Raw genomic sequence first — 57671 nt, 5'->3', positions numbered from 1 at the left:
GTCGCGGGCCAGGGGCCGCCGTGCTGCTGCGACCAGGTCACCGCGACGCCCGTCGGCCATCCGGCGAACAGCACACGGCCTGCACGCGCCTGCAGCAGTTCGAGCGTCTCGTCGACGGCGTCGCCCTCCTCGGCGTGCAGCGTCGCGGTGAGCGACCCAGGCACGGCAGCCAGTGCAGCGTGCAGGTCGGCGTCGGAGCCGTAGCGCACGAGCAGCGTCACCGGGCCGAACACCTCTTCCAGCAGCACCTCAGGACGGGCGGCAACAGCCTCGGCATCCGTCGTCAGCACGACCGGGCGCGCCCCGTCGTGGGTCTCAGCGCCGTGCGCCGCGACCTGCACCGACGGGTCGCCGAGCAGCGTCTCGATGCCGCCCGGGAACGCGTCGGTGATGCGGTCGGTCAACAGCGGACCGCCGGATGCCGCGGCCACTCGCGTCGCGACGGCATCCTCGAATCCGGCGCCGTCAGGCACGAACACGACACCCGGCTTCGTGCAGAACTGGCCCACGCCGAGGGTGAACGAGCCGACCAGCCCGTCGGCCAGCGCGTCGCCTCGCGCAACGACCGCCGCCGGGGTGATGACCACAGGGTTCACGCTGCCGAGCTCGCCGTAGAACGGGATCGGGTCGGGGCGGCCGCTCGCCAGGTCGAAGAGGGCACGGCCGCCCGAGAGCGACCCGGTGAAGCCCGCTGCCTGCACGACGGGATGCTGCACGAGCGCGTTGCCGGCCTCGCGGCCCTCGACGAGGGCGAGCGATCCGGCAGGCGCCCCAGCATCCGTCAACGCGGCGATCGCGACCTCGGCGGTGCGGCGCGAGAGCTCGGGGTGCCCCGAGTGCGCCTTGACGATCACGGGGTTGCCGGCCGCGAGAGCCGAGGCGGTGTCGCCGCCGCACACCGAGAACGCGAACGGAAAGTTGGATGCCGAGAACACCGCGACCGGGCCGACCCCCACGAGCAGGCGACGCAGCTCGGGGCGCGGCGGCGTGGCGGCCGGGTCGGCGTCATCGACGGTGAGTTCGAGGTACGAGCCCTCTTCGACGACGCTCGCGAACAGGCGCAGCTGCCCCGTCGTGCGGCCGACCTCCCCGGTGAGGCGCGTCGCGCCGAGGCGGGTCTCCCGGTCGGCGATCTCGACGAGTTCGCCGCGGTTCGCATCGAGCGCGTCGGCGATGGCCCGCAGCCACCCCGCACGGGTGGGTGCGTCGCTGGTGCGCCACACGTGCGCCGCGGCGGCGGCATCCGCCACGATGCGGTCGAGCTCAGCGGTCGTCGTGGTCATCTCGGGGTCCTTTCACCGACGCATGGTCGAGTTCGTGGCAGTTGATGTCGCCGCACGGTCCGGCACGCGACAACAAGTGCCACGAACCCGGGGCGGACGAGGGAAGGATGCGAGCATCACGCGAACCTCAGGCCGAGGCCAACGTGCGGGGTCTCGGTCAGGATGCCGTCGGCGATGCGCACCGGGCTCGTATCGCGCAGGGCGCCGAGCGCGCCGAATCCGGCGTCTTCGACGTCTTCGGCGAGCGGTTCGGCGACGTCGCCGGGCAGCACCATCGCGAGTTGCCCCGAGAGCTCGGGCAGCAGGTGCGGATGCAGGGCGGCGCCGTGGGCGACCGCGAGGTCGGCGATCTCGCGCAGCGGGCTGATGCCCCCGACGCGCACGATGTTCGGCTGCACGATCTGCGCCGCGCCCGCCCGCAAGAAGTCGCCGAAGCGGTGCACCGTGTGCACGTTCTCGCCGAGCGCGATCGGCACGCCCGACCCGCTCGCGAGGCGGCGGGCGAGTTCGGTGTGCCCGGCGAGGTCATCGGCGCGCAGCGGCTCTTCGATCCAAGCGAGATCGGATGCCGCGAGCGCCTCGATCGAGGCCGTCGCGCGGTCGAGGCTCCACCGCTGGTTCGCGTCGATCATGAGCGCGCGATCGGGGCCGAGCGTCGCGCGCACCGCCGCCATGCGGTCGACGTCTTCGGTGAGGTCGGGTTTGCCGACCTTGACCTTGACGGCGTCGAAGCCGGCATCCACCCACCGCTGCACCTGCGCGACGAGTTCGTCGATGGAGTAGTGCAGGTTGACGCCGCTGCCGTAGGCGCGCACCGACTCGCGGCGCCTGCCGAGCAGGTCGGAGACGGCCGCCCCGACGGCGCGCGCTTCGGCATCCCACAGGGCGAGGTCGAGCCCCGCGAGCGCGATCGTCGTCACGCCGCCGCCGCCCGCTTCGTGCAGGTGCGCCCACGCGGCCGGCCACAGTGCGGCGGGATCGGCTGCGCGTCCGACCGCGAACGCCGTGATGTCGTTCGCGAGCAGCGCGTGCACCGCCTCAAGCCCGATCTGCGGGGTCCACGAGAACCCCCAGCCCTCGGCTCCGTCGCTGCGCACGACGTGGGTCGCGACGACGCCGATGCTCGTGACGTCGGCCGCCCACGGCCGGGTCAACGGCACCCGCAGTGCGCGGGTGTCGAAGGCGGCGATCGTGGGGGTCGTCACAGCAGGGCGCGTCCAGCGTCGAGGATCGCGGCGAGCCGTTCGGTCTGCTCGGGCGTCGGGTCGACGAGCGGTGCGCGCACAGGGCCGACCGGCAGCCCGCCGAGACGGACGCCCGCCTTCACGAGCGAGACGCCGAAACCGGGGGTCTCGTCGCGCAGGGCCACGAGCGGCGTGTAGAACCGGTCGAGCAGCAGCATGCGGCGTACGTCGTCACCGTCGACGTACGCGCGGTAGAACGCGTTCGCGACCTCGGGCACCATCGCGAAGGCTGCCGACGAATACAGCGGGATGCCGATGCCGCGGTAGGCGCCCTGCGTGAGCTCGGCGGTGAGCAGTCCGTTGAAGAACGCGAAGTCGTCGCGGCCGGTCTCGGCGACGGCCCGCACGATCAGCTGTGCTGTGGCGAGGTCGCCGACACCGTCCTTGACGCCGACGACACGCGGGTTCTCGGCCAGGCGCCGCACCGTCGCGGGCGTGAACTGGGCCGTCGCGCGGTGGTAGACGACGACGGGCAGGTCGGATGCCGCGGCGATCTGCTCGACGTACGCCACCAGTCCGTCCTGCGTGCCGCCGACGAGGTACGGCGGCAGGACGAGGAGCGCGTCGGCCCCGGCATCCGCTGCCGCACGGGCGGCTTCGAGGGCGTGGCCGAGCGGGCCGCCGGTGCCGGCGACGACGGGCACGCGCCCGCCGACGGTCTCGACGGCGGCGCGCACGACGGTCGCGGCCTCGCTCGCCGACAGGGCGTGGAACTCGCCCGTGCCGCACGCGGGGAACACGCCGCCCGGATGGTGCGCGAGGGTGTCGCCGATGTGCGTGCGCAACAGGTCGACGTCGACCCGGCCCTGCGCATCGAAGGGGGTGACGGGGAAGAAGAGGATGCCGTCGAAGTTCATACCGGCGCGTCCGTTCTGTCGGGGGTGGTGGCTGCCGTCGTGGCAGGGTCGATGAGGCTGTCACGCCAGTGGTGCTGCGGCGCCCAGTCGATCATCCGCTTCGCCTTCGCGTTCGAGAACGCGGGCGCGGTGCCGACGAGATCGGCCGCGGCGGCCGCCGTGCCCGGGTGGAAGCGGGGCAGCAGGTCTGCGAGCGGTTCGCGGGCGAGCGCGTCGTCGGCGCCGACGAAGAACGTCTCGCCGTTGGGGATCTCGCCGAGCGCGGCGATGAGCCGGTCGACGAAGCGTGCGACATCGCGAGCGTCGACGTAGTTGAACAGTGCGGGCGCCGACAGCGACGGGTCGTCGAGCCGTTCGTGCACCGTGTGGCCCTGCTGGGTCGGAGCGCCCGCCCACTCCTCGGGGGCGATCACGTAGCAAGGGCGGAACGCCGCGAAGCGGGTGTCGTCGCCGTGCTGGCGGTGCAGCATCCCGATCGTCTGCTCGATGAGCAGTTTCGACAGCGCGTACGCGTTCCAGGGCAGGGCGGGGCTGTCTTCGTCGAGCGGCAGGCGCTCGGGGGTCCACCCGGTCGGGCAGCCGTAGCCGAGCACCGTGGGACTCGATGCGGCGACGATCTTCGGGATGCCGGCGGCGACCGCACCGCCGAGCACACCGACGGCGAGGTTCGCGTTGGTGCGCATGATGACCGGCTCGGGGGCGCTGAAGGGCACCGCGATCGCCGCGAGGTGCACGAGCGCGTCGGCGCGCGAGGCTTCGAGCGCCCGGCGTGCGGCGGTCGCGTCGGTGAGGTCGACGGCGACCTGCTCGATGCCGATCAGCTCGGCGGCATCCGAGACGGCACGGTCGATCGAGACGAGGTCATGGCCGGCCGCGGCGAGCCCCGCGACGAGGCTCCGCCCCAGGCGCCCGGCGCCACCGGTGACGACGATACGGCTCATGCTCGCTCCGCGGCGGGTTCGTTCGCGCCCAGCTGCTGCTCGTCGCCCGGTTCGGCGACACTTCGGCGCGAACGAACCGCGCCGGCGAGCAGACGGATGCCGAGGTCGTCGACGCGCACCGGCAGGCCGGTCTCGAGTGAGCGGTTGCCCGCGATGCCGACGGCGATCGACTGCACACCGTCCGACCAGTCGGCGGGGCGGGCGAGCGGGTCGTCGCCGGGGCCCACGAACACGTCCGACAGCAGCAGTGCGTCGCCGCCGCCGTGACCGCCCGCGAGGTTCTCGATCGGCACCTCGACCGCTTCTTCCCAGTGGCGCTGCACGATGAGCCGCTCGCCCTGGGGGCGCAGGGTGCCGGCAGCTGCGGCATCCGTTGCCGACGGGTCGAGCACAGGGTGCAGGCCTTCGTCGACGAGCACGGCGCCGCGTTCGATCACCTCGAGTTCGGCGCGGCCCTCGGTGCCGTTGACGGCGACGCGGTACCCCTCCCAGGGGGCGTGCGCGTTGAGCGAGTACGACAGCGTCGCGCCCGACGCGTAGTCGACGACGAGTGCGAGGTTGTCTTCGATCGTGATGCCGGGGCCGAACACGTCCTGGTCGCGCACATAGCCGTCGTGCGATTCGGCCGCGAGGTAGAGGGCTTCAAGTCGGGGGTCGTCGCGCAGGTCGAGCTCGAACGGATCGTGCGGCCCGTCGTGCGTGCCGCGCTCGGGGCGCTCGCCGAGGCCGCGGGCGGCGGCGTTCTCGGCGCCGTAGAACCGTAGGCCGCCCGAGGCGTAGACGCGCGTCGGGGTCGATCGCAGCCACCAGTTGACGAGGTCGAAGTGGTGGCTCGACTTGTGCACGAGCAGCCCACCCGAGTTCGCCTTCTCACGGTGCCACCGGCGAAAGTAGTCGGCGCCGTGCTTGGTGTCGAGCATCCACGAGAAGTCGATGCTCGTGACCCGGCCGATGCGGCCGTCCTGGATGATCTGCCGCAGCGCCGAGTTGCGGGGGGAGTAGCGGTAGTTGAACGTCAGCACGACCTTGCGGCCGGTGCGCTCGACGACATCCTCGATCGCGGCGGCGCTCGGCGCGTCGATCGTGAGCGGCTTTTCGACCACGACATCGACGCCGGCTTCGAGCGCGCGGACGATGAGCGGTGCGTGCTGGTCGTCGCGGGCGCAGATGACGACCCGGTCGATGTGCTCGGTGGCGATCATCGCCTCGAGGTCGTCGGGGTGCCAGACGCTGGGCGCTGCGACCCCGGCATCCGTCATGAGCTTCACCGTGCGGTCGGCGCGCACGGGGTTCGGCTCGCAGACCGCGACCAGGCTCGCCCGGTCGGCGTATGTGCCGACGATCGCGTCGACGTACATCTGGGATCGGTGGCCCGCGCCGATCAGTGCGTACCGGGTGGTGTTCATGCGTCCTCGCATCGTGGTTGATCCGTCGCAGCGTGTCACTCGGATCGGTAAACGCTTTCAGGAAACGTTTTCTCAGCGTAACATGCGGCGCGCGTCGCTGCACCTGCGGGTATGGATGTCGAACCTGCGCGTATGGATGTCGCACCTGCGGGCACCGGATTCGGAGAATGGCACCAGATTCGGATGCCAGGGCCAATCGCACCCGAATCTGCGACCAATCTCCGAATCTGCGACGTGCGCGGACCGCGACGACAGCGACCCCGGGCACTACCGGGGCGCGGGCCCCGTGCTGGCACGCACGACGATCTCGGGGGCGAGCTCGACGGCGGGTTCGGCGGTCTCGCCCGCGAGCAGCGCGTGCATCGCCTCCCACGCCTGCACGCCCAGCTCGACGGCGGGCACGGCCGCGGTCGTGAGTGTCGGCTTGGCGTGCCGCGCGAAGGGGATGTCGTCGAGACCCGTCACCGACAGTTCGGCCGGTACCGAGACGCCGCGGTCGGCGATCGCTGACAGCAGGCCGATCGCGACCAGGTCGTTGTAGGCCAGCACCGCAGTCGCACCCGATTCGAGGACGGTGGATGCCGCTTCGCCACCGGCATCCACATCGACGCCGCAGGGCACCACGTCGACGCGCAGCTCTGCGTCGTCGGCGAGCGCCTGCTCGATCGCGGCGAGCCGTGCGGCGTTCGACGAGCTGCCCGGCACGCCCGCGAGGTACGCGAGGTGCCGGTGGCCGAGCCCCCGGAGGTGCTCGATGAGCGCCGCGGTCGCGCCCCGGTAGTCGGCTGCGACGACCGGGACGCCGGTCTGCTGCTCGCGGTTGACGACCACGGTCGGCGAGACGGTGGGCAGGAGTGCAGCGAGGTCATCGCCCGGCATGCGCGGCGCGCACAGGATGACGCCGTCGGTGCGGCGGCGCGTCGTGTCGACGAGCAGGCGCTCCTCGTCGACCTGCTCGGCGGAGTCGGCGATGAGCACGTGATAGCCGTCGATGGCAGCGGCGCGGCTGATGCCGCGAAGGATCGCCTGGAACGTCGGGTTGCCGAGATCGGGCACGACGACCGCGACGGTGTGCGTGCGGCCGAGCACGAGACTGCGGGCGAGGGGGCTGGCCGTGTAACCGAGTTCGGCGGCGCTCGCGCGCACCCGATCGGCGAGGGCTGCGTCGACGGTCGGGTTGTCGTTCATGACGCGCGAGACGGTCGACAGCGACACCGAGGCGTGGCGCGCCACGTCGGTGATCGTCACCCGCGTCTTGCCCATGGCATCCCTTTCCGCCCCCTCATGGTAGATCGCCGCCCCGCCCGCCGCGGCTGTCGAGATTGCGCGAATTGCGCCGAAACGGCGGGAATCGCGACAGTTCGCGCAATCTCGGCGGCTCGGCGGCGATCAGGCGATGAGGCCCGACCCGCGGGCCGGGCGATCGCCGTCGCGGCGTTCGATCGCGCGCAGCGAGCGGGCCACGAACGCGGCGATGCGGCGCGCGCCGACGTCGCGGAAGTGGGTGTCGTCGACCAGGCCATCGGGCCACGCGGCGGTCTCGCCGGGCGCGTAGTGCGACATTAGGGATGCCGATCCCTCGTCGCCGAGGTCTTCGTACAGCCACGTCGTGAAGACGTTGAGATCGATCAGCGGCACGTCGAGTTCGTGTGCGAGGTCGCGGACGGCGTTCGGATAGTCACCGTGTGTCGGTGTGATGCGACCGCCCTTCATCCACCGTCGCTCGCACGACGTGCACAGCACGGCGACGGCGCCCCGGCCGTGCACCTCGTCGACGAACCGGTGGAGGTGCTCGGTGTAGCCGCCGCGCGAGGCGAGATCGGCGTGCTTCTGGTCGTTGTGGCCGAACTGGATGACGACGGTGTCGCCGGGCCCGACCTCGCCGATGAGCTGCTGCCAGGAGCCCGCGGCGACGAACGACGCGGTCGTCGCGCCGCCGAAGGCGAGGTTGCGGGTCGGCACGCCCGAGGCGGCTTCGAGGAAGTGCCCCCACCCCGACATCGGCTCTTCGCCCGGCTTCATCGGGGCGACGGTGGAGTCTCCGGCGAGGTGATAGGTCATAGCATGGAACCATGCCACAGAAAACGCTTACCGGGACGATCCGCGTCGTCGAGGGCCCCCGCCCCGCCCGGTCGGTGATCCGCCTGCTGCTGCGCCGTCCAGGCCGACTCACCGTCGCGATCCTCGCGTTCGCGATGAAGGAGATTCCGCTGTGGTTCCTGCCGGTCGTCACGGCCCAGATCATCGACATCGTCGCGACCGGCGGCGAGGTCTCGACGGTGCTCATCTGGTTCGCCGTCGCGGTCGTGCTGCTGCTGCAGAACTACCCGAACCACATCCTCTACACACGCAACTTCATGACGGTCGTGCGCGACACCGGCGCCGACCTGCGCAACGCCCTCGCCGCCCGCCTGCAGAGCCTCTCGATCGGCTACCACACGCGAGTGAGCTCGTCGATCGTGCAGACCAAGGTCGTGCGCGATGTCGAGAACATCGAGCTCATGCTGCAGCAGGTGACCCACCCCCTGCTGTCGTCGACGATGGTCCTCATCGGTGCGATCAGCATGACCGCCGTCATGGTGCCCGAGTTCCTGCCCGTCTACGCCCTCGCCGTGCCGATCGCGCTCGGCCTGCGCTGGGCGCTCAGCCGTCGGTCGCGGCAACGCAACGAGACGTTCCGCCGCGAGGTCGAAGGCTTCGCTGCGCGCGTCGGCGAGATGGCCTCGCTCATTCCCGTCACCCGGGCGCACGGCCTGGAGCAGACCGCCGTCTCGCGCGTCGCGACCGGCGCCGACGGCGTGCGCCGCGCCGGCCTCAGCCTCGACATGCTCAACGGGCACGTCGCCTCGATCTCGTGGGTCGCGATGCAGATCCTCGGCGTCGGCTGCCTCGTGCTCGCCGCGATCTTCTCGCTCACCGGCATCCTGCCGATCACTCCGGGTGAGGTCGTGCTGCTGTCGACGTACTTCGCGCTGTTGACGTCGGGCCTGACGGCGCTGCTCATGCTGATTCCGGTGGGCGCGCGCGGCCTCGAGTCGATGCGGTCGATCTCGGAGGTGCTGCAAGAGCCGGACCTCGAGCAGAACGAGGGCAAGCGCGAGACGGATGCCGTGGCCGGCACCCTCTCGCTCGAACACGTCTCGCACCGCTACGACGGCGCCGAGACCGATGCCGTCCGCGACATCTCACTCGAAATCGCGCCCGGCGAGACGGTCGCGTTCGTCGGCTCGTCGGGGTCGGGCAAGTCGACCCTGCTCAATCTCGTGCTCGGGTTCGTACGGCCCACCGACGGCCGCATCCTGCTCGATGACGTCGACATGCAGGCCCTCGACCTGCGCACCGTGCGACGGTTCGTGTCGGTCGTGCCGCAGGAGTCGGTGCTGTTCGAGGGCACCATCCGCGAGAACACGGCGTACGGCTTGGATGACGCGACCGACGCGCGCATCGAGCAGGCGCTGCGCGACGCGAATGCGTGGGAGTTCGTGCAGTCGCAGCCCGCCGGGTGGGACACCGTCGTCGGCGAGCGCGGCGCGAGGCTCTCGGGCGGGCAGCGGCAGCGGCTCGCGATCGCCCGCGCGCTCGTGCGCGACCCCCGCATCCTGCTCCTCGACGAAGCCACGAGCGCTCTCGACCCCGAGTCGGAGGAGCTCGTGAAGGATGCCCTCAACCGCCTCATGCAGGGCCGGACGACCCTGGTCGTCGCGCACCGGCTGTCGACCATCCGTCAGGCCGATCGCATCGTCGTGCTCGAGAAGGGTCGCATCGTCGAGATCGGCTCACACGCCGACCTGCTCGCCGCCGGCGGCCGCTACGCCGAGCTGCACCGCACGCAGGCCGGTGCTTGACCTCTCCTTGGGTGCACCCCCCAACTGCTCGCCTGTCACGATCCGGCGTCGAGCGGCCGAGATCGTGACAGGCGAGCAGTCTGCGTGCGCCGTGGACGCGTTGTGCGCACCCGCTCGGCTGTCACGATCACGGGGCGGGACAGCGAGATTGTGACCGGCGAGCGGTGGGCGGTGCGCAGGGGCGCGCGTGTGAACGCGGCGGCTCAGGCGGATGCGGGGCCGGTGGAACCGCGCCAGATGACGCGGTGCAGCGGGGCGTGAAGGAGCCAGACGCGGGATAGCGCTTTCCTGGGTGGGCGCGTAGGCTGGGTGAGACGTTCCATCTCGATGGGGAGAGACATGAGATTCGAAGACGACGGCCACGGCCGGCTGCACCTGCGCGACGGCGACCGTGTGCTCGCCGAGTACGTCTACGCGCCCACCGAGCCGCAGCTCGAATCACCCCGCCCCTACGCGCTGCTCCACACCCGCGGCGGCGCCGAGGTCACCGCCTACCGCCCCGACGACCACGTCTGGCACAAAGGCCTCTCGCTCGCACTGCCCGTCGTCGGCACCCACAACTTTTGGGGCGGGCCGACCTACGTGCACGGTGAGGGATACGTGCAGCAGCCCAACAACGGGGCACAGGTGCACCGCGGATTCGCGGCATCCGACACGCCGATCGGGGATGCCGCGGGCGGCATCGCACGCATCGACGAGGCCCTCGACTGGATCGCCGAAGACGGCGAGCTTGTACTCACCGAACACCGCACGCTGACCGCACGCGAGCTCGACGCCGACACGTGGGCGCTCACCTGGCGCAGCGCCCTGCGCAACGAGACCGACGCAGTGCTCGGCTTCGGCTCGCCCACCTCGAAGGGGCGCGAGAACGCCGGCTACGCGGGCATCTTCTGGCGCGGACCGGTCGCGTTCACCGGCGGCGAGATCCTCGCCGAAGGCGGCGTCGCAGGAGATGCGGCGCGCGGCGAGCCCGGCCCCTGGCTCGCATTCGTCGCCCCCGACCGGTCGGCCGGCGTGCTCGTGCTCGACGCCGGCACCGACCCCAGCCCCTGGTTCGCGCGCAGCGAGGAGTACGCCGGGCTGAACCCCGCACCGTTCTTCTACGACGAGACCCCGCTCGCCCCCGGCGCGACACTCGTGCTCGCGGCGGCGCTCATCGTCGGCACGGCAGAGGTCGCCGCCCTCGCTGCCAGCTCCGGCGCGAACCTGGTCGCAGAGCTCCGCGACCACCCCGAGACCCCCACCACCGAGGACCCCCGATGACCACCACCCTGCGCTGCGCGATCGTCGGAACCGGCGCCGTCGCACACTTCCACGCCCGCGCGGTCGAGGCCCACCCGCACGCCGAACTGGTCGCCGTCACCAACCAGACCCGCAGCAAGGCCGACGACTTCGCGGCGCAGTGGGGCGGCCCGGCCGTCTTCGACACGCTCGACGAACTGCTGGATGCCGAGCACCCCGACGTCGTGCTCATCTGCACCCCGCCCGGGGTTCACCGCGAGCAGACCCTCGCGAGCTTCGCGGCCGGCGCGCACGTCGTCGTCGAAAAGCCCCCGGCACCGTCGCTCGACGAACTCGACGACATGCGCGCCGCCGCCGCTGCCGCCGATCGCGAACTCGCGGTCGTGTTCCAGCAGCGCACCGGCACCGCGGCCGCGCACGCGAAGCAACTCCTGGCGTCGGGCGCGCTCGGGCACCCGCTCATCGCCGTGTGTCAGACACTCTGGTATCGCGACACCGACTACTTCGCGGTGCCGTGGCGCGGCAAGTGGGAGACCGAAGGGGGCGGTACGACGCTCGGCCACGGCATCCACCAGCTCGACCTGCTCGCGTTCCTGCTCGGCGACTGGACCAGCGTGCAGGGGCGCCTGTGGCGCCTGGACCGTGAGACGCAGACCGAAGACGCCTCGACCGCGACGGTGACGTTCGCGGGTGGTGTCGTCGCGCAGGTCGTGACCAGCGCGGTGTCGCCGCGGCAGACCAGCGCCATTCGCATCGACACCCAGAAGGCGACCATCACGGTCGAGCACCTGTACGGGCACGGCCACGAGAACTGGTCGATCACCCCGGCGCCGGGGTTCGAGGACGAGGCCGCCGCGTGGGCGCTGCCCGACGCCGAGGAGCGCAGCGACCACGCGCCGTTGCTGCGCGACGTGTTCGACGCCCTGCTGAGCGGCTCGCCGCTGCCGCCCACCGCCGACGCCCCCGCCCGCTCGTTCGAGATCGTCGCGGCGATCTACGCCTCGGCCGCAGCCGACGGCGCACTGATCACCCCGGCATCCCTCGCCGAGCACCCGACGCACCGCGCCGGCTTCGCGAGCCCCGTGGCCGACCTCCGCGACCGCGACTGACCCCGGCATCCCGTGCGTAACTCCTCAGTTTTGTCGCCCGAGGGCCCGTATCGGCCCGTTTCGGCGCCGTCGGCACCCGTTTTTCAGGAGTTGCGCACGGCACGCGGCACGGGCCGGGTTGCACCACTCCGTGTGCCGAACTCCTCACTTTCTGGCGCACGGGGCCGAATCGGGGCGGAATCAGGCCGACGGAGCACGAAACTCAGGAGTTGCGCACCGGCGGGCGGCGGAAGGCGTACGGCATGCTGACCGAGCTGTACCGCGACCCGGTCTACGACGGGGCGACCGACCCGCTCGTGGTGATCGCGCCCGACGGCTGGTGGATGTTCTACACCCAGCGTCGGGCGACGCACCCCGACCCCGGCCCCGGCGTCGCGTGGGTGCACGGCAGCCGCATCGGCGTCGCGCGCTCGGACGACGGCGTGGCGTGGTCGTACGAGGGCACGCTCGAACCGGATGCCGCGGGTCTGCGGCTCGAGCCGGGTCCACCGCCCGCAGCCACCGATCGCACGCATTGGGCGCCCGAGGTCATCCATGACGGGCACCGCTGGCGCATGTACCTGACCGAGATCGACGGCCTTCCCGACCGTTGGCCCGGCTTCGCGCGCACCATCGTGGAGTACCGCTCCGACGAGCTGCGCGCGTGGACCCGCCGCGGCACCCTGCCGCTCGCGGGCGACCGGGCGATCGACGCCGCCGTCGCCCGCACCCCCGATGGTGCGTGGCGCCTCTGGTACAAGGACGAGGCGGCGGGCAGTTCGACGGCGGTCGCCGTCTCCGACGACCTCGAGACGTGGCGGGCCGGCAGCACCGCGATCGGTGGCCGCGGACACGAGGGTCCCGACGTGTTCGAACTCGGTGGGCGCTGGTGGATGATCGTCGACGAGTGGCGGGGCATGGCCGTGCACACCAGCGACGACGCCGTCACGTGGCGTCGGCAGGGCGACGCGGATGCCGTGATCCTCGGCCCCGGCGATGTGCCCGGCCCGGGGTTCGGGCATCACGGTGCGTCTGTGCGCGAGGGCGACCGACTCTGGTACTACTTCTTCGGACACCCTGCGAAGGCCGCGGTTCCCGATCCCGACCATGAATCGATCGACGATCGGCGCTGCGCCGTCTACCGGGTCGAGCTCGTCGTCGAGGAGGGAATGCTGTGCACGCGCACCGAACCGTGACCCGCACCGCGCTCGAGGTCATGACGGCGATCGAGGTGTCGTCGCGCTCGGGTCGTCGTGAGGCGATCGTCTCGAACCCTGAGCGGCCGACGGCGGTGCCGTTGACGGCGCGCGCCGACTGGACCGGCTCGCGAGGGGAAGCGCCGTGAGCAAGCGCGTCGGCATCCGCGATGTTGCGGAGCGTGCGGGGGTGTCGATCAGCACCGTCTCGAACGCACTGAATCGGCCGCACCTCGTGAGCGTCGACCTGCTCGAGCGGGTGCGCGCGACCGCGGGCGAGCTCGGCTACGTGCCGTTGCAGGCCGCGCGTCAGCTGCGTGCCGGCCGCAGCGGGCTGCTCGGCATGACGGTGATCAACATCGCGAACCCGTTCTTCGGCGAGATGGTGGCCGGTGCCGAAGACGCCGCGTCGTCGTCGGGGCTGCGCGTGCTCGTGGGCAACAGCAGCGACTCGGTCGATCGCGAGCGTGAGCACCTCGAACTCTTCGAGCGGGTGCAGGTCGAGGGGGCGCTCGTGGCCCCGTTCGGCGACGAGACGCCGTGGCTCGATCGGCTGATCGCCCGCCGCATCCCGACCGTGCTGGTCGACCGCGTCGACGAGAGCGGGCGCGTGCCGTACGTCACGTTCGACGATGTCGCGGGCGGGCGGTTGGCGGCCGAGCATCTGCTGTCGACGGGCCGGCGCCGTCTGGCGTTCGTCGGCGCCCGCAACACGGTGCGTCAGGTGCGCGACCGACTGCGCGGTGCGCAGGCGGCGGCGACGGATGCCGGGGTCGGCGCGATCGAGCCCATCTGGACCGAGCGGACCACGTCAGAGGTGGGTGTCGCGCTCGGGCGGTCACTGGCGGCACGACCGCCTCATGAACGGCCCGACGGACTGGTCACCTCGAACGACCACCTCGCGATCGGGGTGCTGCACGGGCTGATCTCGGCGGGGGTGAGCGTACCGGCCGATGTCGCCATCGTCGGGTACGACGACATCGAGTTCGCCGCGATCGCGGCGGTGCCGTTGACCTCGATCCGTCAGCCGTCGCGACAGATGGGGCTGCACGCGGCGAACCTGCTGCTCGAGGCGATCCGCACCGGCGGGGCGGGGGAGCCGAGCGGTCACGTGTACGCACCGGAATTGGTCGTGCGGGGTTCGACGAGCGCAGCATCGGTCGTCGCCGCGGCGGCCCGCTGACGGGGCGGTCGACCGGCGATTCCCCGTCGTCACCAAATCGTTTCAAAAATCGCTTGCGAAACGTTTTAGATGCCGGTAGTTTTATCGGCAAGCGCTTTCCCTGCACAGCGCCGAACCCGCACCACCCGGACACGGACGTCACGAAGCACCAGAACGCCGACGTTCGACAGAGAGGACAAAGATGTTCAGCAAGAAGCGGACTTTCGCCGCAGTCGCACTCGCGACCGGCGCCGCGCTCGCCCTGGCCGGCTGCGCCGGTGACGGCGGCGAGGCAGACCCGACGTTCGACCCTGAAGAAGAGGTCACGCTCGACCTCGCCTTCTGGGGCAACGACGTGCGCGCCGAGCTCTACAACGAGGCGATCGCCGCCTTCAACGAGGAGTACCCCAACATCACGGTCAACGCGACCTTCCTGGGCTTCCCCGAGTTCTGGGAGAAGCGTCAGACCGAGGCCGCCGGCGGCAACCTGCCCGACGTCATGCAGTTCGACTACTCGTACCTGCGTCAGTACTCCGAGAACAACCTCCTGCTCGACCTCGACCCCTACCTGGGCGACATCATCGAGACCGACCCGCTGCCCGAGAACATCCTCAGCATCGGCGTCGTGAACGACACCACCTACGGCATCGCCACCTCCACCAACGCGTGGGGCCTGTTCACCAACACCAAGCTCCTCGCCGACAACGGCCTCGAGGCCTGGGAGGGCGGCTCGTACGAGGACTACACCGCGTGGATGGCCGAGGTCACCGAGGCCGGCGACGGCGAGTTCTGGGGCGGTGCCGACTACACCGGCCGCATCCAGCTGCTCGAGCTGCAGCTGCGCGCCGAGGGCGGCAACCTCTTCAACGAAGACGGCACCCCCGGCTTCGATGAGGCGCGCCTGACCGAGTTCTGGGAGTCGGGTCAGGAGATCCGCGACGGCATCGGCATTCCGCAGCAGACGGTCGAAGAGCTCGCGCCCCTCGGCGGCTTCGACTCGGCCAAGACCGCCAGCGAGATGACCTGGGACAACTTCGGTGCAGGCTATCTCGCCGGTCTCGGCGAGGAGTACACCGAGCTGGGCCTGCAGGCCCCGCCCGTGTTCGAGGAGGGTGCGCAGGACCTGTACCTGAAGCCCTCGATGCTGCACACGATCTCGGCCAACACCGACCACCCCGAGGCTGCCGCCACGCTGGTGAACTTCCTCGTCAACAGCGAGGCATCTGGTGAGATCTTCGGCACCAACCGTGGGCTCCCGGCATCCGAGACGGCTCTCGCGGCCGCCGAGCTCGACCCGCTGAGCCAGCAGGTCAAGGACTACGAGGCATCGATCGCCGACCGCCTCGGTGACGCCCCGCCCGTGCCGATCGTCGGCTATGGCACCCTCGAGGAGAAGTTCCGTGTGCTGGGCACCGAGCTGAACTTCGGCACCAAGACGGTCGACGAGGCCGTGGCCGAGTTCTTCTCCGAGATGGACGTCGTCCTCAACCAGTGACAGGGTCCGGGGTGCGGGTCAGTGATGACCCGTACCCCGGGATCTGCCCTCCGTTCCACCAGTCAGGAGTTCCCGTGAGCACAACCGCCACCCGGGTGATCGTCACCGGAGAGAAGAGCCGGCGACGCGGGCTGCTGCGCCGCCGCCGTCCCGAGCACCTGGATCGTCCGGGTCAGAAGGCGCGGCTGCGTCGTGAGACGCTCACCGGCTACGGGTTCTTGGTGCCGTGGCTGATCGGGTTCTTCGGCCTCACGATTGTGCCGATGGTGTACTCGCTGTACCTGTCGTTCACGTCCTACAACATCTTCAGCCCGCCGAAGTGGATCGGGCTCGACAACTACATCCGGTTGTTCACGAACGACCCGAACTTCATCCAGTCGGCGCAGATCACCCTCGTGTACGTGCTGGTCGGCACCCCGATCACGCTGCTGGCGGCCCTGCTGGTCGCGATGCTGCTGAACTACCGCGACAAGGGTGCCGGGTTCTTCCGCTCCGCGTTCTACGCTCCCTCGCTGATCGGCGGGTCGGTGTCGGTCGCGATCGTCTGGCGCGCCATGTTCTCCAATGACGGCCCCGTCGATTCTTCGCTGAGCTTCTTCGGCATCGACCTGGGCGGCTGGATCGGCAACCCGGCGCTCGTGCTGCCCGCGATGGTCGTCCTCGCGATCTGGCAGTTCGGCGCCACGATGGTCATCTTCCTCGCCGGCCTGAAGCAGATCCCGAAGGAGCTGTACGAGGCGGCCGAGATGGACGGTGCGAATGCGTTCCAGCGGTTCCGCGCCGTGACGATCCCGATGCTGTCGCCGGTCATCTTCTTCAACCTGCTGCTGGGCCTGATCGGCGCGTTCCAGGTGTTCGCGTCGGCCTACATCATCTCCAACGGCTCCGGCGGACCCGCCGGCATGACGAACTTCATCACCCTGTACCTCTACAAGCGAGGCTTCAGCGACGGCCAGATGGGCTACGCCGCTGCGATCGCGTGGGTGCTGCTGGTGGTCGTCGCGATCATCGCCGTCATCCTCTTCCGCACCCAGCGCTCCTGGGTCCACTACTCGGGAGACAACCGATGAGTCTCAACGCCCCCACCTCCGCTTCCGCGACCGAGATCACCTTCGCCGCACAGCAGACCCTCGTGCAGCCCCCGGCCCCGCGCCGCAAGGTCAAGCGCAAGACCTGGCAGACGATCATCTGGCTCGTCGTGCTCATCGCCCTCACCGCAATCGTGCTCTACCCGATGGTGTGGCTGCTGTTCGCGACGTTCAAGCCGAACAGCGAGTTCGGCACGAACCCGGGGCTCATCCCCAACAACCCCACGATCGACAACTACGTCAAGGTCATGGAGGGCATCGCCGGTGTGCCGATGTGGAAGTTCTTCTGGAACTCCCTCGTGCTCGCCGTCGCCGCCGTCGTCGGCACCGTGCTGTCATCGGCCCTGGCCGCGTACGCGTTCGCCCGGGTCCAGTTCAAGGGCCTCGGCATCTTCTTCGCCGCGATGATCGGCACGCTGCTGCTGCCGTTCCACGTCGTGATCATTCCGCAGTACATCATCTTCAACAACCTCGACATGGTCGACACGTTCTGGCCGCTGATCCTGCCGAAGTTCCTCGCCACCGAAGCGTTCTTCGTCTTCCTGCTGGTGCAGTTCATGCGGCAGATGCCGCGCGACATGGACGAGGCCGCGAAGATCGACGGCGCCGGACACGTCCGCATCTTCTGGGCGATCATCCTGCCGCTGATCAAGCCCGCGCTCATCACCTGCGCGATCTTCAGCTTCATCTGGGCGTGGAACGACTTCCTCGGGCCGCTGCTGTACCTCACGAGCCCCGAGAACTACCCGCTGCCGATCGCACTGCGCCTCTACAACGACCAGACGTCGTCGAGCGACTACGGCGCGACCGTCACGGCATCGTTCATCGCGCTGCTGCCCGTGCTGCTGTTCTTCCTCGTGTTCCAGCGCTTCCTCGTCGACGGCGTCGCCACCCAGGGCCTGAAGGGCTGACGTGGCCACCGTGACCTCCGACCACCGCATCCCCACCCTCCGAGAGGAACGCCGAGCGGCACGCGCCGCCCTGCGCGACGACCTGTCGGGTGCCGGCCCCGTGCTCGAAGAGCGCCCGCCGGTGCGGTTTCCGGGGGCCACGGCGAAGTTCCAGCTCTTCGGCGAAGTCATGCTCGTGGGGCTGCTCGTCGCCCTCGTCGCACTGCCGATCGTGACGATCCCCGCGGCCCTCGTCGCCGGCATCCGTCACCTGCGCCGGTTCATCGCGGCCGAGGGGTCATCGATGGCCGACTTCTGGGCCGATGTGCGCGCCGCTCTGTCGGGCGGTCTCGCCGTCGGCGGGGTCTCGCTCGTGATCGCGGCCCTGCTCACCTTCGACATCACCCTCGCCGCGACGGGCATGCTGCCCGGCGGCGCCGCCATCGCCGCCGTCGGGTGGACCGGCCTGGCCGCGCTCGGCGGTGCGCTGCTGCGCGCCGCCGCGTCGTGGACGCCCGAGCGCGGGTGGCGCGGCGCCGTGCGCGATCTTCCCCGAGTGGCCGCAGCCGATCCGGCCGGCGCGATCTACTTCATCGTCGCGGCCGCCTTCGTCGGCGTCGTGACATGGATGCTGGTGCCCCTGCTGGTGCTGGGTCTCGGGTGCGCGGTGTTCGCCGCCGTGGCCGTGCCGCACCGCCGCGGCCGCGCCTGAGCATCCATCGCGATCCACATCCCCACTCGACCCCGAGAAGGAGTTCCGTTGCTGTACGGCGCCGACTACAACCCCGACCAGTGGCCGGAAGAGGTGTGGCCCGAGGACGTGCGTCTCATGCGCGAAGCCGGGGTCACGACGGTGAGCCTCGGCATCTTCGCGTGGTCGCGCATCCAGCCGACCGAAGACTCGTGGGACTTCGCGTGGCTCGACCGGGTGATCGACACGCTGCACGCCGGTGGCATCGGTGTGAACCTCGCCACCGCGACCGCATCGCCGCCGCCGTGGGTGAGCGCCACGTACCCCGACACCTTGCCGGCCGACGAGCACGGTGCGTCGTACTGGCCCGGTAGCAGGCAGCACTTCGCGCCGTCGTCACCCACGTACCGCCGCCTCGCCGGTGAACTGGTGCGTCGCCTCGCCGAGCGCTACGTGTCGCACCCCGGCGTCATCATGTGGCACGTCAACAACGAGTACGGCTGTCACCTGTGGATGGACTACTCCGACAACGCCCGCGACGCCTACCGCCGCTGGCTGCGGGAGCGGTACGAGACGATCGACGCGCTCAACGCCGCGTGGGGCACGAGCTTCTGGTCGCAGCGCTACAGCCGGTTCGACGAGATCTTTCCGCCGCGGCTCGCGCCCTACAGTCACAACCCGTCGTCGATGCTCGACTTCCGCCGGTTCACCTCCGACATGCTGCTCGAGTGCTACCTCATGGAGCGCGAGATCCTGCTCGAGGCCGGTGCGACGCAGCCCATCACGACGAACTTCATGGGGCCGTTCAAGCCCGCCGACTACCGGCGCTGGGCACCGCACATGGACGTCATCGCCGACGACTGCTACCCCGACCCGACGAACCCGAATCGGGTGCGCGATGCCGCCTTCCAGCGCGACCTCGTGCGCTCACTCAAGCCCGAACTGCCCTGGATCCTCATGGAGCAGGCGACGGATGCCGTCAACTGGCGCCCCACGAACCCCGGCAAGGCGCCCGGCGTGCTCGCCGCCGAGACCGCGCAGTCGATCGGTCGCGGCGCCGACGGCATCATGTTCTTCCAGTGGCGCCAGTCGCGCGCCGGCAGCGAGAAGTTCCACTCGGCGATGCTGCCGCACGCCGGCACCGACACCCGCATCTGGCGCGAGGTCACCGACCTCGGCGAGCGGCTCGCAGCCCTCCCCGAACTGCCCGCGCCGGGTCGCGATGCCCGCGTGGCGATCGTGTTCGACTGGGAGAACTGGTGGGCTGTCGAAGAGCGCGACCACCCCGTCGACGTCGAGTATCTGCCGATCGTCGTCGAGTGGTACGGCGCGTTCCACCGCCGCGGCATCGGTGTCGACCTCATCCCCGCCGAACTCGTCGACGCGGGCTACGACCTCGTGGTCGCCCCCGCGCTGTACCTGTTGCGCGACGAGGGCGCCGAGGCACTGAACGCCTTCGTGCGCGGGGGCGGCACACTGCTGGCTGGTCCCTTCACCGATGTCGTCGACGGGCACGACCAGTTCCGTGCGGGCGGGTTCCTGACGCAACTGGGCCCTGCCCTCGGCATCCGCTTCGAAGATTTCGCAGCCCTCGGCCGCTCGTCGGGCGGCGCGATGGGGGTCGGCGCCCTGTCGGTCGCGGTCGCCGGCGGCAAGCAGGAGGACGTGCCGTTCGAGGTCGGCGGCACGACCGCGCACGCGACCCTGTTCGCCGAGGTCGTGCGCCCCGAGGGTGCCGAGGCCGTCGCGACGTTCGGCGCCGGCCGTTCCGTCGGCGCTCCCGCGCTCACCCGCAACGCGCACGGCGAGGGCGAGGCCTGGTACGTCGCGACCATGCCGGATGCCGCGGGCGTCGACGCCATCGCCGGCCTCGTCATCGAGGCGGCCGGTGTCGAGCCGATCATCGCCGAGGTCCCGGCGGGGGTCGAAGTCGCCAGGCGCGGCGGCCTCGTCACCGTCATCAACCACGGCGACGAGCCGGCCGCGGTGACCTTGACCGCCACCGATATCGAGACCGACGAACGTCACGACACGTGGCAGCTCGCACCCCAGCAGGTGCGGTTCCTGCGCACCGACTGAACACCACCGACATCCGCCCTGATCACTGGAAGCGCAGCATGAACGACGCCACCGCCCGCCTCGACCCGCACAACACGATCGCCGACATCGACCGCAGGATCTTCGGCGGGTTCGTCGAGCACCTCGGCCGTCACATCTACGACGGCATCTTCGAGCCCGGACACCCCGCCGCAGACGCCGACGGATTCCGCACCGACGTCATCGATCTCGTCAAGCAGCTCGGCGTCTCGACGATCCGCTACCCGGGTGGCAACTTCGTCTCGGGGTACCGGTGGGAGGACGGCGTCGGCCCGATCGAGCAGCGTCCGCGCCGCCTCGACCTGGCCTGGCACTCGACCGAGACGAACGAGGTCGGGCTGCACGAGTTCCAGGACTGGCTCGACCGTGTCGGCTCCGACCTGATGCTCGCGGTCAACCTCGGCACCCGCGGCACGCAGGAGGCGCTCGACCTGCTCGAGTACGCGAACGCGTCGGCCGAGACGGCGTGGACCGCCCAGCGCGCCGAGAACGGACGCACCGAGCCGTTCGGTGTGCGCATGTGGTGCCTCGGCAACGAGATGGACGGGCCGTGGCAGGTGGGGCACCGAAACGCCGACGACTACGGCAAGCTCGCCTCGCGCACCGCGAAGGCGATGCGCATGCTCGACCCCGGTCTCGAACTGGTCGTGTGCGGATCGTCGGGCAGCGGCATGCCCACGTTCGGGTCGTGGGAGCGGCAGGTGCTCGAGCACACGTTCGACGACGTCGACTTCATCTCGTGCCACTCCTACTACCAGGAGCGGAACGGCGATGCGCAGGAGTTCTTGGCATCCGGTGTCGACATGGCGCGCTTCATCGAGTCGGTCGTCGCGATCGCCGACGCCGTCGCCGCGACGAAGAAGAGCGACAAGCGCATCATGATCTCCTTCGACGAGTGGAACGTCTGGTATCTGCACAACGACGAGGGCGGGCAGAACGACAAGCCCGAAGAGCAGGGCTGGCCCGTCGCTCCGCGACTGCTCGAAGACCAGTACCACGTGCTCGACGCCGTCGTCTTCGGCGACCTGCTCATCACGCTGCTGCAGCACGCCGACCGCGTGCGCTCGGCATCGCTCGCGCAGCTCGTCAACGTCATCGCCCCGATCATGACCGAGCCGGGGGGACCGGCCTGGAAGCAGACCACGTTCTTTCCGTTCTCGATCACCTCGCGCCTCGGTCACGGCAGGTCCGTACGCGTGCCCGTGGATGCCGGCACCTTCACGAGCGAGCGCTTCGGCGAGGTCGCAACCGTCAACGCCGTCGCCACCGTCGACGACGAAGGCGTGTCGCTGTTCGTCGTCAACCGCTCGACGACGGACACCGCCGACCTGCGCGTCGACCTCGCACCGCTCGTGCGCGAACTCGGCCGCGACGTGTCGATCGCCGAGACCCACCTGCTGCACGACGCCGACCGGTACGCCGCCAACACGCTCACCGACCGCGATCGCGTCGGCGTGCGTCCCCTCGACGGTGCGGTGCTGACCGACGACGCGCTGAGCCTGACGCTGCCGGCCGTGTCGTGGGCTGCCGTCCGACTGGTGTGACATGGTGCTGCACCGACCGGCGACGCCGCCGATGGGCTGGAACAGTTGGGACAGCTACGGCACGACGGTGACCGAGGCTGAAGTGCTCGCGAACGCGCGCTTCATGGCCGAACACCTGTTGTCGCACGGCTGGGACACCGTCGTCGTCGACATCGATTGGGCCGACCCGAACGCCCGCGCACACGGGTACAACGACGACGCGACCCTCACGATCGACGCGCACGGCCGGCTGCAACCCGACCCGGTGCGGTTCCCCTCGTCCGCGGGCGGGGCGGGGTTCGGTCCGCTCGCAGCGCAGATCCACGCGATGGGGCTGCGCTTCGGCATCCACATCATGCGGGGCATCCCCAGGGTGGCCGCCGCGGCCGACCTGCCGGTCGAGGGTGCCGACGTCACGGCCGGGCAGGTGGCCGACGCCAGCAACCGGTGCGAATGGAACCCGCACTACGAGGGGCTCACAGCCGCCGGCGCCGCCGCCTACTACCGGTCGATCGTGCGCCTGTACGCCGCGTGGGGCGTCGACTTCATCAAGGCCGATGACCTGCTGTGGCCCTACCAGGCCGCCGACATCGAAGCCCTGTCGGCCGCGATCGACGGCGTCGACCGCGACATCACCCTGTCGCTGTCGCCCGGGCGTCACCTCTCGCTCGCCCATGCCGAGCACCTGCGCGCGCACGCGTCGATGTGGCGCGTGTGCGACGACCTGTGGGACCGGTGGGACGACGTCGCCGACAACTTCGCCCGCCTGGCACGGTGGGCCCCGCACGCCGGAGACGGCGCCTGGCCCGACGGCGACATGCTGCCGCTGGGTCGCATCGGCCTGCGCGCCGAACGCGGCGAGCCGCGCGACGACCAGCTCACGCCCGACGAGCGCCGCACCCTGCTGACGCTGTGGGCCATGGCGCGCTCCCCGCTCATGGTCGGCGGCGACCTGCCCACCTCCGACCCCGCCACGATCGACCTGCTGCAGCGCGACGGGCTGCTCGAGATCGCCCGGTCGGCGACGGCCAGTCGCGAGCTGCTGCGCGAACGCGACCTCGTCGTGTGGAGTGCGGATGACGCCGCCGGTACCCGCTGGGCCGCTGTGTTCAACCTCTCGGACGAGCCGCGCACCGAACCCTTCGACACCCGATCGCTCGGGCTCGGCGCCGCCCCGACGGACATCGTCGAGGTGTGGAGTGCCGCGCCCGTCGCCGTCGAGGCGGTGCACGAGCAGTCCCATGCGGCGCGCTCGGTCGCACCCGGGTCATCTGTCGTGCGGGTGACGCTCGCACCGCACGGCTGCGTGCTGCTGCGCGCGGAGGGGGCATCGTGACCGCGGCGACGCGACGATTCCTGCCGCTCAGCTCGGTGCGGCTGCTCGACGGGCCGGATGCCGCAGCCCAACGCACCGTGCGCGACACACTGCTGCGGCTCGACGTCGACCGGCTGCTCGCGCCGTTCCGCCGTGAGGCGGGGCTGCCGGCATCCGCACCCGGGTACCCGGGGTGGGAGGCGGAAGGGCTCGACGGCCACACGGCAGGGCACGTGCTGTCGGCGCTGAGCGCGCTGGCCGCGCAGGGCGATGATGACGCCCGCGAGGCGGCGACCGCGCTCGTCGACGGCATGCGCGCGTGCCAGCTCGCGATCGGCACCGGGTACCTCGGGGGCGTCCCCGACGGCGTCGCGCTCTGGGACGAGCTCGCGGCCGGCCGCATCGACGCCGGCGCCTTCCACCTCAACGGCCGGTGGGTGCCGCTGTACAACCTGCACAAGACGCTCGCGGGGCTGCTCGATGCGGCGCTGGTCGCACTGCCGCAGGCCGACGTCGCCGTGGAAGCCTTCGGCCAATGGTGGCTGCAGACGCTCGCGGGCATCGACGACGATGCGCTCGCCGGCATCCTGCGAACCGAGTTCGGCGGCGTGCCAGACGCGCTCGCCCGCCTCGCGGTGCACCTGGGCGATCGGCGACTGCTCGAACTCGCCCGGCGCTTCGTGCCCGAGGTGCTCGTCGCACCGCTCGCGGCCGGGCGCGACGAACTCGACGGGCTGCACGCGAACACGCAGATTCCCGTCGTCGTCGGGTTCGCCGCGATCGAACGTGCCGCCGCCGTCGTCGCGCCCGACCTCCTGCCCGACATCTCCGCACGCGAGGGCGCCGCGGCCCGCACCTTCTTCGACGCCGTCGCCTACGCCCGCAGCTCGCCGCTCGGCGGCGACAGCGTGCGCGAGCACTTTCCGGCGCGCGACGACTTCCTCGCGATGTTCACCGCACGTGAAGGGCCAGAGAGCTGCAACACCTTCAACATGGTCAAGCTCGCCGGCGACCTGCACCTGCTCGCGGGTGACGACGCGTACCTGCAGTGGGCTGAGCACGCCCGTGCCAACCACCTGCGCTCGACGCAGCATCCGGATCACGGCGGACTCGTCTACTTCACGAGTCACCGGCCCGGCCACTACCGGGTGTACGCACCCGAGGCCGAGGGCTTCTGGTGCTGCATGGGCTCGGGCTTCGAGGCGCAGGCGAGCCACGCGGCGCACGTCTTCGCCGACGGCGGCGACCGCCTCGAGGTGAACGCGTTCGTGGCCGCAGAGGCGACGTGGGGCGGCGCGACCGTCTCGGTGCGGCCTGCCGCGATCGGGGCCGCTGCCGGGGTCGATGAATGGACGATCGACGCCGATGCCGACGTGCGACTCTCGGTGCTCGTGCCCGACTGGGTCGAGGGTGTCGCGACCGTCACCGCCGCGACGGTGCACGAGGGTGCGCCGGGAACGCGGGTGGCGTTCGAGCTCGCCGCGGGGGAGCGGGCGACGATCTCATTGCCCCGCGCGCTCCGCCTCGTGCCGACCGCCGACGGCAGCGCCTGGGGAAGCGTCGTCGACGGCCCCGATGTGCTCGCGCTCCGCGAACCCGATGATGCGGTCGCCTACCGGGGCGGCGCCGCCCGCATGGGGCACATTGCCGTCGGACCGCTCCGGCCGCTCGCCGCCACACCGATCCTCGCCCCCGACGCCGTGGCGCGCGCCGAGCGCCTCGGCCGCGGTCAGGTGCGGATCGCGACCGATCACGGCGTGATCGCGCTCGAACCGTTCGCCGGCATCCACGACGCGCGCTACACGCTCGTGTGGCCGACCACGGGCGGCGACGTGGAACAGCGCAGGGCTGAGCTGGCTGCGGTGGATGCCGCCTCGCTCGCGCTCGATGCCCGTACGCGCGATGTGGTGCGCTTCGGTGAGCAGCAGCCCGAGAGCGACCACCGCCTGACCGCCACCGACGAGCAGATCGGGGTGGAGGGGCCGGCGCGCTGGCGTCGCACGACCGGCGCGATCGCGCTGACGGTCACCGATTGGAGCGGTTCGGCCGACCGGCTGCTGCTGCGGGCGATCGAGGGTGACGACGAGGCCGTGCGCGTGCGCGTCCGGGATCGCGTCGTACACGAGGCGCCGATCGACCCCGGCGGATCGACGATCGCGATCGGCCCGGCCGACGGCACGGTCGAGTTCGGTGTCGTGCTCGAGGCGGTCAGGGAGCGCACACCGCGACTGGTCGAACTGCGACTGCTCGCGGCCGATTCGGACCGCTGACCGTGCGTGTCGGTCGGTGTGTTTCCCGCCGGTCCTCGGAAAGCGCTTGCAGGTCGCGCGGTCCTGTGGCACACTGATGACATGCGGGAAAGCGTTTACCCGCATCCATTCATCGGGTCGGCCGGCGACGGTGACGTCGCGGCCGCACCCTCAGACGAGAGCAGGATCCCGTGACCGACACGACCCTCGCCCCGGCCGCCGCCGAGGCCGCCCCCGCCGTCCGCGAGATCGGCATCATCATGAACGGCGTCTCCGGACGCATGGGCTACCGCCAGCACCTCGTGCGCTCGATCCTCGCGATCCGCGACCAGGGCGGCATCGAGCTGGCCGACGGCACCAAGGTGACCGTCAAGCCGCTGCTCGTCGGCCGCACCGAGGCAAAGCTCGCCGAGCTGGCCGCCAAGCACGGCATCGAGGACTACACCACCGACCTCGACGCGGCCCTCGCCGACCCCCGCTGGGAGATCTACGCCGACTTCCTCGTCACGAAGGCCCGTGCCACCGCGCTTCGCAAGGCGATCGCCGCCGGCAAGACCATCTACACCGAGAAGCCCACCGCCGAGTCGGTCGAAGAGGCCCTCGAACTCGCGAGTCTCGCCAAGGCCGCCGGCGTCAAGACCGGTGTCGTCCACGACAAGCTGTACCTGCCGGGCCTGCAGAAGCTCAAGCGCCTCATCGACTCGGGCTTCTTCGGCCGCATCCTCTCCGTGCGCGGCGAGTTCGGCTACTGGGTCTTCGAGGGCGACTGGCAGCCCGCCCAGCGCCCCAGCTGGAACTACCGCACCGAAGACGGCGGCGGCATCATCGTCGACATGTTCCCGCACTGGAACTACATCCTCGAGAACCTGTTCGGCGGCGTGAAGTCGGTCTACGCCCAGGCCTCGGTGCACATCGCCGACCGCTGGGACGAGAACGGCGAGCATTACAACGCCACCGCCGAGGATGCCGCGTACGGCACCTTCGAGCTCGAGGGCGACGTCATCGCGCAGATCAACTCCTCGTGGACTGTCCGCGTCAACCGCGACGAGCTCGTCGAGTTCCACGTCGACGGCACGCACGGCTCGGCCGTCGTGGGCCTGTTCGGTGCGAAGATCCAGCACCGCAACGCCACCCCGAAGCCGGTCTGGAACCCCGACCTGGCCGACGACCACGACTACGACGCCGACTGGGCCGAGGTGCCCACCAACGAGGTCTTCATCAACGGCTTCCGTCAGCAGTGGGAAGAGTTCCTCGAGTCGTACGTCACCGGCACCGAATACGAGTACGACCTGCTCGCCGGCGCCCGCGGTGTGCTGCTGGCAGAGGCCGGCCTGCAGTCGGCGCGCGAAGGCCGCAAGGTCGAGCTGCCGTCGCTGAACCTCGACTGATCGGACCAGGCGAATGACCGAGCTCACCCTCCTCGGCGCCGATGGCGCCGTCACCCGCACGCCCCTGGTCGAGACCTCCGGCTACACCAAGCCGGCCGGCCCGCTGCGCAGCCGCGTCGCGTACGCCGCCGCGCACGTCGTGCCCGTCACCTGGGGTGACAACACCCCCGGGCAGCCCGCCCAGGTCGACTGGGACGCCACCCTCGATTTCCGCCGCTCGGTGTACTCGTGGGGACTCGGCGTCGCCGACGCCATGGACACCGCGCAGCGAAACATGGGGCTGGATGCCGCGGCCACGCGCGAGCTGATCGCGCGCAGCGCCGAGGTGGCGCGTGAGGAGGGTGGCTCGGTCGTCGTCGGCGTCAACACCGACCACGTCGACGCCGAGCACATCTCGCTCGACGAGGTCATCGCCGCCTACACCGAGCAGCTGCACTTCACCGAGGAGCAGGGCGCGGGGCCGGTCCTCATGGCATCCCGGCACCTCGCCCGGGTCGCCGAATCGGCCGAGGACTACCGCCGCGTCTACCGTGCGGTGCTGCAGCAGGCCACCACCCCCGTGGTGCTGCACTGGCTCGGCACGGCGTTCGACCCGCAGCTGGCCGGCTACTTCACTTCGACCGGGCTCAGTACAAGCGGCGCAGACGACTGGCCTGCGGCATCCGAGGTGCTGCTGCAGATCATCGAAGAGAACGTCGACAAGATCGCGGGCGTCAAGATGAGCCTGCTGAACGCCGAGTCGGAGGTCGCCGTCCGTGAGCGCCTGCCGGAGCCCGTGCGCATGTTCACCGGCGACGACTTCAACTACGTCGGTCTCATCGGCGGCGCCGATGTGCCGGACGCGCCGCAGCCCGCCCGCGACCCGCAGTCGCCGCGCCAGCACTCCGACGCGCTGCTCGGCGCGTTCGCGGCGCTGACCCCCGTCGCCTCCGCCGCGATCCAGGCATTGGATGCCGGGGATGCCGCGCGCTACCTCGAGATCCTCGCGCCGACCGAGGCCCTCAGCCGTCAGATCTTCGCCGCGCCGACGTTCTACTACAAGACCGGCGTCGCGTTCTTGGCGTGGCTGAACGGCCACCAGATCGCCTTCCAGATGGTCGGCGGCCTGCACTCGGCCCGCAGCCTGCCGCACCTTTCGCGCATCGTCGAACTCGCCAATGCCGCCAAGGCGTTCGAGCAGCCGGAGCTCGCCGCCGAACGCTGGCACGGCATGCTCGCCCTGAACGGAGTCACCGCATGAGCACCGTCGACCCGCGCCTGTCCATCAACCAGGCCACCATCAAGTACGCCGACCTGGCGACCGCGCTTCGGGTGACCGCCGACGCCGGCGTGCAGGCGATCGGCCTGTGGCGCGAGCCCGTGCAGGAGGTCGGCCTCGAGGTCGCGGCGCAGATGTTGAACGACTCCGGACTGCGGTTCACGACGCACTGCCGCTCCGGCTTCTTCACGATGCCCGAGGGGGCGGAGCGCCGCGCGTCGATCGCCGACAACCTCGTCGCGATCGAAGAGGCCGCGGTCCTTGCCGCCGCGGGCGCCGAAGGATCGACCGCGATCCTTGTGCTCGTCGCCGGCGGACTGCCGGCGGGCTCGCGCGACGTGATCGGTGCGCGGGAGCTCGTGAGGGATGCCATCGGCGAACTCGCCCCGCACGCCAAGGCCGCCGGGGTGACCCTCGCGATCGAGCCGCTGCATCCGATGTACGCCTCCGACCGGTGCGTCGTCTCGACGCTCGGCCAGGCCCTCGACATCGCCGCCGACTTCGAGCCCGAGGTCGTCGGCGCGACGGTCGACACGTTCCACATCTGGTGGGACCCTGACGTGCTCGCCTCGATCGAACGCGCCGGGCGCGAGGGACGCATCGCCACGTACCAGGTGTGCGACTGGAAGACCCCGCTGCCCGCCGACGTGCTGCTCAGCCGCCACTACCCGGGCGACGGCATCATCGACTTCGCGTCGCTGACCGCAGCCGTCGAGGCCACCGGCTACGACCGCGACATCGAGGTCGAGATCTTCAACGAGCAGATCTGGGCCACCGACCACCTCGAGGTCGTCCGGCGCACCGCCGCGGGATTCGCGGCATCCGTCTCTCCGCACCTGCGGGTGACCGCGAGCGCGTGAGCATGCGCGCGCTGTCGGGAAACGCTTGCCGGGTCCCGGGGTGATGCCCTGATGGGACATAGAATCGGCTCCGTGACCGACACCGCATCCCGCCCGCGCGGCGGATCCGCCACGCTGCACGACGTCGCGCGCGAAGCCGGTGTCTCACTCGCGACCGCCTCCCGCGTGCTCAACGGCTCGGCCCGCAAGGTCGCCGAGTCGTACCGCGAGCGAGTCGAAGCTGCCGCAGCCACCCTCGGCTACTCGGCGAACCTCTCGGCGCAGGCGACGGCCCGCGGCACCTCGGCGATCATCGCGCTGCTGGTCGCCGACATCGCCGACCCGTTCTTCGGTGAGATCGCGTCGGGTGTCGCGCGCGGCGCCGACGAGGCGAACCTCGTCGTCAACATCGCCATCACCGAGCGCGACGCAGAGCGCGAAGTCACGCTCGTCCGCGCGCTTCGCGGCCAGCGCCCGCGCGGTGTCATCCTCGCCGCGTCGCGCACCTCGACAGTCATGGACGACGCGCTGCGCAAAGAGCTCGACCTGATCGAGCAGTCCGGTGGCCGGGTCGTCGCGCTCGGCTCGGGCGCAGACGGCTTCCGCGAGATCTCGGTCGACAACCACGGCGGCGCGCGTGCGCTCGGCGCGGCGCTCGCCGAGCACGGTTACCGCTCGGCGGTCGCACTCGTCGCGGGCGAGGGTGTCGTCACGAGTGACAACCGTCTCGCAGGTTTCACGGAGGGCTTCACGGATGCCGGTGGTCAGGCGCCCCGCGTCTACCGCGGTGCGTTCACCCGCGACTCGGGCGAAGCGCTCATGAACCAGGCGCTGGCAGACGGCGTCGAGCCCGGCACGGTCGTGTGGGGACTGAGCGACGTCGTCGCGATCGGCGCGATGGCCGCGATCCGTGCCGCCGGACGCGAGCCGGGTGCCGACATCGCGGTCGCGGGCTTCGACGACATCCCCACGGGGCGCGACGTGACGCCCGCGCTCACGACGGTGCGGGTGCCGCTGCGCGACCTCGGCTACCAGGCGCTGCACGCCACGGTCGATGCCGCGTGGGATGCCGACGCGGCGCCGCTGCCGCTCGAGGTGCTGCTGCGCGACAGCACGCCGCCGCGCGGCTGACGCACCCCGTCGCTCATACTCCGGCAGCACCGGCGGCATCCGCGCCGCGTCGGCGCCGGGATCGTTGCATGGTTTGTGTGGGAAAGCGTTTACCCGTACAATGATTGCGACGACCACTCGGGTCGGAACGGGGGTTCGCGCATGCGGGTGGTCATTGCGCTCGACAGCTTCAAAGGATCGATCTCGGCGGCCGGTGCGGCCGAGGCGCTCGCGGCGGGATGGGATGCCGGTGACGAGGTCGTGCTGCGCCCCATGGCCGACGGTGGCGAGGGCACGCTCGACGCGTTCGCCGTCGCCGTGCCCGGCGCGACCCGCATGCCCGTGACGGTGACGGGCCCGCACGGCCGCGCCGTCGAGGCGTCGTGGCTGCTGCTGCCACCGACCGCCGAGGCGCCGCAGGGCACCGGTGTCGTGGAATTGGCATCCACGAGCGGCATCGAGCTGCTCGCCGGCGACCTGCGTCCGTGGGATGCCGACACCACCGGCTTCGGGCAGGCCATCGCCGCAGCGCTCGACCACGGGGTCTCCAAGCTCGTGCTCGGCATCGGATCGAGCGCATCGACCGACGGCGGCATCGGCATGCTGCGCGCGCTCGGTGCCCGCGTCACCCGCTCCGACGGCAGTCCTGTGGCCGCCGGCGCGCGTGGTCTCGTCGACGTCGCCCATGTCGACCTGTCGGGCCTTCGACCGCTGCCGGCCGGCGGCGTCGTCGTGCTCGCCGACGTCACGAACCCCCTCGTCGGGCCGCGCGGCGCTGCCGCCGTCTTCGGTCCGCAGAAGGGGCTCGCGCCGCACAGCATCCACCGCGTCGACCGTGCCCTGGCCGCCTACGCCGCAGCGGTGGGAGCCGCCGCCGACGTGCCCGGCACGGGAGCCGCGGGCGGCACCGGCTTCGCACTGACCCTGTGGGGCGCGCGACTGCTGCCGGGTGCGCCCGAGGTCGCCGCGCTCGTGGGGCTGTCGAGTGCCGTCGCGGGCGCCGACCTCGTCGTCACGGGAGAGGGCTCGTTCGACGGGCAGTCGGCAGCCGGCAAGGTGCCGGCCTTCGTCGGCGCGCTCGCGGCAGACCTCGGCGTGCCGGTCGCGCTCGTCGCCGGACGCATCGCGCCCGACGCCGACGTCTCGGCCTTCGCCGCGACCGCTTCGCTCACCAACCTCGCCGGCACCGCCGAGGCGTCGCAGGCCGAGCCTGCCCGCTGGCTGCGGGATGCCGCAGCATCCCTCGCACCGCGCTGACCGTCGCGCCGCGTGCTGGTGCCGCCGTCTCCGCGTTCAATATTCAGGCTGCGCGGGTCATCGCCACGCTGTGAACCCCGGATTTCCGCGGACGCGGTGCTCGGGTCGAACCCGCGAAGCCTGAATATTGCGCACGCGGCGGGTCGACCCGCGCGCGACGCTGGGCGCTCAGGCCTCGCCGAGGGCGGCGGCCACGACGGCGCGGGCTTCTGCCTGCACCTGCGCGAGGTGCTCCGAGCCCTTGAGCGACTCGGCGTACAGCTTGTAGACGTCTTCGGTGCCGGAGGGGCGCGCGGCGAACCAGGCGTGCTCGGTCTGCACCTTCAGGCCACCGATCGCCGCACCGTTTCCGGGCGCGTGCGAGAGCTTCGCGGTGATCGGCTCTCCCGCGATCTCGGTCGCCGACACCGACTCAGGTGCGAGCTTCGACAGTGCCGACTTCTGGGCGGGGGATGCCGGGGCGTCCACTCGCTGGTAGGCCGACGCGCCGAATTCGGCTTCGAGTTCCGCGTACCGCTGCGACGGGGTCTTGCCCGTCACCGCGAGAATCTCGGCGGCCAGCAGGCACAGCAGAATGCCGTCCTTGTCGGTGGTCCACACGGTGCCGTCGGTGCGCAGGAACGACGCACCGGCCGACTCCTCGCCGCCGAACGCTACCGAGCCGTCGAGCAGGCCCGGCACGAACCACTTGAAGCCGACCGGCACTTCGAGCAGGTCGCGGCCGAGCGACTCGGCGACGCGGTCGATGATCATCGACGACACGAGCGTCTTGCCGATCGCGGCGCTCGCGGGCCAGCCGGGGCGGTTCGCGTAGAGGTAGTCGATCGCGACCGCGAGGTAGTGGTTCGGGTTCATCAGCCCGGCGTCGGGGGTGACGATGCCGTGGCGATCGGCGTCCGCATCGTTGCCGGTGAGGATGTCGTACTCGTCGCGGCGTGCGACCAGCGACGCCATCGCCGACGGCGACGACGGATCCATGCGGATCTTCTCGTCCCAGTCGAGCGTCATGAACTTCCACGTCGGGTCGACGTCTGGGTTCACGACGGTCAGGTCGAGGCCGTGCACCTCGGCGATGAGCGCCCAGTAGTCCACCGAGGCGCCACCGAGCGGGTCGGCGCCGATGCGCACACCCGCCGTGCGGATCGCGTCGACGTCGATGATGTTCGCAAGGTCGCGCACGTACGCATTACGGAAGTCGTACTGCCCCAGCGCATCGATGTCGATGTCGGCGTGACGCGTGCGCTTCACGCCCTCAAGGCCCGCCGCGATGAGCTCGTTGGCCCGGTTCGCGATCCAACCGGTCGCGTCGGTGTCGGCGGGGCCGCCGTGCGGCGGGTTGTACTTGAAGCCGCCGTCGCGGGGCGGGTTGTGCGAGGGGGTGACGACGATGCCGTCGGCCCGACTGGGGTCGTCGGCCGCCAGCGCGCGGTTGTGGGCGAGGATCGCGTGGCTGAGGGCCGGCGTCGGCACCCACGAGTCGCGCGAGTCGACCCGCACGTCGACGCCGTTGGCGACCAGCACCTCGATCGCGGTGCGCTCGGCCGGCAGTGACAGGCCGTGGGTGTCGCGACCGAGGAACAGCGGACCGGTGATGCCCTGCGCCGCGCGGTAGTCGACGATCGCCTGCGTTGTGGCGAGGATGTGGTCTTCGTTGAAGCTCGTCGACAGCGACGAGCCGCGGTGGCCGCTCGTGCCGAACGCGACCCGCTGCTCGGGCACCGCGGCATCCGGTTTGCGGTCGTAGTAGGCGGCGATCAGCTCATCGATGTCGATGAGGTCGGATGCTTCGGCTGGCTGTCCTGCGCGGCTCATGGTTCCAGTGTGCCTCTTCTTCGGGGGTGTTGACGAGTGATGACACAGTCCGAGTCGGTACTGGCATCCGCACTAGGCTGGGGCGGGTGAGCATCGACGCGTCCGTCCGCCGCACCTACAGCTATCTCGGCCCCGCCGGCACGTTCACCGAGGCCGCGCTCAGCCAGGTGCCCGAGGCGCGCGACCAGATCTGGCGCCCCGTGCGAAACGTGGGCGAAGCGCTGTCGGACGTGGTCGAGGGGCGGTCGGATGCCGCCATGATCGCGATCGAGAACTCGGTCGACGGCGGGGTTTCGACGGCGCAGGACGCGTTGGCGACCATGCCGGGCCTGCGCATCGTCGGCGAGTACCTCGTGCCGGTCAACTTCGTGCTCGTCGGTCGCCCCGGTATGCGACTCGAAGACGTGTCGCTGGTCGCGGCGCATCCCGTCGCGTACGGGCAGTGTCTGCGCTGGCTGACCGCCGCGCTCCCTGAGCACGCGCACCTGCCCGCGGCGAGCAACGTCGCCTCCGCGGTCGGCATCGTCGACGGCGTGAGCGATGCGGATGCCGCTGTGGCGCCTCCCGGCATCCTCGAGCACTACGACCTCGAACTGCTCGCCGAGAACATCGGCGACAACCCCAACGCGGTGACGCGGTTCGTGCTCGTCAGCCGCACCGTCGCGCCGCCCGCACCGACCGGGGCCGACAAGACCTCGCTCATCGTCGAGCTGCCCGAGGAGTACCCCGGCGCGCTGCTCGAACTGCTGGAGCAGTTCGCGACGCGCGGCATCAACCTGTCGCTGCTGGCATCGCGCCCGATCGGCGACGAGCTGGGCCGGTACCGGTTCGTGATCGACGCCGACGGGCACGTCGAGGACGAGCGAATGGCCGACGCGCTGCTCGGTCTTCGCCGGTTCAGCCCAAAGGTCATCTACCTCGGGTCGTACCCTCGCGCCGACCGTCAGGTCATCCGCTACCCCGACCGGTACTCCGACGACGTGTTCGTCGAGGCCCGCGACTGGCTGCGGGGCCTCATCTCGGGCGAGCCCGACGCCTGATCTGCGCCCGCGCCGGCTGGCGCCTTGTGGCTCGCCTGCGGTTTCGCCCGCTGCTCGCCTGTGGCTTCGCCCGCTGCTCGCCTGTCACGATCGAGGGTCGACGGGCCGCTTTTGTGACAGGCGAGCGTGGCGCCGGCTGTTCGCCTGTCACGTTCGGTGCACGACGAGTTGTGATTGCGACGGGCGAGCAATGCCGGACGGGGTGGAGCGGCGCGTCAGCCGGCGAGCAGCTCGAGGGTGCGGATGCGGCCGACCGGTGCGTCGAGGGGTTCGGCGTCGTAGGAAGCGGCGACCGGAGCGATCATGACCTCGTCGACGCCGTGCTCGGTCGCGAATGCCGCGAGACGTGCGCGCACGTCGTGGCCCGTGCCGACGAACCAGCGTCGGTGAAGCGCGTCGAGCAGGGGAGCGGCGAGTTGATCGGTCGCCTCGGCGGCCGCGGCCTGCTCGACCGTCTCGAGCGCCGTGAGCGGCCGGTTGCCGCGGAGTCTCGCCATCATGCGGGCCTGCGGCAGCATGCGCTCGACGGCCTCGGCTTCGGTGTCGGCGACGACGGCGTTCGCGGTGAGGAAGGTGCGCGGTGCGTCGAGCGTCGCCGACGGCTGGAACTGGTCGCGATACAACCCGAGCGCCCGATCGAGGCCTTCGCCGCTGAAGTGGTTCGCGAACACGTAGGGCAGGCCGAGCGAGGCGGCGAGCTGGGCCGAGTAGTCGCTCGATCCGAGCAGCCACACCTCGGGCACGCCGGATGCCGCGGGCGTCGCGTGCACGTCGTACGTGCCGCCCGAGGTGAATCGCACGGTGGCGCCCTCGGCCGAGACGAGCGAGGCGATGTCGCGGACGTGGTCGGGGAACCGTTCGACGTCGCTCGTCGTGCCCGACTGGCGCAGCAGTTGCGTGATGACGGGGTCGCTGCCGGGGGCGCGGCCGAGCCCCAAATCGATGCGGCCGGGAGCGATCGCCTCGAGCGCCGCGAACTGCTCGGCGACGACGAGCGGCGAGTGGTTCGGCAGCATGACGCCGCCCGAACCGAGCCGGATGCTGCGGGTGCGGCCGGCCGCGGCGGCCACGAGTACCGGCGGCGTCGTGGAGGCGACGGCGGGCATGTTGTGGTGCTCGGCGAACCAGTAGCGCCGATAGCCGAGCGCGTCGGCACGTTCGGCGAGGGAGAGGGATGCGGTGATCGCCTGCGCGCTGGTCTGTCCGCTGCGGACGGGTACCAGATCGAGGACGGAAAGGGCGGGAGTCACGCTGATCCCAACCCGTGCCCCGGCCGCGGCATTCCTCGCGCCGCGTGCGGTCAGCCCCGCCGCATCGCTTCGTAGGCGGCGAGGGCGGCCTGCCGGGATTCGCGCAGGTCGACGATCGGTTCGGTCTCGAGCCCGTCGGGCGCCCAGCGGGCGATGTAGCGGCCCTGCGGGTCGAACTTCTTCGCCTGCAGCTCGGGGTTGAACACCCTGAAGTATGGCGCGGCGTCGGCGCCGGAGCCCGCGACCCACTGCCAGTTGAACGGGTTGTTGGCGGCATCCGCGTCGACGAGCGTGTCCCAGAACCACTCCTCGCCGTGGTGCCAGTGCACGAGCAGGTTCTTCACGAGGAAGGATGCCGTGACCATCCGCACCCGGTTGTGCATGAAGCCGGTGCGCCACAGCTCCCGCATCCCCGCATCGACGAGTGGGATGCCGGTGCGCCCGCGCTGCCACGCTTCGAGCAGCGTGGGTCGCAGCCGCGGCCAGGGGAACGCGTCGAACTGCGGCCGCAGGTTCTTCGTCGCGAGATCGGGTGCGTGGAACAGGGTGTGCCATGCGAATTCGCGCCACCCGAGTTCGGAGAGGAACCCGTGCAGTGGCGCGCCGGATTCGACGGCGGCGTGCCACACCTGGTGCGGGCTCAGCTCGCCCCAGCGCAGGCGGGGTGACAGGAGCGAGGTGGCCCCGGCATCCGGTTCGTCGCGGGCACGGTCGTAGTGTGCGGCGTCGTCGGCGATGAACTCGCGCAGGCGGTGGCGGGCCGCGGTCTCGCCGGGCGTCCAGGCTTCGCGCAGGCCGCCTGCCCAGTCGGGGTGTCGGGGGAGCAGGCCCCAGTCGTCGAGCGCGTCCGAGTCGACGCGGCGCCTGGGGACGGCGAGTTCGCGGGGTTCGGCGACGGGACCGCGGGGCGCGGCCAGCGCGAGGCAAGCCTTCCAGAACGGCGTGAAGACGGCGTACGGCGTTCCCGCGCCGGTGCGGACGGTCCACGGCTCGAAGAGCAGTGATGCGCTGAACGAGCTCGCTTCGCGGCGATCCTCTCGCAGGGCGGCTTTGATGCCGGTGTCGACGGTCCGCTCGGGTCCGCCGTAGCGGCGGTTCCAGAACACGGCCGATGCGTCGACGTCGGCGGCCACCGACGGCACGACGTCGGCCGCCCGTCCGCGGCGCAGCACGAGCGTCGATCCGCGCTCGGCGATGCGCTCGCCGAGGCGTTCGAGACTGCCGTGCAGCCACCACTTCGCGGCGCCGCCGAGGGGACGGATGCCGGTGGATTCCTCGTCGAGCACGTACAGCACGACGACGGGTTCGTCGCGGTCGGCGGCCGCCCGCAGTGCGGGGTTGTCGGCGAGCCGCAGGTCGTCGCGCAGCCAGACGAGGGTGGTCATGCACCTATCTTGCCGCGCCCCGGGAATCGGGTTCGGGGGATTGCCTCGGCGTCGCGCGTCGGCTATGCGCTCTTGTCGTGCCCCTTCGGCAGCGTCACGATCAGGGCGCCCGCCTCGACGTGCACCCGCATCTGCGTGGCTTCGCCGAACTCGTCGCCGTCGAGCTGCACCGGGTGCAGGCCTTGGGCTGCGACGTCGATGCCATCGCCGCGCGAGTAGCGCACCGAGTTGTCTTTCGTGCGCAGCTTGAGGATTTCGCGGCCCGCACGGAACTTGCGCAACACGCTGTTGTCCCACGCGACGCGCCGCCACACGAGCAGCCATCCGAGTGCGCTCTTGGGCTGGAACAGGGCGATGTCGAGTTGACCGTCAGAGACGGATGCCTCGGGGATGAGTTCGAGCCCCGCCGGCAACGACCCGCAATTGGCGAACAGCACGCTGTGCACGGTGGCGCGGTGCATCTTGTGTCCCGCGAGCTGGTACATGATCTCGAACGGCTTCGCGCCGATGAGCGACTTCGCGGCGCCGTCGACGTACGCGACCCATCCCACGCGCTTCTTGAGGTCGCCGCTCGTGTTGGCGATCATCGCGGCATCGAGGCCCATGCCGCCCATCACGACGAACGCGCGTTCTTCGGTCTCACCGCTCTCGCGCGTCATCCGTGCGATGCCGACGTCGATCTGCTGCGTCGTGCCGTCGAAGGTGGCGCGCACCATCGGCTCGGGCTTTTCGAGCGGTAGGCGCAGGTTGCGTGCGAGCAGGTTGCCGGTGCCGCTGGGGACGATCGTCAGCGGCACGCCGCTGCCGGTCATCGCCTCGCTGACGGCTCGCACGGTGCCGTCGCCACCGGCGACGAGTACGGCAGACGGCTGCTGTTCGAGCGCTTCGCGGGTGACGCCGTCGCCGAGGTCTTCGACCGTCGTCTCGTAGAAGAGGGGTTCGTCCCAGCCGTGCTCGCTCGACAGGTTCGAGACGAGCGCCTTCAGCGAGGGGCCGTCGGCCTTGACCGGATTGAAGACGAGCGCGGCCCGCTGCCGGCTGGGGGAGTCGTCGCTCATGCGTTCACGATAGCCCGCACGCAGCCGAGTCGCGGCCCTGTGGGAGACTTGTCCGGTGATCGACCTGGCACTTCTTCGTGACGACCCTGACCTCGTGAAGCGCTCGCAGGAGGCGCGCGGGTCGTCGCCCGAGACGGTGGATGCCGCGCTCGCCGCCGACCGTGACCGCCGCGCTGCGATCACGACGTTCGAAGAGCTGCGTGCGGCGCAGAACGCGCACGGCAAGAAGGTCGCCGCTGCACCCAAGGACGAGAAGGCTGCGCTGGTCGCCGAGGCGAAGCAGCTCAGCGCCGACGTCAAGGCGGCCCAGCAGGCCGTCACGGTCGCCGAGGAGGCAGCCGATGCCGCTCTCGCGCTGATCGAGAACATCGTCGTCGACGGGGTTCCCGCCGGGGGTGAGGAGAACTTTGTCACCCTGCGCACGCACGGTGAGACGGCGTCGTTCGACTTCGAGCCGCTCGATCACCTCGCGCTCGGCGAGAAGCTGGGCGCCATCGACATGGAGCGAGGCACGAAGGTGTCGGGCAGCCGCTTCTACTTCCTCAAGGGCATCGGCGCGCGCCTCGAGTACGCGCTCATGTCGCTCGCGTTGCAGCGGGCGGTGGATGCCGGGTTCATCCCGATGATCCCGCCGACCCTGGTGCGCCCAGAGGTCATGCGCGGCACGGGATTCCTCGGCCAGCACGCAGATGAGGTCTACCGCCTCGAGGCCGACGACCTGTACCTCGTCGGCACGAGCGAGGTGCCGCTGGCCGGCTACCACATGGACGAGATCCTCGACCTGACCGCGGGCGCCAAGCGCTACGCGGGATGGTCGACGTGCTACCGCCGTGAGGCGGGTTCGTACGGCAAGGACACCCGCGGCATCATCCGCGTGCACCAGTTCAACAAGCTCGAGATGTTCGTCTACACGACTCCCGAGGATGCCGAGGCCGAGCACCTGCGTCTCGTCGAGATGCAGGAGCGCATGCTGCAGGACCTGGGGCTCAGCTACCGCGTCATCGACGTTGCGGCCGGTGACCTCGGATCGTCGGCGGCCCGCAAGTACGACATCGAGGCGTGGGTGCCGACGCAGGGCGCGTACCGGGAGCTCACGAGCACCTCGAACTGCACGACCTATCAGGCGCGTCGCCTCGACATCCGTCACCGTCCTGACGGCGGCAAGACGACGCCGGTCGCGACGCTCAACGGCACGCTCGCCACCACGCGGTGGATCGTCGCGCTGCTCGAGACGCACCAGCGCGCCGACGGTTCGGTCGTCATTCCCGAGGTGCTGCGCCCGTACCTGGGCGGGATCGAGGTCGCGGAGCCCATCGCGTGACGCGTGATCGGCTGCTGATCGCGCTCGACGTCGACGGCACCGTCCTGCTCGAGGACGAATCGCTCAGTCCGGGCGTCGTCGACGCGGTTGCGACCGCGCGTGAAGCGGGCCACGAGGTCCTGCTCGCGACCGGCAGGTCGTGGGAGGGCACGCACGGCGTCCTGCGTCTGCTGCAGGTGTGGCCCGAGTATGCGGTGTGCTCGAACGGCGCGGTCATCATGAAGCGGGTCGAAGGTGAGGGGCCGGCCGCCTACGTGCGCCACTACGTCGAGACGTTCGATCCGACCCAGGTGCTCGAACTGCTGCGCACGCACCTGCCCGACGCGCACTATCTCGTCGAGCTGGCTGACGGTCGGCGTCTCTACACGGAGCACATGGACGACTGGAACCTCAGCGCCGCAATGCAGGTCAGCTTCGAAGAGCTTTCGGCGCAGCCGGTGTGCCGCGTCGTCGTCGTCTCACCAGACGGTACGAGCGACGAGTTTCTCGAACTGGTCTCGCGCGTGGGGCTCAACGAGGTGTCGTACGCGGTCGGATGGTCGGCATGGCTCGACATCGCCCCGCACGGCGTCGACAAGTCGACGGCGCTCGAACGCGTGCGCGGCTGGCTCGATGTCCCGCCCGCGCACGTCATCGTGATGGGCGACGGGCGCAACGACGTCGGCATGTTCCGCTGGGCACGGACGAACGGTGGTCGCGCGATCGCGATGGCGCAAGGCCCCGACGAGGTGCTGGCCGAGGCATCCGAACACACGACGACCGTCTACGACGGCGGCGTGGCCGAAGTGCTGATGCGGCTGTAAATCTGCGGAAGGTGGTTCTGCGGAGGGTGTGGGATTCGAACCCACGGGACATTGCTGCCCACCGGTTTTCAAGACCGGATCCTTCGGCCGCTCGGACAACCCTCCCGACCGGCGAACCGGTCGCGGTCGAGTCTATCCGAGCGCGCGCAGGTGAATTGGATGGCGCGGCCGGCGCGACACCTCCTACGGCCGGGGATGCGGTGCGGGCCCTCACAACCGGTTTTCAGTGACCGATCCCTAAAATGGTGCAGATTGCGGCACAGTTCTGCGAGCCCCCGATCGCAGACGAATCCCTCGCCGCAGCCGGCCGTGCCGGTCACGAAAGGATGCCCAGTGAGCGACACCCCCGAATCGGCGACCCGGTCGCCGCGTCGTGAGCCGGTGGCGCGCCACGGCATCCACCCGAAGCCCAACCCGTTCACGCAGCTGCTCACGGTGCTCGGCGCCGTGCTGGCCGTCGTCGTGCTGAGCGTCACCGCCGTCGGCGGTTTCTACGTCTGGAACGCGGCGCGAACGCTGGACGACAACGGCGTGGCGATCGGCGACGAAGCGTCGCTGCCCCCGTCGATTGGTGAGATCGAGGGCGGGGTGAACATGCTCATCGTCGGCACCGACTCGTGTGAGGGGCAGGATCTCGAGCTCTTTCCCCGGTGTGCGCACGATGACGGCGGTGAGCGCAACGACGTCACGATGCTCGTGCACATCAGTGACGAGCCGCGACGCGTGACCGTCGTCTCGTTCCCCCGCGACATGATCGTGGCGATCCCCGAGTGCACGGGGGAGGACGGCACCACCTACGGTGCGATGAACGCGCAGATGATCAACACGTCGTACATGTACGGCGGGCTGGCGTGCTCGGTCGCGACCGTCGAAGAGCTCACGGGCGTCGACATCCAGTTCGCGGCCGCCATGCGGTGGACCGGCGTCATCAACATGTCGGATGCCATCGGCGGTGTCGACGTGTGCGTCTCGGGTGACATCAAAGACAGTCACACCGGCCTCGACCTCGAGGCGGGTGAGCACACGCTCGTCGGTGCCGAGGCGCTGCAGTTCCTTCGCATCCGGCACGGCATCGGCGACGGCTCGGACCTCGGCCGCATCTCGAACCAGCAGCAGTTCATGAGTTCGATGGTGCGCAAGCTGCAGTCGGGTGGCGTGCTCGCCGACCCGGCGACGCTGCTGCACTTCGCCAACACGGCGATCAACCAGGTCTCGACGCAGCAGATCGTGCTGTCGAATTCGCTCGCCAACCCGACCCGCATGGTGCAGATCGCGATGGCTGTGAAGGACGTCGAGTACAAGGACATCGTCTTCGTGCAGTACCCGACTGAGTACGCTCCGGGCGGCGCGCGTGTGCTGCCCATCACCTATGCGGCCGACGCCCTGTTCGAGGCGCTCGAGCAGAACGTGCCCCTCAACCTCACGGGTGACGTCAGTAGCGGCTACGGTGTCGAGATCGTCGGTGAGGCCGATGGGGCGGGCGGCGACTCCACCGCAACGCCCACGCCGGATGCCACGGGCACCCCGTCGCCCGATGCCACCGCCGACGCGGACGACGAGTCCGTCGACCTGCCGAGCGAGATCAGCGGCCAGACCGCCGCCGACGTCACCTGCACCGTCGCCGGCTGAGCCCCCGTGGTTGCGTGCCGCCACGCAGTGGCTGTGCCTCCGGTGGTTGAGTGCCGCCACGCAGCGGCTGGGCCCCGGCGGTTGAGTGCCGCCACGTAGTGGCGGTGTATCGAAACCACACCAAACCCGGTTCGGATCCACCCGCGGGAACCGTTATGATTGCCGGGTGTGTTCGCCCGTCTCGACGGTCGGATGCCTGGAGACGTCGCATAGTCAGGCCTAGTGCACCACCCTGCTAAGGTGGAGTCCTCGCAAGGGGACCGAGGGTTCAAATCCCTCCGTCTCCGCCACAGAATCCCTGGTCAAGAGCCATTCTTGCGAGATGCTCGGGTGACGCATCGGTCACTATCGGGTTGCTCCACTCGGTTCTACCGAGCCTCCGGATGTCGGAGGCTGATGCCAAGCTTCGTGTCATCACGACTCCGACGCCACCTCCACGGTGACCATGAACTCGCAGCTCGACGCGTCGAGCACCTCGTCGGTGTACGCGGCGCGCACCACCCCGTCGTCGTGCTCGTCGGATCCGCACAGGGCGCGACCGCTCGGGATGCGATCGATGCCGGTGCGTGACCCGTCTGCGAGCACCAGTTCCAGGTCGACGATCGTTCCGTGCACGGGTGTCACGGCGATGTTCTCAAGGTCGTGGTGCGTCTCCGAGAGTCGGCCGTCGGGTTCGGTGACGCACGTCCACTCCACCCGCTGATAGCGCTCGATCTCGGGGCCGCAGCACTCGTGCTCCCACCCACCGACGATGATCTCGAGACGCATGGGTTCAACCTACGGTGCCTGCGGCCGTCATGGATCTCCTCGCCAGCGCCTGACAGGATTCGACTATGACCCGCGCCCACATCTACAGCGCCGTGCGCACACCGTTCGGTCGTGCCGGCGGCGCTCTCGCCGGCACCCGCCCCGACGACTTGGCCGCACTTGTCATGCGCGCCGTCGTTGAGCCTGCCGAGGCGGATGCGACACGGATCGACGACGTCATCTTCGGTGACGCGAACCAGGCGGGCGAAGACAACCGCAATGTCGCGCGGCTCGGTGCCCTGCTCGCGGGATTTCCGACCTCGGTCACCGGCGTGACCGTCAACCGGTTGTGCGCATCGAGCGTCGAAGCCGTGATCCAGGGCTCACGGGCGATCGAATCCGGCGATGCGTCACTCGTGCTCACGGGTGGTGTCGAGTCAATGAGTCGTGCGCCGTTCGTCGTCGAGAAGTCGTCGAAGCCGTTTGCCGCCGTCGGCAATCAGACCATGTGGAACACCGCGATCGGTTGGCGCATGACCAACCGTGCGCTGCCGACGCACTGGACGATCTCCAACGGTGCCGCCGCCGAACAGACGGCCCGCACCTGGGGGATCAGCCGCGAGGAGCAGGACACGTTCGCTGTGCGCTCGCACCGACTCGCAGCAGCCGCATGGGATGCCGGGATCTACGACGTCGAGACCGTCGCGGTGCCCGGGGTGGAGCTCGCGCGCGACGAGGGCATCCGTGACGACACCAGTGCCGAGAAGCTCGCGGGGCTGAAGCCGCTGTTCGCCACCGACGGCACGGGAACCGTGACCGCCGGCAACTCCTCGCCCATCAACGACGGCGCCTCCGCCGTGCTGCTCGGCGCGGAAGGGGCACTCGCTTGTGACCCGCTCGCCGTGATCACCGGCCGCGGTGCACACGGTGTCGACCCGGATGCGTTTCCGACCGCGCCGATCGAGGCAGCCAACAAGGCGCTTGCGCGGGCCGGGCGCACGTGGGCCGACGTCGACGTCGTCGAACTCAACGAGGCCTTCGCCTCACAGTCCCTCGCGTGCATCGCAGGCTGGCCCGATCTCGACCCCGAGAAGGTCAACATCCACGGCGGCGCGCTCGCGATCGGCCACCCGCTCGGCGCGTCCGGCGGTCGCATCGTCGGGCACGCCGCGCACGAGCTCGCCCGCCGCGGCGGCGGGGTCGCGGTGGCCGCGATCTGCATCGGCGTCGGGCAGGGCCTCGCGGTCGTGCTCGAACGCTGAGCGCATTGACACCCGTCGGGGTTGCGCTCTATGGTGATGCCAGAACGTTTTGCCAATACGTTTTGGCAGTGATCGAACCAACATCGAACACCCACCAGAGAACGCCCTGCAGAAACGGGAGAAGAAGTAATGGAGCTTCGCAAGAATCACACGGCGCGAGGTCGCGCGGCCAGACTCGCCGGCGCCATCGCTGTCGTCGGCGCCGCCTCGCTCGCACTCAGTGCGTGCGGCGCGGGGGCGAGCACGCCCACGCAGTCCGGTAGCGACGAGCTGACCGTCGTCGTCGAAGGCGGCGGCCTGGCCGAGCTGCAGCCGATCGCCGACCTGTACAAGGAGGAGACGGGCACCACCGTCACCCTCGTCGAATTGCCGTACGCGGGCCTCTACGACCGTATCTCGGCCGAGCTGCAAGCCGGAACGCCGTCGTTCGACGTCGCAGCGCTCGACGCGATCTGGCTGCCGGCGTTCGCGCCCGGTCTCGCGCCGCTCGACGACCTCTACACGGATGATGTCGAGAGCGACCTGTTCGGTGGGCTGCTGGCCGAGGCGCAGGTCGACGACGCCTACGTGGGCGTGCCGGTCTGGACCAACTCCGAGATCCTCTTCTACCGCACCGACCTGTTCGAAGACGCACAGAACAAGACCGACTTCGAGGCCGAGTACGGGTACGAACTCCTGCCCCCGGCCACGTGGGAGCAGTACCGCGACGCGGCAGAGTTCTTCACCCGCGACACCGACGGCGACGGCGAGGTCGACCTGTACGGCACCGACGTGAAGGGCGCCGTCGAGACCGAGTGGCTCGCGACGGTGTCGCAGGCCGGTGCCGCGAACATGGTGCTGGACGCAGCGTCGGGCGAGGTGACGATCGACGATGCCGAGCATCAGGCTGCGCTCGACTACTACATCAGCCTGCTGCCGTATGCCCCCACCGGCGCCGCGCAGCTCGACTGGGCCGGCGCGCAGAACCTCTTCTACCAGGGCAACCTCGCCATGATGCGGTTCTGGGGCCACGCGTACCGGCAGACGCCCGACGACTCGCCGGTCAGGGACAGCATCGGGGTCGCACCGATGATCGGCGGTCCGGGCGGCGTTGCCGGTGTGCCGGGCGCCTGGTACCTGTCGGTGCCGGCCAGCGGTGCGAATCAGGATGCCGCGAAGGACTTCATCGCCTTCGCCTTTGAGCACAACGAAATGTCGGCTGACACCTCGCTCGGCCTCGTGGCCCGCACGAGCGCGTTCGAGAGCAAGGCGGCGGTCGAGGGGTTCGAGCACTACCCCGCGCTGATGCAGACGCTCGAAGCGTCGCAGAGCCTTCCGCGCCCGGCATCCGAGCACTGGCAGGAGATCGTCGACTCGGTGCTCGTGCCGCTGCTGCAACAGGCCGTCGAGCCGGATGCCGATACGGCGGCACTGCTCAGCGACGCCAAGACCCAGATCGAATCGATCATCCAGTAGTCGCCGTCCACCGGCGCGGAGGAACTCCCGTGACAACCACCCATCCCCCCGTCCGCGGTGGGGCGACCTCGGTCGCCCCACCGGCGGGCACCGGCGGCACGATCCCGCCGAGCCGGCGCAGACCGACGCGACGGCTGAGCGACCGGGGCTTCGCCGCGCTGCTCATGCTGCCGGCGGCGCTGTTCCTGGCGGTGTTCGTCCTGTGGCCGCTCGTGCGCTTCGTCGGTGACAGCTTCTTCGAGATCTCGCCGTTCGCCGGGGCGCCGCGCGAGTTCGTCGGCTTCGACAACTACGTCGCCGCGTTCGCGTCCGAGGCGTTCCAGAACGCATCCGTCCGCACCGTCGTCTACACCGTCATCGTCGTCGCCGCAGAGTTCGCGCTCGGCCTCGCCGTCGCGCTGCTGTTCAGCGCGCTCGGCAAGCGATCGACGATCTTCCGCACGCTGTTCATGTACCCGCTCATGATCGCGCCCGTGGTCGCCGGACTGCTCTGGCGCTTCCTCCTCATCGACAACTTCGGCATCGTCAACGAACTGCTCTTCGACGCGGGCCTCATCGCGAGCCGCGACCAGATCGCGTGGCTCAGCAACCCCGACATCGCACTGTTCTCGGTCGCGATCCCCGACATCTGGCTGACGACGTCGTTCATCACGCTCGTCCTGTTCGCAGGGCTGCAGAACATCCCCGGCGAGGTCATCGAAGCCGCCCGCATCGACGGTGCACGCTACCCGCGGCTCCTCGTGTCGGTCATCATCCCGCTGCTGCGCCCCGTCATCGCGGTCGCGCTCATCGTCCGCGGCATCGACGCGGCGCGCGCGTTCGACATCATCCTCATCCAGACCGACGGCGGCCCACAGGGGAGCACCACCACCCTGAGCCTCCTCATCTACCGGACCATGACCCGCTTCGGCGACCCGGGCCTCGCCAGCGCCCGGCGGCAACCCCGAGAACTCCTACCGCAACGGTCGGACCGGCATCCATGTCGCGAGCGCCAACGATTCGTTCCGCGTGACCGAGATGGGGTTCGTCTACCTCGAGCATGCGGTGGTCATCCACAATGCCGATGCCCTCTCGATCCACGACAACTTCATCGCCGAATGCGGCAACTGCATCGAGCTGCGCGGGTGGGGGCAGGCATCCAAGATCACCGACAACCTGATCGGCGCGGGCTTTCGCGGCGACTCGATCTACGCCGAGCATCACGGCGGACTGCTCATCACCGCCAACAACGTGTTTCCGCGTGGCGCGAGCAGTGTGCGGCTGCGCGGCGTGACCCGGTCGAGCGTCACCGGCAACCGGCTCCACTCGTTCTACCCCGGCATGGTGGTCCTCGAGCACAGCTCGGAGAACCTCATCGCGTCGAACCACTTCCTCCGCGACGAAGAACCGTGGACGCCCTTCCTCGGCGTCGACAACGGACACGACGACGAATACGGTCTGCTCCGCATCGACGGCAGCGGCAACACCGTCGTCGGCAACCACTTCTCCGAACTCGTCGACGCGAGCAGTGTCCGCCCCGCCGGAGCGACGCCGGTGATCATGCGTCTGGTCGCGGGGCGAGGCAACGCCGTCACGACCAACCATGTGGTGGCGATGGACGTCGCGTCGGCCGCGAGCGATTCGTGCTTCGAAGCGCAGGTCGACGCGTTGCTCTCCGATGCTCCCGCGCCCGACCTGCGCGTCACGACGGTGCGCGTCGACGCTGCGTCCAGTGGCAACACGATTCTCGATTCCGGTCGCGAACGCGACGTCGAACTGGATGCCGCGGCCAACGCGTTCCGGCCGACCCCCGACGTGCCCGGGGCGTGAATCGCGGCGAACGGCCCGCGGATGGTACGAAAGAGAGGCAGTGCGATGGTGAGGGAGCAGCGCGTGATACGCAGGCAGGTCGGCATCCGCGACGTCGCAGCGGCCGCCGGTGTCTCGGTCACGACCGTTTCGCACGTCCTCAACGAGACGCCGCACACCCGCACGAGCGACGACACGAAAGAACGCGTCAAGCAGGCCGCCGAGCAGCTCGGCTACAAGGCGAACCGGCTCGCACGCGGGCTGCGCATCAACGCGTCAGGCATGGTCGGCCTGATCACCGAAGAGATCGCGATCACCCCGTACGCGGGTCGGATCATCCAGGGTGCACAGGAAGAGGCGGCCAAGCGCGGGTTCACGCTCGCGATCCTCAACTCCGAGCTCAACCCGGATCCTGAGATCGACCCGAAGCTGTCGCAGGCGCTCGTCGATCGCCAGACAGATGGACTGATCTACGCGACCGTCTACCACGACGAGGTCGTCGTGCCCGCGCAGATGCACGCCGCCCCGGCGGTGCTCATCGGGGCGAGAGACCGCGACGGAGATGTGCCCTCGGTCATGCCCGACGAGCGTGCCGGTGCGGCTGCGGTCATCGACATGCTCGTCGAAGCCGGGCACACACGGATCGCGTTCGCCGCCAGCAGCATCGACGTGCCGGCGACCCGCGGCCGGCTCGTCGGCGTTCGTGAAGCACTCGCGGATGCCGGGCTGCTCGATGAGGCGCTCATCGTCGAACGAGAGGCCGAGGCGGCCGGGGGATACGCAGCCGCGCGGGCGCTGCTCGATCGGCCCGCCGAGGATCGTTCGACAGCCCTCTTCTGCTACAACGACCGCATGGCGATGGGCGTGTACCGGGCCGCAGCCGAGCTCGGGCTGTCGATTCCCGGCGACCTGTCGGTCGTCGGGTTCGACGACCAGGCGCCGATCCCGCACAGCCTGTACCCCGAGCTGACGACCGTCGCGCTGCCGCACTACGAGATGGGCGCGTGGGCCGTCAACACGCTGTCTGCGCTCATCGACGGCAAGGACGAGTACCGGCTGCTCGGCGCCCACGCGACGCTGCTGCCCTGCCCGATCGTCGAGCGCGGCTCGGTCGCGCGCCTGGGGGTCTGAGCGTTCCAGGCGCCTGAGCGCGCCGCGATGCGCCCTCTAATCGTGCAGCAACCGCAGTGCCCGCACGGCCTGATCGTGCCAGCGGCGGGCGGCGTCGAGCACGCCCGTGAAGTACCAGGCGTCGTGGGTGACGCCGCGGTACTCGACGACCGTGGCATCCACTCCGGCTCGGCGCAGTGCCGCGCCGTAGGCGGCGCCGTTGCGTCGCAGCGGGTCGTACTCGGCGGTGAGGATGACCGCCGGCGGCAGGTCTGCGTGCGAGGCGGCGCGCAGCGGTGACGCGAACGGCTGGGTGGGGGACTGGTCGCCGAGGTAGGTGCGGCGCACCGAGCGCAGCTCTCGTAGCGCGATGATCGCGGGGATGCCCATGGCCCACGTGGGGCGCAGGTCGACATGCCAGGGTGTGAGGTCGACGACGGGCACCTCGAGCAGCTGCAGGCGGAGTGGGTGCCCGGTGCGGTCGCGGTTCATGAGGGTGACGGCGGCGGCGATCGCACCGCCAGCCGACGTGCCCTGCACGCCGATGCGGCTCGCGTCGACGCCGAGGGATGCGGCATTCGCGACGAGCCACTCCAGGGCCGCATGCCCCTGTTCGACCTGCGTCGGGTAGCGGTGCTCGGGGGCGAGCGCGTAGCGGACGGCGACGACGATGACCCCGGCATCCACCGCGCGGCGTCGGTATGCGGCATCGGTCGTCGGATAGTCGACGCCGCCGATGCGGAACGCGCCGCCGAAGAACGCGAGCACCGCCGGGGCGGGGCCCTCTTCGACGGGATGCGGCCGGTAGATGCGCACGCCGACGTCGGGGAACCCGTCGACCGCGACGGTGTGCTCTTCGGTGGTCACCTCGGGGCCGGGCGTCCCGACCGTCGCGAGCTCGGTGCGATCCCACGCGAGCGCCGCGCGGCGGTGGCGTTCGCGGGGTGTGAGCGGCTTGCGGGTCTTCGCCGTCGGCTTGACCCCGGTACTGGCGACGGGTGGCGGCGGTGCGCTGCCCGTCCAACGGCGCAGCGGCAGCAGCATCCGCTGCCACGCCTGCCCGATGAGGTAATGCCGGTGCACGCGCAAGCGCTCGGCGAAGTACGGGTCGAGGGGCATGGCGGCTGGCTCCTTGCAGGGTCGATTCAGGCTACCCGCCGTCTCTCCGATGGCGTCTTGTATCGATCTGCGACACCTGCGCGTCATCGCCGACCGGGTCGACCTGTACCGTCCGGTGCAGGACTCAGGCGGGTAGGAAGTTCTCGCGCGCGAGCGGCGCGACCTCGAGCGTCTCGGCGTCTGCGCGGGTGACCCACCGCAACTCCTCGATCTCGGCCTGCGCGACGGGCACCTGTGAACCGATCTCGACCGCGAACACGTCGGCCACGACAAGGTGGCCGGGCTCGTTCGCGGCGGCGTTCGTGAACGAGCCGAGCGGGCGCAACTGCGCCGGATCGACGTGCAGGCCGAGCTCCTCCGCGAGCTCCCGGATGAGCGTCTCACCCGGCGACTCGCCGGGCTCGGGCTTGCCGCCCGGCTGCATGAACGCCGTCGTGCCGCCCTTGCGCACGAGCAGCAGGCGCCCGGCCGCATCGACGATGACAGCGGCCGAGACGTGGATGCGGCGCTGCCCATCGCCCTGAGAGGAGGTCACCCCGGCACGCTAACAGGCATCGCTCACCACCGCCGACGTAGAATCGCGTGTGCCCCCCGAGACCTCCGTTCCCTCCGACCTGCCCGCAAGCGGCATCGATCCCGCGGATCTGGAGACCACCCTGCGGGTGCTGGCGACGCTCCACGACGTCGATCAGACCCACCCCGACTTCGTCAGCGTGCGCCGCGCGACGGCCGCGATGTTCAAGGCGACCAAGCGTGTGCGCCGCCGCGAGATCCGCGAGGCGATCGCCGCAGCCGACCGTGCCGTCGTCGCCGCGACCGCCACCGGCGCCCCCGACCGCATCGACGACGAGACCCGCGGCATCCCCATCAGCACCTCGACGACGACGCCGACGGCGGGCACGCTCATCAAGGCCCGCCCCTGCTACATCTGCAAGCAGCCGTACACGCTCGTCGACGCGTTCTACCACCAGCTGTGCCCCGAGTGCGCCGCGATGAGCCACGCCAAGCGCGACGCCCGCACCGACCTCACCGGCAAACGGGCGCTGCTGACCGGTGGTCGCGCGAAGATCGGTATGTACATCGCGCTGCGGCTGCTGCGCGACGGTGCGCACACGACGATCACGACGCGCTTCCCGCGCGACGCCGTGCGCCGATTCTCGAGCCTGCCCGACTCGGCCGACTGGATCGACCGGCTCAAGATCGTCGGCATCGACCTGCGCGACCCGGCGCAGGTGATCGGACTGGCCGACGAGGTCGCCGCCGCCGGCCCCCTCGACATCCTCATCAACAACGCGACGCAGACCGTGCGGCGCTCGCCGGGGGCGTACCAGCCGCTCGTGGATGCCGAACTCGCCCCGCTCCCGCAGGGGGCCGTGCCCGAGCTGGTCACGTTCGGGCACACCAACGACCAGCATCCGCAGGCCCTCGAGCGGTCGGTGACCGCGCACCCGATTCTCGCCGCTGCCGCCTCGCGCGCGGACGAGCTCACCGAGCAGGCGATGGCCGCAGGGTCCAGTTCGCTCGAACGCCTGCACGCCGGCACCGCGATCGACGCGGGCGGGCTCATCCCCGACCTCGACCACACGAACTCGTGGGTGCAGCGCGTCGACGAGGTCGACCCGCTCGAGATGCTCGAAGTGCAGCTCGCGAACACGACCGCACCGTTCCTGCTCATCTCGCGCCTGCGCGCCTCGATGGCAGCGAGCCCCGCCCGACGCACCTACATCGTCAACGTCAGCGCGATGGAGGGCGTCTTCAACCGCGGCTACAAGGGCCCCGGACACCCGCACACGAACATGGCCAAAGCCGCCGTCAACATGCTCACCCGCACGAGCGCGCGCGAGATGTTCGAGACCGACGGCATTCTCATGACGAGCGTCGACACCGGCTGGATCACCGACGAGCGCCCGCACCCCACGAAGGTGCGCCTCGCCGAAGAGGGCTTCCACGCACCGCTCGACCTCGTCGACGGTGCCGCCCGCGTCTACGACCCGATCGTGCGCGGCGAAGCGGGGGAGGACCTGTTCGGCGTCTTCCTCAAGGACTACGCACCCGGAAAGTGGTGACCTCGTGGTGAGGCTGCCCGCTCCCGGTCGCCGGGTCGTCGTGCGCTACCTGCTGCCGACCGGGCAGGCGACCGATGCCCTCGGCGAACTGCTCAGCGCTGATGCCGAAACGGTTGTCGTCGACGGCAAGCGCGGCGTCGAGCGCATCGCCGTGGCCGACATCATCGCGGCGAAAGCAGTGCCGCCGCCGCCGGCACCCCGGCAGCGTCGCGCGGACTGACCCGCGCGGAGGCCGTTGCGTCGGAGTGGGCGACGGCTATGGGCGCCCGGCATCCACCGCCGCGACGGCGTCTCGGACGGCTCGATCCGCCGTTGACGAGCAGCCCGTGCGCGCCGCGAGGCCCGCCACACGCACCGCCGATCCGTGCCGCCGCGGTTGCAGCCTCGCACCGTGCGGGTCGGGTGTCAGCCAGCCACTGCGGCCGGCTGTCAGCGCCGTCGGCAGCGACCCCAGAAAGCCGCGTCCTGCGGCGAGGAAGCGGCAGCGAAGGTCCGCTCCGTCATGCCGGAAGCCTACGTGATCGATCTGTTTACCCCGGGGGAAGCACGACCGTCCACGAAATCGCCTTGCTCGAAGCGATGCCGGCGTTCGCAGTGGCCGTCCCCGACGGCCCCGCCGAGGCGGCCACGCTGTCCGCGAGCGCGCTGGTGATCATGCCGCTCCCAGACCCGTTGCTGCTCGTGCGGAGCGCGACGCCACCGCTCACTGTCCAGGAGTGGGCGGCGTTGACCTTGTCGCTCCATTGCCGCACCACGATCGAACCCGGTGTCGCGACGGTCACGGTCGGGGCAGTGTGTGTCGAGGTGCTGGTGGACTCGGCCGTCGATGCATAGGCCGACGGGGCCCCCGTATCCGAATATGCGCCCAGCGACAGCGCTACCTTCGCCTGTCCACCCAACGTGACCCTGATCGTGCTGCCCGCCGTCGCCGCGTCAGCGACCCTCGTGAACAGCGTGCTCCGCAGGTCGGATCCATCCAGCACCGTGCTCACCTGCTCCCACCCCGCCGGGGTCGTCGCGGAGGTTGCGCTGTTCGTCGACACGAACAGGAGCAGCCTGTCGCCGGCCTCCACGGCGCCCGGCGCAACGACCCCGGGCGCCGAAGAGTTGGCGTACGAGGATGCTGCCGCGCGGAACGCGGCCTCGGTCGCGGGCGCCGGCGCGACCGTGACCGAGCGCGTGTCGGTGTCAGTGCGCCCGTCATCGTCGGTCACCGTCAGGGTCACGTCATACGACCCCTCGGCCGCATATGTGTGTCCGGGCGCGACGCCGGTCTCGGTCGTGCCGTCACCGAAGTCCCACGCGAACTCGACGATGCTGCCGTCGGCATCACTCGAAGCGGCCCCGCTGAGCGGACACGAAAGGAACGTGCACGTCCCGGTGATCCGGGCCACCGGATCCACCTCGGTGGGCGGTGTGCCCTCGCGCTGCAGGATCACGGAATACTCCGCGCCGCCGCCGCCCGCTTTGATCGCATCCTCGACACCCGACACCGCGACCGCGCTCGTTCGGCGTGTCGTCGTACCGTCGCCGAGCTGTCCGTTGGCGTTGTCGCCCCACGACCGTGCGCCGCCGTCCGCCAGCGTGACCACACCGGAGTCGCGGGACGACCCCAAGGACACTGCGCCCGCGACATTGAGGACCTGCACCGGACGGGTGCGCTGCGTCGTGGTGCCGTCGCCGAGATTGCCCCGGTAGTTGCGACCCCATGAGGCCACGGTGCCGGACGTGCGCAACGCGAAGCTGTGATGGGCGCCCGCCGCGACGTCGACGACACCCGAGTCGATCACGCGGACCGGCGTCGTGCGATCCGTCGTGCTGCCGTTGCCGATCTGGCCGTAATCGTTCGACCCCCACGCCCACACAGACCCGTCGGAGCGAACAGCGAGCCCGTGATCGCGGCCACCCGCGATCCGCACGACATCCGTGAGCGCTGACACCTGCACCGGCGTGAGGCGTCGAGTCGTCGTTCCGTCGCCGAGTTGGCCCTCGTCATTGCGCCCCCACGCCATGACCTCGCCGTTGTCGCGAATCGCGTACGACATGTTGCGACCGCCCGCGATGGCCACCGCATCCGTCATACCGACGACCTGCACCGGCGAGCGGCGCATCGTGGTGGTCCCGTCGCCGAGTTGGCCGTCCGCGTTCAGGCCCCACTGCCATACGGTTCCGTCGGATCGGAGCGCCATCGAGAAGTTGTGCCCGGTTTCGACCGCGATGACGTCGCTCAGCCCCGGTACCTGCACCGGGAGGGAGCGGTTTCCGGTGGTGCCGATGCCGAGCTGCCCCTGGACATTGCTTCCCCACGTCCACACGGTGCCGTCGGCTCGGAGCACGATGACGTGCTCGCGTCCGCCGTGCACGTCGACCACATCGGTCAGCTCGACGACGGCTGCCGGCGTCGGACGGGCATCCGTCGTGCCATCTCCCAACTCGCCGAACGAGTTGTTGCCGAACGTGTACGGCGTACTCGGCGGCTCGAGCGCCGCGGCCGGCGGCGTCGTCGCGAGCAGCCCCGCAACGACCAGAACTGCGCCGATCAAACCTGCCGACGCGCGCGTATACACGGAACGACCCATGTCGAACTCCCCAGATCCAGACCATCCCCACCTGGAAGGTACCGCGAAGCACACGCCGGGGGAAGGGGCGCACCGCCCCAACCACGAGTGTCCAAGACCCGCGGATCCGGGGAGTGGCGGAACCGCGTGTCTTGGACACTCGAGATGGTGGGCCGTCAGAGGGTGGCGGCGAAGGGGTCGAAGTCGTCGGGCAGCAGGGGGATGGGCGCGACGGTGCTTTCGACGGTGACGGTCGTGCCGGTCGCGGCGGACCGTTCGGCAGACAGCAGCGTGTCGAGCACGTGGTAGCCGAGTTCGCCGGATGCCACGTGCGGACGCCCCGCGGCGAGCGCACGCACCATGTCGAGTGCACCCATGCCGCGGCCGACGGTGAGGTCGGCGTGCGGAATCTCTACCCACTCCTGTTCGGTCTTCATGCCGTCGCGCAGCACACCGAGCGGGGCGACGACCGCGATGCGGCCGGCGAACTGGTTCGGGTCGGGAATGACGATCGTGCCCTCGGTGCCGTGGATCTCGACGACGCCGTGACGCTCGAGCGCAGAGTCGAAGCTCAGCAGGCTCTGCGACTGCCCGCCGCCCTCGAACGCGGCGATCACCTGCATCGTCGACGGCACCTCGACGGGGAAGGTCGCCCCCGCGTTCGGACCGGTGTGGATGACGCGCTCCTCGCGCGCCTTGGAACCCACCGCGGCGACGGTCGCGACCGGACCGAACACACTGACCAGCGCCGAGAAGTAGTACGGACCCATGTCGAGCAGCGGGCCCGCACCCTTCGCGAACAAGAAGCCGGGGTTCGGATGCCACAGATCCGGCCCCTGCGTCTGGAACGCCGTCTGGGCGAACAGCGGCCGGCCGATCCGACCCGACTCGATCACCCGGCGCGCTGCCTGGAAGCCCGGGCCGAGCAGCGTGTCAGGGGCAGACCCGACCCGAAGGCCCGCGGCATCCGCCTCGCGCAGCAGTTCGGCGGCGCCCTCGAGGTCGAGGCCGAGCGGCTTCTCGGTCCACACGTGCTTGCCCGCGGCGATCGCGGCGCGCGAGACCTCGACGTGCACTGCCGGGATCGTGAGGTTGATGACGAGGTCGACGCCCGGGTGCGCGAGCACGTCGTCACCGGTGCCGGATGCCGGCACGCAGTGCTTGGCGGCCTGTGCGGCGGCGCGCTCGGTGTCGATGTCGCCGACGATCAGCACCTCGGTGTCGGGGAACGCGCCCAGGTTCTCGAGGTACGTGTCGCTGATGACGCCTGCGCCGATGAGGCCGATGCCGACCGCGCTCATCGGACGAACCCACCGTCACGCAGAAACGCGAGGCTCGCGGCGATGTCGTCGAAGACGTCACCGGGCGCGTTGTCGTACTCGATGACCGCGTACTGCACGGCGCTCGCCGCCTGCAGCGCAGCAGCCAGCGGCACGTCGCCACCGCCGGGTCGCCGCTGGTCGAGGCTCGCCGACCCGAACTCGCCGGCATCCGGGCCGAACGGGTTCACGGCGGGGGCGATGCCGTCCTTGACGTGCACCGCGACGAGGCGGTCACCGAGCGCGGCGGTGAGGGCCGCGGCATCCTGCCCGCCGACGAGCGCCCAGTACAGGTCGAGCTCGATCTGCACGCGCGGGTCGGTGAGCGAGACGAACCGCTCGAACGCGGTCTGTCCGTCGAAGCTCTTCACGAACTCCTGCGCGTGGTTGTGGTAGCCCACGGCGAGCCCGAACCCTGCTGCCGTCTCGACGAGGGCGTTGAGGCGCTCGGCGATGTCGGCGACGCCGTCGGCGGTGAACCAGCGCTCGGGCGCGACGAACGGGTCGATGACGGTCGTGAGGCCGACCTTCGCGGCGGCCTCGAAAACGACCTCGGGTGCCGGGGTCGGGATGGAGCCGTCGGGCGTCCACAGCTCGTCCGACAGCAGCGGTGCGTGCCCGGTGGGGGAGGCGAGTCCGGCGCCGTCGAGCGCCGTGCGGATCTCGCCGGGGCGGCGCACGAAATCGAAAGCCTCGACGTTGCGCAGACCCATCGCGGCGAGCTTGTCGAGCGACCCGCTCATGTCGGCCGAGAACTCCTCGGCCAGGGTGTACAGCTGAACTGATGCTTCGGGCAGGGCCACGTCGCCGTTCCTTCCATGCGTCCTTGCGGTGAAAACCTCCAAGTGGAGGTATTTGCTGAAGTCACTGTAGCAAGCGGATGCCGCCGCTGTCACGCACGGTGTTCCCGTCGATCCCACGCCGTGAGTTCCCGATTCCGTCGCGGAAAGCGGCGGGGAAGGTCAGCGGGCGGGGCGAAGGATGTGGGCAAGCACGCCGAGCGAGGCCTCAAGGTCGACCGCATCGTCGAGCAGCCACTGCGTCTGCAGGCCGTCGGATGCCGCGATCACGAGCGCCGCGACCTGCTCGGCATCGACGTCGTCACGGATGAGCCCCGCGCGCTGGTTGTCGCGCACCTGCTCGGCGATCGAACTGCGCAGGCGGTCGAAGCGCGCCGTGATGAACTCGGTCGCCGCGGGACGGTCGTTCTCGAGCGCCCCGGCGACGAGTGACGTGTACAGCTGCACCATGCCGGGGATCTCGCGGTTCTGCTGCGCCGACACCCGCATCCCCTCGATGGGCGTCTCGATCGGCTCCGCAGCCTCGACCTCGTCGAACTGTCGCTCCGATTCGCGATAGACCGCCACGAGCAGCTCTTCGAGTGACCCGAAGTAATGCGTGAGCGCGGCGTGGGTCACGCCGACCTCGCGTGCGATCGCCCGCAGGCTCGTGCGCTCCGAGCCGCGACGGGCGAACACCTCGATCGCGCGGTCGAGGATCTCTTGCCGTCGCGCGATGCCCTTCGCGTACGAACCGCGTGCGGTGGGGGAGTCGGTCGGCATAGGCGCAGTATAGGCAGGCGGTCGTTCGGGAGCGCTCCGCGAAATCGGAGAAACATTTGACAGCGGCCACTCCCCGCCGAGGCGGTGCTGCGCGTAGAGGGGTGAGCTGGGGCGCGGTGGCGCCGCGGCCTGTGCCTCCAGTGCCGTGTCGCAGATTCGGAGCACGTCACCGGATTCGGATCAAACCGGCATCCACATCCGAATCTGCGGCCGATCTCCGAATCTGGTGACGCGGGCCGAGCGTGGTCAGGCCTCGGCGCGCGAGAACTCGGACGCCCGGGCCACCTGCTCGGGGGTCGGCGTGACGCCCGTGTAGCGCGCGAACTGGCGAGCGGCCTGCAACGCGATGACCTCGGCGCCCGTGATCACCGCCCGGTCGGCGGCGCGCGCGGCGCGGATGAGCGGCGTCTCGGAGGGGAACGCGACGACATCGAACACGGTCGTCGCGGCCTCGATGTGGGCGGGAGTGAACGACAGCGTCTCGGCATCGGCGCCCCGCATGCCGAGCGGCGTCACATTGACGAGCACGCTGTGCCCCGGCGCCGGATCGGCGGTGACCGATCGGTAGTCGTAGGTCGCCGCGATCGCATCGCCGGCATCCGCGTTGCGGGCGACGATCGTGACGTCGTCGAACCCGGCGCCGCGGAACGCCGCGACGACGGCCTTGGCCATGCCGCCCGAGCCGCGCACGAGGACGGATGCCGCGGGGTCGAGCCGGTGCTCGGCGAGCAGCTCTGCGACCGCTTCGTAGTCGGTGTTCGACGCGGTCAGCACGCCGTTGTCGTTGACGATCGTGTTCACCGACTCGATCGCGGCCGCCGACGGTTCGACGATGTCGACCAGCGGGATCACCGCCTCTTTGAACGGCATCGACACCGAGCAGCCGCGGATGCCGAGGCCGCGCACGCCGGCGATCGCCGCGT

Annotated in this window: 47 protein-coding genes, 2 tRNA genes and 2 pseudogenes (2 of these 51 running past the window's edge); 31 read left to right on the top strand and 20 right to left on the bottom strand. The window is 70.3% G+C overall.

What is annotated here, in order from left to right:
• From ACSF8R_RS06110 to ACSF8R_RS06080, 7 genes are all read right to left on the bottom strand, one after another.
• Positions 1 to 1283, bottom strand: partial view of an aldehyde dehydrogenase (NADP(+)) gene (locus tag ACSF8R_RS06110; protein ID WP_434810967.1) — the 5' portion only. Its footprint begins 160 nt before the window's first position; the window shows 1283 of its 1443 coding nt (coding positions 1–1283); its start codon is at positions 1281 to 1283; its stop codon lies beyond the left edge, outside the window.
• Positions 1284 to 1399: 116 nt separating this feature from the next.
• Positions 1400 to 2488 carry a mandelate racemase/muconate lactonizing enzyme family protein gene (locus ACSF8R_RS06105; protein WP_434810966.1) on the bottom strand — a complete coding sequence of 363 codons (1089 nt, stop codon included), beginning with the start codon at positions 2486 to 2488 and terminating at the stop codon, positions 1400 to 1402.
• Positions 2485 to 3384 (bottom strand): 5-dehydro-4-deoxyglucarate dehydratase, encoded by a 900-nt coding sequence (locus tag ACSF8R_RS06100; RefSeq protein ID WP_434810965.1) that lies wholly within the window; start codon positions 3382 to 3384, stop codon positions 2485 to 2487. The genes ACSF8R_RS06105 and ACSF8R_RS06100 overlap by 4 nt, the downstream gene beginning before the upstream one ends.
• On the bottom strand, positions 3381 to 4325 hold the full coding sequence (locus ACSF8R_RS06095; protein ID WP_434810964.1) for an NAD-dependent epimerase/dehydratase family protein: 945 nt from the start codon (positions 4323 to 4325) through the stop codon (positions 3381 to 3383). The genes ACSF8R_RS06100 and ACSF8R_RS06095 overlap by 4 nt, the downstream gene beginning before the upstream one ends.
• Positions 4322 to 5731, bottom strand: coding sequence for a Gfo/Idh/MocA family protein (locus ACSF8R_RS06090; protein ID WP_434810963.1), 1410 nt, complete (start codon positions 5729 to 5731; stop codon positions 4322 to 4324). Before ACSF8R_RS06090 ends, ACSF8R_RS06095 begins: the two co-directional genes overlap by 4 nt.
• A 267-nt stretch (positions 5732 to 5998) precedes the next feature.
• Complete coding sequence (locus ACSF8R_RS06085) at positions 5999 to 6994, bottom strand: LacI family DNA-binding transcriptional regulator (RefSeq protein WP_434810962.1); 996 nt, start codon at positions 6992 to 6994, stop codon at positions 5999 to 6001.
• A gap of 126 nt (positions 6995 to 7120) precedes the next feature.
• Positions 7121 to 7792, bottom strand: coding sequence for a rhamnogalacturonan acetylesterase (locus ACSF8R_RS06080; RefSeq protein WP_434810961.1), 672 nt, complete (start codon positions 7790 to 7792; stop codon positions 7121 to 7123).
• 11 nt (positions 7793 to 7803) lie between these two features.
• On the opposite strand from ACSF8R_RS06080, the gene ACSF8R_RS06075 reads away from it, so the two are divergent.
• From ACSF8R_RS06075 to ACSF8R_RS05985, 19 genes are all read left to right on the top strand, one after another.
• The gene (locus ACSF8R_RS06075; protein WP_434810960.1) at positions 7804 to 9576 is read left to right on the top strand and encodes an ABC transporter ATP-binding protein; all 1773 of its coding nucleotides are present in this window, start codon (positions 7804 to 7806) and stop codon (positions 9574 to 9576) included.
• Positions 9577 to 9915: 339 nt separating this feature from the next.
• Positions 9916 to 10839 (top strand): PmoA family protein, encoded by a 924-nt coding sequence (locus ACSF8R_RS06070; RefSeq protein ID WP_434810959.1) that lies wholly within the window; start codon positions 9916 to 9918, stop codon positions 10837 to 10839.
• Positions 10836 to 11927: a Gfo/Idh/MocA family protein gene (locus ACSF8R_RS06065; RefSeq protein WP_434810958.1), complete on the top strand. Its 1092-nt coding sequence runs from the start codon at positions 10836 to 10838 to the stop codon at positions 11925 to 11927. The genes ACSF8R_RS06070 and ACSF8R_RS06065 overlap by 4 nt, the downstream gene beginning before the upstream one ends.
• Before the next feature lie 242 nt (positions 11928 to 12169).
• The gene (locus tag ACSF8R_RS06060) at positions 12170 to 13102 is read left to right on the top strand and encodes a family 43 glycosylhydrolase (RefSeq protein WP_434810957.1); all 933 of its coding nucleotides are present in this window, start codon (positions 12170 to 12172) and stop codon (positions 13100 to 13102) included.
• Positions 13099 to 13251: a hypothetical protein gene (locus ACSF8R_RS06055; RefSeq protein WP_434810956.1), complete on the top strand. Its 153-nt coding sequence runs from the start codon at positions 13099 to 13101 to the stop codon at positions 13249 to 13251. Before ACSF8R_RS06060 ends, ACSF8R_RS06055 begins: the two co-directional genes overlap by 4 nt.
• Positions 13248 to 14285 (top strand): LacI family DNA-binding transcriptional regulator, encoded by a 1038-nt coding sequence (locus ACSF8R_RS06050; protein ID WP_434810955.1) that lies wholly within the window; start codon positions 13248 to 13250, stop codon positions 14283 to 14285. The genes ACSF8R_RS06055 and ACSF8R_RS06050 overlap by 4 nt, the downstream gene beginning before the upstream one ends.
• Positions 14286 to 14466: 181 nt before the next feature.
• Positions 14467 to 15759 carry an ABC transporter substrate-binding protein gene (locus ACSF8R_RS06045; protein WP_434810954.1) on the top strand — a complete coding sequence of 431 codons (1293 nt, stop codon included), beginning with the start codon at positions 14467 to 14469 and terminating at the stop codon, positions 15757 to 15759.
• A gap of 74 nt (positions 15760 to 15833) precedes the next feature.
• Positions 15834 to 16829, top strand: a complete 996-nt coding sequence (locus ACSF8R_RS06040; RefSeq protein ID WP_434810953.1) for a carbohydrate ABC transporter permease — start codon at positions 15834 to 15836, stop codon at positions 16827 to 16829.
• Positions 16826 to 17758 carry a carbohydrate ABC transporter permease gene (locus ACSF8R_RS06035; protein ID WP_434810952.1) on the top strand — a complete coding sequence of 311 codons (933 nt, stop codon included), beginning with the start codon at positions 16826 to 16828 and terminating at the stop codon, positions 17756 to 17758. The genes ACSF8R_RS06040 and ACSF8R_RS06035 overlap by 4 nt, the downstream gene beginning before the upstream one ends.
• A gap of 1 nt (position 17759) precedes the next feature.
• Positions 17760 to 18449, top strand: a complete 690-nt coding sequence (locus tag ACSF8R_RS06030; protein WP_434810951.1) for a hypothetical protein — start codon at positions 17760 to 17762, stop codon at positions 18447 to 18449.
• Positions 18450 to 18497: 48 nt separating this feature from the next.
• On the top strand, positions 18498 to 20507 hold the full coding sequence (locus tag ACSF8R_RS06025) for a beta-galactosidase (RefSeq protein WP_434810950.1): 2010 nt from the start codon (positions 18498 to 18500) through the stop codon (positions 20505 to 20507).
• A gap of 38 nt (positions 20508 to 20545) precedes the next feature.
• Positions 20546 to 22069 carry an alpha-N-arabinofuranosidase gene (locus ACSF8R_RS06020; RefSeq protein ID WP_434810949.1) on the top strand — a complete coding sequence of 508 codons (1524 nt, stop codon included), beginning with the start codon at positions 20546 to 20548 and terminating at the stop codon, positions 22067 to 22069.
• Between the two features lies 1 nt (position 22070).
• Positions 22071 to 23384 carry an alpha-galactosidase gene (locus ACSF8R_RS06015; protein WP_434810948.1) on the top strand — a complete coding sequence of 438 codons (1314 nt, stop codon included), beginning with the start codon at positions 22071 to 22073 and terminating at the stop codon, positions 23382 to 23384.
• On the top strand, positions 23381 to 25633 hold the full coding sequence (locus ACSF8R_RS06010) for a beta-L-arabinofuranosidase domain-containing protein (protein ID WP_434810947.1): 2253 nt from the start codon (positions 23381 to 23383) through the stop codon (positions 25631 to 25633). Before ACSF8R_RS06015 ends, ACSF8R_RS06010 begins: the two co-directional genes overlap by 4 nt.
• A gap of 170 nt (positions 25634 to 25803) precedes the next feature.
• Positions 25804 to 27000 carry a Gfo/Idh/MocA family protein gene (locus ACSF8R_RS06005; RefSeq protein WP_434810946.1) on the top strand — a complete coding sequence of 399 codons (1197 nt, stop codon included), beginning with the start codon at positions 25804 to 25806 and terminating at the stop codon, positions 26998 to 27000.
• 13 nt (positions 27001 to 27013) lie between these two features.
• Complete coding sequence (locus ACSF8R_RS06000) at positions 27014 to 28240, top strand: dihydrodipicolinate synthase family protein (protein ID WP_434810945.1); 1227 nt, start codon at positions 27014 to 27016, stop codon at positions 28238 to 28240.
• Positions 28237 to 29118, top strand: coding sequence for a sugar phosphate isomerase/epimerase family protein (locus tag ACSF8R_RS05995; protein WP_434810944.1), 882 nt, complete (start codon positions 28237 to 28239; stop codon positions 29116 to 29118). Before ACSF8R_RS06000 ends, ACSF8R_RS05995 begins: the two co-directional genes overlap by 4 nt.
• A gap of 72 nt (positions 29119 to 29190) precedes the next feature.
• A complete protein-coding gene (locus ACSF8R_RS05990) occupies positions 29191 to 30228 on the top strand; it encodes a LacI family DNA-binding transcriptional regulator (protein WP_434810943.1) in 1038 nt (345 codons plus the stop codon).
• A 141-nt stretch (positions 30229 to 30369) separates the two neighbouring features.
• Positions 30370 to 31464 (top strand): glycerate kinase, encoded by a 1095-nt coding sequence (locus ACSF8R_RS05985; protein WP_434810942.1) that lies wholly within the window; start codon positions 30370 to 30372, stop codon positions 31462 to 31464.
• 168 nt (positions 31465 to 31632) lie between these two features.
• Here ACSF8R_RS05985 and pgm read toward each other — a convergent pair whose 3' ends face one another.
• A complete protein-coding gene (gene pgm, locus ACSF8R_RS05980; protein WP_434810941.1) occupies positions 31633 to 33276 on the bottom strand; it encodes a phosphoglucomutase (alpha-D-glucose-1,6-bisphosphate-dependent) in 1644 nt (547 codons plus the stop codon).
• Positions 33277 to 33362: 86 nt separating this feature from the next.
• On the opposite strand from pgm, the gene pheA reads away from it, so the two are divergent.
• A complete protein-coding gene (gene pheA, locus ACSF8R_RS05975; protein WP_434810940.1) occupies positions 33363 to 34316 on the top strand; it encodes a prephenate dehydratase in 954 nt (317 codons plus the stop codon).
• 215 nt (positions 34317 to 34531) lie between these two features.
• On the opposite strand, the gene ACSF8R_RS05970 is transcribed toward pheA, so the two are convergent.
• The 3 genes from ACSF8R_RS05970 to ACSF8R_RS05960 all read right to left on the bottom strand — a co-directional run bounded on the left by ACSF8R_RS05970 (position 34532) and on the right by ACSF8R_RS05960 (position 38009).
• Positions 34532 to 35572 carry an LLM class flavin-dependent oxidoreductase gene (locus tag ACSF8R_RS05970; RefSeq protein WP_434811141.1) on the bottom strand — a complete coding sequence of 347 codons (1041 nt, stop codon included), beginning with the start codon at positions 35570 to 35572 and terminating at the stop codon, positions 34532 to 34534.
• A gap of 44 nt (positions 35573 to 35616) precedes the next feature.
• Positions 35617 to 36951 carry a cryptochrome/photolyase family protein gene (locus ACSF8R_RS05965; RefSeq protein WP_434810939.1) on the bottom strand — a complete coding sequence of 445 codons (1335 nt, stop codon included), beginning with the start codon at positions 36949 to 36951 and terminating at the stop codon, positions 35617 to 35619.
• Between the two features lie 62 nt (positions 36952 to 37013).
• A complete protein-coding gene (locus ACSF8R_RS05960; protein ID WP_434810938.1) occupies positions 37014 to 38009 on the bottom strand; it encodes a diacylglycerol/lipid kinase family protein in 996 nt (331 codons plus the stop codon).
• Between the two features lie 55 nt (positions 38010 to 38064).
• Here ACSF8R_RS05960 and serS point away from each other — a divergent pair, with 55 nt between their 5' ends.
• Together serS and ACSF8R_RS05950 are read left to right on the top strand one after the other, a co-directional pair.
• On the top strand, positions 38065 to 39330 hold the full coding sequence (gene serS, locus ACSF8R_RS05955) for a serine--tRNA ligase (protein ID WP_434810937.1): 1266 nt from the start codon (positions 38065 to 38067) through the stop codon (positions 39328 to 39330).
• The gene (locus tag ACSF8R_RS05950) at positions 39327 to 40133 is read left to right on the top strand and encodes an HAD family hydrolase (protein WP_434810936.1); all 807 of its coding nucleotides are present in this window, start codon (positions 39327 to 39329) and stop codon (positions 40131 to 40133) included. Before serS ends, ACSF8R_RS05950 begins: the two co-directional genes overlap by 4 nt.
• 20 nt (positions 40134 to 40153) lie before the next feature.
• Here the strand turns inward: ACSF8R_RS05950 and ACSF8R_RS05945 are convergent.
• A tRNA-Ser gene (locus ACSF8R_RS05945) sits at positions 40154 to 40238 on the bottom strand.
• 228 nt (positions 40239 to 40466) lie between these two features.
• Here ACSF8R_RS05945 and ACSF8R_RS05940 point away from each other — a divergent pair.
• Together ACSF8R_RS05940 and ACSF8R_RS05935 are read left to right on the top strand one after the other, a co-directional pair.
• On the top strand, positions 40467 to 41762 hold the full coding sequence (locus ACSF8R_RS05940) for an LCP family protein (RefSeq protein WP_434810935.1): 1296 nt from the start codon (positions 40467 to 40469) through the stop codon (positions 41760 to 41762).
• 198 nt (positions 41763 to 41960) lie between these two features.
• Positions 41961 to 42052: transfer RNA gene (locus tag ACSF8R_RS05935), tRNA-Ser, on the top strand.
• Between the two features lie 124 nt (positions 42053 to 42176).
• On the opposite strand, the gene ACSF8R_RS05930 is transcribed toward ACSF8R_RS05935, so the two are convergent.
• Positions 42177 to 42530 carry a hypothetical protein gene (locus ACSF8R_RS05930; RefSeq protein ID WP_434810934.1) on the bottom strand — a complete coding sequence of 118 codons (354 nt, stop codon included), beginning with the start codon at positions 42528 to 42530 and terminating at the stop codon, positions 42177 to 42179.
• A 65-nt stretch (positions 42531 to 42595) separates the two neighbouring features.
• Here ACSF8R_RS05930 and ACSF8R_RS05925 point away from each other — a divergent pair, with 65 nt between their 5' ends.
• From ACSF8R_RS05925 to ACSF8R_RS05905, 5 genes and pseudogenes are all read left to right on the top strand, one after another.
• Positions 42596 to 43771 (top strand): thiolase family protein, encoded by a 1176-nt coding sequence (locus ACSF8R_RS05925; protein ID WP_434810933.1) that lies wholly within the window; start codon positions 42596 to 42598, stop codon positions 43769 to 43771.
• 129 nt (positions 43772 to 43900) lie between these two features.
• On the top strand, positions 43901 to 45226 hold the full coding sequence (locus ACSF8R_RS05920; protein WP_434810932.1) for an ABC transporter substrate-binding protein: 1326 nt from the start codon (positions 43901 to 43903) through the stop codon (positions 45224 to 45226).
• Between the two features lie 164 nt (positions 45227 to 45390).
• Positions 45391 to 46158, top strand: a pseudogene (locus ACSF8R_RS05915) (carbohydrate ABC transporter permease); the annotation flags it as partial.
• A gap of 4 nt (positions 46159 to 46162) precedes the next feature.
• Positions 46163 to 47035 (top strand): annotated as a pseudogene (locus ACSF8R_RS05910) (NosD domain-containing protein); the annotation flags it as partial.
• A gap of 63 nt (positions 47036 to 47098) precedes the next feature.
• Complete coding sequence (locus tag ACSF8R_RS05905; protein ID WP_434810931.1) at positions 47099 to 48145, top strand: LacI family DNA-binding transcriptional regulator; 1047 nt, start codon at positions 47099 to 47101, stop codon at positions 48143 to 48145.
• 36 nt (positions 48146 to 48181) lie between these two features.
• Here ACSF8R_RS05905 and ACSF8R_RS05900 read toward each other — a convergent pair whose 3' ends face one another.
• Both ACSF8R_RS05900 and ACSF8R_RS05895 read right to left on the bottom strand, forming a co-directional pair.
• Positions 48182 to 49243 carry an alpha/beta hydrolase gene (locus tag ACSF8R_RS05900; protein ID WP_434810930.1) on the bottom strand — a complete coding sequence of 354 codons (1062 nt, stop codon included), beginning with the start codon at positions 49241 to 49243 and terminating at the stop codon, positions 48182 to 48184.
• A gap of 124 nt (positions 49244 to 49367) precedes the next feature.
• Positions 49368 to 49778 carry an NUDIX hydrolase gene (locus tag ACSF8R_RS05895; RefSeq protein WP_434810929.1) on the bottom strand — a complete coding sequence of 137 codons (411 nt, stop codon included), beginning with the start codon at positions 49776 to 49778 and terminating at the stop codon, positions 49368 to 49370.
• Between the two features lie 49 nt (positions 49779 to 49827).
• Here ACSF8R_RS05895 and ACSF8R_RS05890 point away from each other — a divergent pair, with 49 nt between their 5' ends.
• A complete protein-coding gene (locus tag ACSF8R_RS05890) occupies positions 49828 to 51309 on the top strand; it encodes an SDR family NAD(P)-dependent oxidoreductase (protein WP_434810928.1) in 1482 nt (493 codons plus the stop codon).
• A 4-nt stretch (positions 51310 to 51313) separates the two neighbouring features.
• Positions 51314 to 51529 carry a putative acetyltransferase gene (locus tag ACSF8R_RS05885; RefSeq protein ID WP_434810927.1) on the top strand — a complete coding sequence of 72 codons (216 nt, stop codon included), beginning with the start codon at positions 51314 to 51316 and terminating at the stop codon, positions 51527 to 51529.
• 310 nt (positions 51530 to 51839) lie between these two features.
• On the opposite strand, the gene ACSF8R_RS05880 is transcribed toward ACSF8R_RS05885, so the two are convergent.
• The 5 genes from ACSF8R_RS05880 to ACSF8R_RS05860 all read right to left on the bottom strand — a co-directional run.
• On the bottom strand, positions 51840 to 53888 hold the full coding sequence (locus ACSF8R_RS05880; protein ID WP_434810926.1) for a PKD domain-containing protein: 2049 nt from the start codon (positions 53886 to 53888) through the stop codon (positions 51840 to 51842).
• 155 nt (positions 53889 to 54043) lie between these two features.
• The gene (locus tag ACSF8R_RS05875) at positions 54044 to 55168 is read right to left on the bottom strand and encodes a Gfo/Idh/MocA family protein (protein ID WP_434810925.1); all 1125 of its coding nucleotides are present in this window, start codon (positions 55166 to 55168) and stop codon (positions 54044 to 54046) included.
• Positions 55165 to 55989: a sugar phosphate isomerase/epimerase family protein gene (locus ACSF8R_RS05870; RefSeq protein ID WP_434810924.1), complete on the bottom strand. Its 825-nt coding sequence runs from the start codon at positions 55987 to 55989 to the stop codon at positions 55165 to 55167. Before ACSF8R_RS05870 ends, ACSF8R_RS05875 begins: the two co-directional genes overlap by 4 nt.
• 159 nt (positions 55990 to 56148) lie before the next feature.
• Positions 56149 to 56748, bottom strand: coding sequence for a TetR/AcrR family transcriptional regulator (locus tag ACSF8R_RS05865; protein ID WP_434810923.1), 600 nt, complete (start codon positions 56746 to 56748; stop codon positions 56149 to 56151).
• A gap of 246 nt (positions 56749 to 56994) precedes the next feature.
• On the bottom strand, positions 56995 to 57671 hold the 3' portion of the coding sequence (locus ACSF8R_RS05860) for a shikimate 5-dehydrogenase (protein WP_434810922.1). It continues 142 nt past the right edge of the window; 677 of the gene's 819 nt are visible here — the last part of the coding sequence; its start codon lies beyond the right edge, outside the window — the gene reads right to left on this strand; its stop codon occupies positions 56995 to 56997.

The sequence above is a fragment of the Microbacterium sp. bgisy189 genome (genome assembly GCF_965345345.1).
Classification (GTDB): domain Bacteria; phylum Actinomycetota; class Actinomycetes; order Actinomycetales; family Microbacteriaceae; genus Microbacterium.
Note: the sequence above shows the minus strand (reverse complement) of the source record. Positions and strands in the feature narration are given on the sequence as shown.

Excerpts from the sequence above, each read along its gene's own strand:
- ACSF8R_RS06100 (WP_434810965.1), bottom strand. The coding sequence starts at position 3,384 with ATGAACTTCGACGGCATCCTCTTCTTCCCCGTCACCCCCTTCGATGCG.
- ACSF8R_RS06095 (WP_434810964.1), bottom strand. The coding sequence starts at position 4,325 with ATGAGCCGTATCGTCGTCACCGGTGGCGCCGGGCGCCTGGGGCGGAGC.
- ACSF8R_RS06090 (WP_434810963.1), bottom strand. The coding sequence starts at position 5,731 with ATGAACACCACCCGGTACGCACTGATCGGCGCGGGCCACCGATCCCAG.
- ACSF8R_RS06085 (WP_434810962.1), bottom strand. The coding sequence starts at position 6,994 with ATGGGCAAGACGCGGGTGACGATCACCGACGTGGCGCGCCACGCCTCG.
- ACSF8R_RS06080 (WP_434810961.1), bottom strand. The coding sequence starts at position 7,792 with ATGACCTATCACCTCGCCGGAGACTCCACCGTCGCCCCGATGAAGCCG.
- ACSF8R_RS06075 (WP_434810960.1), top strand. The coding sequence starts at position 7,804 with ATGCCACAGAAAACGCTTACCGGGACGATCCGCGTCGTCGAGGGCCCC.
- ACSF8R_RS06070 (WP_434810959.1), top strand. The coding sequence starts at position 9,916 with ATGAGATTCGAAGACGACGGCCACGGCCGGCTGCACCTGCGCGACGGC.
- ACSF8R_RS06065 (WP_434810958.1), top strand. The coding sequence starts at position 10,836 with ATGACCACCACCCTGCGCTGCGCGATCGTCGGAACCGGCGCCGTCGCA.
- ACSF8R_RS06060 (WP_434810957.1), top strand. The coding sequence starts at position 12,170 with ATGCTGACCGAGCTGTACCGCGACCCGGTCTACGACGGGGCGACCGAC.
- ACSF8R_RS06045 (WP_434810954.1), top strand. The coding sequence starts at position 14,467 with ATGTTCAGCAAGAAGCGGACTTTCGCCGCAGTCGCACTCGCGACCGGC.
- ACSF8R_RS06035 (WP_434810952.1), top strand. The coding sequence starts at position 16,826 with ATGAGTCTCAACGCCCCCACCTCCGCTTCCGCGACCGAGATCACCTTC.
- ACSF8R_RS06020 (WP_434810949.1), top strand. The coding sequence starts at position 20,546 with ATGAACGACGCCACCGCCCGCCTCGACCCGCACAACACGATCGCCGAC.
- ACSF8R_RS06015 (WP_434810948.1), top strand. The coding sequence starts at position 22,071 with ATGGTGCTGCACCGACCGGCGACGCCGCCGATGGGCTGGAACAGTTGG.
- ACSF8R_RS06000 (WP_434810945.1), top strand. The coding sequence starts at position 27,014 with ATGACCGAGCTCACCCTCCTCGGCGCCGATGGCGCCGTCACCCGCACG.
- ACSF8R_RS05995 (WP_434810944.1), top strand. The coding sequence starts at position 28,237 with ATGAGCACCGTCGACCCGCGCCTGTCCATCAACCAGGCCACCATCAAG.
- ACSF8R_RS05985 (WP_434810942.1), top strand. The coding sequence starts at position 30,370 with ATGCGGGTGGTCATTGCGCTCGACAGCTTCAAAGGATCGATCTCGGCG.
- pgm (WP_434810941.1), bottom strand. The coding sequence starts at position 33,276 with ATGAGCCGCGCAGGACAGCCAGCCGAAGCATCCGACCTCATCGACATC.
- ACSF8R_RS05965 (WP_434810939.1), bottom strand. The coding sequence starts at position 36,951 with ATGACCACCCTCGTCTGGCTGCGCGACGACCTGCGGCTCGCCGACAAC.
- ACSF8R_RS05960 (WP_434810938.1), bottom strand. The coding sequence starts at position 38,009 with ATGAGCGACGACTCCCCCAGCCGGCAGCGGGCCGCGCTCGTCTTCAAT.
- ACSF8R_RS05930 (WP_434810934.1), bottom strand. The coding sequence starts at position 42,530 with ATGCGTCTCGAGATCATCGTCGGTGGGTGGGAGCACGAGTGCTGCGGC.
- ACSF8R_RS05925 (WP_434810933.1), top strand. The coding sequence starts at position 42,596 with ATGACCCGCGCCCACATCTACAGCGCCGTGCGCACACCGTTCGGTCGT.
- ACSF8R_RS05920 (WP_434810932.1), top strand. The coding sequence starts at position 43,901 with ATGGAGCTTCGCAAGAATCACACGGCGCGAGGTCGCGCGGCCAGACTC.
- ACSF8R_RS05900 (WP_434810930.1), bottom strand. The coding sequence starts at position 49,243 with ATGCCCCTCGACCCGTACTTCGCCGAGCGCTTGCGCGTGCACCGGCAT.
- ACSF8R_RS05880 (WP_434810926.1), bottom strand. The coding sequence starts at position 53,888 with ATGGGTCGTTCCGTGTATACGCGCGCGTCGGCAGGTTTGATCGGCGCA.
- ACSF8R_RS05875 (WP_434810925.1), bottom strand. The coding sequence starts at position 55,168 with ATGAGCGCGGTCGGCATCGGCCTCATCGGCGCAGGCGTCATCAGCGAC.
- ACSF8R_RS05865 (WP_434810923.1), bottom strand. The coding sequence starts at position 56,748 with ATGCCGACCGACTCCCCCACCGCACGCGGTTCGTACGCGAAGGGCATC.